This is a genomic window from Amycolatopsis sp. CA-126428 (assembly GCF_002904335.1).
GTDB lineage: Bacteria > Actinomycetota > Actinomycetes > Mycobacteriales > Pseudonocardiaceae > Amycolatopsis.
On record NZ_PPHF01000048.1, the window covers coordinates 166889 to 223322 of the forward strand.

53 protein-coding genes, 1 tRNA gene and 1 pseudogene (2 of these 55 cut by a window edge) are annotated in these 56434 nt (G+C 69.4%); 25 read left to right on the forward strand and 30 right to left on the reverse strand.

Annotated elements, in window-relative coordinates; genetic code table 11:
• From C2L58_RS14005 to C2L58_RS14020, 4 genes and pseudogenes are all read right to left on the reverse strand, one after another.
• Nucleotides 1-54, reverse strand: a pseudogene (locus tag C2L58_RS14005) (hypothetical protein); its annotated part reaches 618 nt to the left of the window's first position; the annotation flags it as partial.
• Between the two features lie 164 nt (nucleotides 55-218).
• The gene (gene clpB / locus C2L58_RS14010; RefSeq protein WP_103338006.1) at nucleotides 219-2816 is read right to left on the reverse strand and encodes an ATP-dependent chaperone ClpB; all 2598 of its coding nucleotides are present in this window, start codon (nucleotides 2814-2816) and stop codon (nucleotides 219-221) included.
• Nucleotides 2817-2914: 98 nt separating this feature from the next.
• Complete coding sequence (locus C2L58_RS14015; RefSeq protein WP_103338007.1) at nucleotides 2915-4102, reverse strand: MFS transporter; 1188 nt, start codon at nucleotides 4100-4102, stop codon at nucleotides 2915-2917.
• 100 nt (nucleotides 4103-4202) lie between these two features.
• Nucleotides 4203-4688 carry a MarR family winged helix-turn-helix transcriptional regulator gene (locus C2L58_RS14020; protein ID WP_103338008.1) on the reverse strand — a complete coding sequence of 162 codons (486 nt, stop codon included), beginning with the start codon at nucleotides 4686-4688 and terminating at the stop codon, nucleotides 4203-4205.
• A gap of 255 nt (nucleotides 4689-4943) precedes the next feature.
• Between C2L58_RS14020 and C2L58_RS14025 the strand changes: the two genes are divergently transcribed.
• From C2L58_RS14025 to C2L58_RS14045, 5 genes are all read left to right on the forward strand, one after another.
• Complete coding sequence (locus tag C2L58_RS14025) at nucleotides 4944-6119, forward strand: globin domain-containing protein (RefSeq protein ID WP_199191262.1); 1176 nt, start codon at nucleotides 4944-4946, stop codon at nucleotides 6117-6119.
• Nucleotides 6120-6476: 357 nt separating this feature from the next.
• Nucleotides 6477-7580, forward strand: a complete 1104-nt coding sequence (locus C2L58_RS14030; protein WP_103338010.1) for a globin domain-containing protein — start codon at nucleotides 6477-6479, stop codon at nucleotides 7578-7580.
• Between the two features lie 74 nt (nucleotides 7581-7654).
• Nucleotides 7655-8371, forward strand: a complete 717-nt coding sequence (locus tag C2L58_RS14035; RefSeq protein ID WP_103338011.1) for a dienelactone hydrolase family protein — start codon at nucleotides 7655-7657, stop codon at nucleotides 8369-8371.
• Nucleotides 8372-8517: 146 nt separating this feature from the next.
• Nucleotides 8518-9273 (forward strand): lytic polysaccharide monooxygenase, encoded by a 756-nt coding sequence (locus C2L58_RS14040; RefSeq protein WP_103338012.1) that lies wholly within the window; start codon nucleotides 8518-8520, stop codon nucleotides 9271-9273.
• A complete protein-coding gene (locus C2L58_RS14045; RefSeq protein WP_233225708.1) occupies nucleotides 9270-9803 on the forward strand; it encodes a DUF305 domain-containing protein in 534 nt (177 codons plus the stop codon). Before C2L58_RS14040 ends, C2L58_RS14045 begins: the two co-directional genes overlap by 4 nt.
• A gap of 112 nt (nucleotides 9804-9915) precedes the next feature.
• Here the strand turns inward: C2L58_RS14045 and C2L58_RS14050 are convergent, their stop codons facing one another.
• The 7 genes from C2L58_RS14050 to C2L58_RS14080 form a co-directional block, all read right to left on the reverse strand.
• A complete protein-coding gene (locus C2L58_RS14050) occupies nucleotides 9916-10341 on the reverse strand; it encodes a heat shock protein transcriptional repressor HspR (protein ID WP_199191267.1) in 426 nt (141 codons plus the stop codon).
• Between the two features lie 5 nt (nucleotides 10342-10346).
• Nucleotides 10347-11528 (reverse strand): molecular chaperone DnaJ, encoded by a 1182-nt coding sequence (gene dnaJ, locus C2L58_RS14055; protein ID WP_103338015.1) that lies wholly within the window; start codon nucleotides 11526-11528, stop codon nucleotides 10347-10349.
• Between the two features lie 36 nt (nucleotides 11529-11564).
• Nucleotides 11565-12272, reverse strand: a complete 708-nt coding sequence (gene grpE / locus C2L58_RS14060; RefSeq protein ID WP_103338016.1) for a nucleotide exchange factor GrpE — start codon at nucleotides 12270-12272, stop codon at nucleotides 11565-11567.
• Nucleotides 12269-14143: a molecular chaperone DnaK gene (gene dnaK, locus C2L58_RS14065; RefSeq protein WP_103338017.1), complete on the reverse strand. Its 1875-nt coding sequence runs from the start codon at nucleotides 14141-14143 to the stop codon at nucleotides 12269-12271. The genes grpE and dnaK overlap by 4 nt, the downstream gene beginning before the upstream one ends.
• A 231-nt stretch (nucleotides 14144-14374) precedes the next feature.
• Complete coding sequence (locus tag C2L58_RS14070; protein ID WP_103338018.1) at nucleotides 14375-15817, reverse strand: alpha/beta hydrolase; 1443 nt, start codon at nucleotides 15815-15817, stop codon at nucleotides 14375-14377.
• Nucleotides 15818-15884: 67 nt separating this feature from the next.
• Nucleotides 15885-16118 (reverse strand): hypothetical protein, encoded by a 234-nt coding sequence (locus C2L58_RS14075; RefSeq protein ID WP_146073583.1) that lies wholly within the window; start codon nucleotides 16116-16118, stop codon nucleotides 15885-15887.
• 28 nt (nucleotides 16119-16146) lie between these two features.
• Nucleotides 16147-16917 carry a DUF4097 family beta strand repeat-containing protein gene (locus C2L58_RS14080; protein WP_103338020.1) on the reverse strand — a complete coding sequence of 257 codons (771 nt, stop codon included), beginning with the start codon at nucleotides 16915-16917 and terminating at the stop codon, nucleotides 16147-16149.
• A 173-nt stretch (nucleotides 16918-17090) separates the two neighbouring features.
• On the opposite strand from C2L58_RS14080, the gene C2L58_RS14085 reads away from it, so the two are divergent.
• From C2L58_RS14085 to C2L58_RS14095, 3 genes are all read left to right on the forward strand, one after another.
• Complete coding sequence (locus C2L58_RS14085; protein WP_103338021.1) at nucleotides 17091-17624, forward strand: YbhB/YbcL family Raf kinase inhibitor-like protein; 534 nt, start codon at nucleotides 17091-17093, stop codon at nucleotides 17622-17624.
• A gap of 86 nt (nucleotides 17625-17710) precedes the next feature.
• Nucleotides 17711-18550 (forward strand): helix-turn-helix domain-containing protein, encoded by an 840-nt coding sequence (locus C2L58_RS14090; RefSeq protein ID WP_103338022.1) that lies wholly within the window; start codon nucleotides 17711-17713, stop codon nucleotides 18548-18550.
• Nucleotide 18551: 1 nt separating this feature from the next.
• Nucleotides 18552-18710: a DUF397 domain-containing protein gene (locus C2L58_RS14095; protein ID WP_103338023.1), complete on the forward strand. Its 159-nt coding sequence runs from the start codon at nucleotides 18552-18554 to the stop codon at nucleotides 18708-18710.
• Here C2L58_RS14095 and C2L58_RS14100 read toward each other — a convergent pair.
• Nucleotides 18707-19144 carry a GNAT family N-acetyltransferase gene (locus C2L58_RS14100; protein ID WP_103338024.1) on the reverse strand — a complete coding sequence of 146 codons (438 nt, stop codon included), beginning with the start codon at nucleotides 19142-19144 and terminating at the stop codon, nucleotides 18707-18709. The genes C2L58_RS14095 and C2L58_RS14100 overlap by 4 nt on opposite strands.
• Nucleotides 19145-19165: 21 nt before the next feature.
• A complete protein-coding gene (locus C2L58_RS14105; RefSeq protein ID WP_199191268.1) occupies nucleotides 19166-19726 on the reverse strand; it encodes a TetR/AcrR family transcriptional regulator in 561 nt (186 codons plus the stop codon).
• Nucleotides 19727-19883: 157 nt separating this feature from the next.
• On the opposite strand from C2L58_RS14105, the gene C2L58_RS14110 reads away from it, so the two are divergent.
• From C2L58_RS14110 to C2L58_RS14120, 3 genes are all read left to right on the forward strand, one after another.
• The gene (locus tag C2L58_RS14110; protein ID WP_103338026.1) at nucleotides 19884-22097 is read left to right on the forward strand and encodes a (Fe-S)-binding protein; all 2214 of its coding nucleotides are present in this window, start codon (nucleotides 19884-19886) and stop codon (nucleotides 22095-22097) included.
• Nucleotides 22098-22416: 319 nt separating this feature from the next.
• A complete protein-coding gene (locus tag C2L58_RS14115) occupies nucleotides 22417-22848 on the forward strand; it encodes a DUF742 domain-containing protein (protein WP_103338027.1) in 432 nt (143 codons plus the stop codon).
• Between the two features lie 17 nt (nucleotides 22849-22865).
• Nucleotides 22866-23864, forward strand: coding sequence for a cation diffusion facilitator family transporter (locus C2L58_RS14120; RefSeq protein ID WP_103338028.1), 999 nt, complete (start codon nucleotides 22866-22868; stop codon nucleotides 23862-23864).
• 13 nt (nucleotides 23865-23877) lie between these two features.
• Here C2L58_RS14120 and C2L58_RS14125 read toward each other — a convergent pair whose 3' ends face one another.
• The 3 genes from C2L58_RS14125 to C2L58_RS14135 all read right to left on the reverse strand — a co-directional run bounded on the left by C2L58_RS14125 (nucleotide 23878) and on the right by C2L58_RS14135 (nucleotide 29686).
• A complete protein-coding gene (locus tag C2L58_RS14125; RefSeq protein ID WP_103338029.1) occupies nucleotides 23878-24585 on the reverse strand; it encodes a CAP domain-containing protein in 708 nt (235 codons plus the stop codon).
• A 145-nt stretch (nucleotides 24586-24730) separates the two neighbouring features.
• A complete protein-coding gene (locus C2L58_RS14130; RefSeq protein WP_233225709.1) occupies nucleotides 24731-29128 on the reverse strand; it encodes a DUF7507 domain-containing protein in 4398 nt (1465 codons plus the stop codon).
• Between the two features lie 75 nt (nucleotides 29129-29203).
• Nucleotides 29204-29686, reverse strand: a complete 483-nt coding sequence (locus C2L58_RS14135) for a MarR family winged helix-turn-helix transcriptional regulator (protein WP_103338031.1) — start codon at nucleotides 29684-29686, stop codon at nucleotides 29204-29206.
• A 73-nt stretch (nucleotides 29687-29759) separates the two neighbouring features.
• On the opposite strand from C2L58_RS14135, the gene C2L58_RS14140 reads away from it, so the two are divergent.
• Nucleotides 29760-30953: an FAD-dependent oxidoreductase gene (locus C2L58_RS14140; RefSeq protein WP_103338032.1), complete on the forward strand. Its 1194-nt coding sequence runs from the start codon at nucleotides 29760-29762 to the stop codon at nucleotides 30951-30953.
• Here C2L58_RS14140 and dcd read toward each other — a convergent pair.
• Together dcd and C2L58_RS14150 are read right to left on the reverse strand one after the other, a co-directional pair.
• Nucleotides 30950-31531: a dCTP deaminase gene (dcd, locus tag C2L58_RS14145; RefSeq protein ID WP_003058109.1), complete on the reverse strand. Its 582-nt coding sequence runs from the start codon at nucleotides 31529-31531 to the stop codon at nucleotides 30950-30952. The genes C2L58_RS14140 and dcd overlap by 4 nt on opposite strands.
• Before the next feature lie 23 nt (nucleotides 31532-31554).
• Nucleotides 31555-32751, reverse strand: coding sequence for an oxygenase MpaB family protein (locus C2L58_RS14150; RefSeq protein WP_103338033.1), 1197 nt, complete (start codon nucleotides 32749-32751; stop codon nucleotides 31555-31557).
• Between the two features lie 107 nt (nucleotides 32752-32858).
• Between C2L58_RS14150 and C2L58_RS14155 the strand changes: the two genes are divergently transcribed.
• The 3 genes from C2L58_RS14155 (at nucleotide 32859) to C2L58_RS48590 (ending at nucleotide 35212) form a co-directional block, all read left to right on the forward strand.
• Nucleotides 32859-32929 (forward strand) — tRNA-Gly (locus C2L58_RS14155).
• Between the two features lie 450 nt (nucleotides 32930-33379).
• Complete coding sequence (locus C2L58_RS14165; protein WP_103338034.1) at nucleotides 33380-34591, forward strand: DUF262 domain-containing protein; 1212 nt, start codon at nucleotides 33380-33382, stop codon at nucleotides 34589-34591.
• A gap of 6 nt (nucleotides 34592-34597) precedes the next feature.
• The gene (locus C2L58_RS48590) at nucleotides 34598-35212 is read left to right on the forward strand and encodes a HEPN domain-containing protein (protein WP_146073584.1); all 615 of its coding nucleotides are present in this window, start codon (nucleotides 34598-34600) and stop codon (nucleotides 35210-35212) included.
• 465 nt (nucleotides 35213-35677) lie between these two features.
• Here C2L58_RS48590 and C2L58_RS14170 read toward each other — a convergent pair whose 3' ends face one another.
• The 3 genes from C2L58_RS14170 to C2L58_RS14180 form a co-directional block, all read right to left on the reverse strand.
• Nucleotides 35678-36070, reverse strand: a complete 393-nt coding sequence (locus C2L58_RS14170; protein ID WP_103338035.1) for a nuclear transport factor 2 family protein — start codon at nucleotides 36068-36070, stop codon at nucleotides 35678-35680.
• Nucleotides 36071-36180: 110 nt separating this feature from the next.
• Entirely contained in the window at nucleotides 36181-37368 is a 1188-nt protein-coding gene (locus tag C2L58_RS14175) for an RNA polymerase sigma factor (RefSeq protein WP_103338036.1), read from the reverse strand.
• Nucleotides 37365-37715, reverse strand: a complete 351-nt coding sequence (locus C2L58_RS14180; protein ID WP_103338037.1) for a YciI family protein — start codon at nucleotides 37713-37715, stop codon at nucleotides 37365-37367. Before C2L58_RS14180 ends, C2L58_RS14175 begins: the two co-directional genes overlap by 4 nt.
• Nucleotides 37716-37832: 117 nt before the next feature.
• On the opposite strand from C2L58_RS14180, the gene C2L58_RS14185 reads away from it, so the two are divergent.
• Nucleotides 37833-39032 carry a cytochrome P450 family protein gene (locus C2L58_RS14185; RefSeq protein WP_233225710.1) on the forward strand — a complete coding sequence of 400 codons (1200 nt, stop codon included), beginning with the start codon at nucleotides 37833-37835 and terminating at the stop codon, nucleotides 39030-39032.
• Here C2L58_RS14185 and C2L58_RS14190 read toward each other — a convergent pair.
• The gene (locus tag C2L58_RS14190; protein WP_103338038.1) at nucleotides 39029-39679 is read right to left on the reverse strand and encodes a hypothetical protein; all 651 of its coding nucleotides are present in this window, start codon (nucleotides 39677-39679) and stop codon (nucleotides 39029-39031) included. The genes C2L58_RS14185 and C2L58_RS14190 overlap by 4 nt on opposite strands.
• 88 nt (nucleotides 39680-39767) lie before the next feature.
• Here C2L58_RS14190 and C2L58_RS14195 point away from each other — a divergent pair, with 88 nt between their 5' ends.
• Together C2L58_RS14195 and C2L58_RS14200 are read left to right on the forward strand one after the other, a co-directional pair.
• Entirely contained in the window at nucleotides 39768-40145 is a 378-nt protein-coding gene (locus C2L58_RS14195; protein ID WP_199191263.1) for a nitroreductase family deazaflavin-dependent oxidoreductase, read from the forward strand.
• A gap of 2 nt (nucleotides 40146-40147) precedes the next feature.
• Nucleotides 40148-40675: a GNAT family N-acetyltransferase gene (locus C2L58_RS14200; RefSeq protein ID WP_103338039.1), complete on the forward strand. Its 528-nt coding sequence runs from the start codon at nucleotides 40148-40150 to the stop codon at nucleotides 40673-40675.
• Here C2L58_RS14200 and C2L58_RS14205 read toward each other — a convergent pair.
• From C2L58_RS14205 to C2L58_RS14220, 4 genes are all read right to left on the reverse strand, one after another.
• Nucleotides 40668-40994, reverse strand: a complete 327-nt coding sequence (locus tag C2L58_RS14205; protein WP_103338040.1) for an MmcQ/YjbR family DNA-binding protein — start codon at nucleotides 40992-40994, stop codon at nucleotides 40668-40670. The genes C2L58_RS14200 and C2L58_RS14205 overlap by 8 nt on opposite strands.
• A gap of 38 nt (nucleotides 40995-41032) precedes the next feature.
• Nucleotides 41033-42724, reverse strand: a complete 1692-nt coding sequence (locus tag C2L58_RS14210) for a bifunctional metallophosphatase/5'-nucleotidase (RefSeq protein WP_103338088.1) — start codon at nucleotides 42722-42724, stop codon at nucleotides 41033-41035.
• A gap of 176 nt (nucleotides 42725-42900) precedes the next feature.
• Nucleotides 42901-43680 carry an alpha/beta fold hydrolase gene (locus C2L58_RS14215; RefSeq protein WP_103338041.1) on the reverse strand — a complete coding sequence of 260 codons (780 nt, stop codon included), beginning with the start codon at nucleotides 43678-43680 and terminating at the stop codon, nucleotides 42901-42903.
• Between the two features lie 38 nt (nucleotides 43681-43718).
• Nucleotides 43719-44798: a Gfo/Idh/MocA family protein gene (locus C2L58_RS14220; protein ID WP_103338042.1), complete on the reverse strand. Its 1080-nt coding sequence runs from the start codon at nucleotides 44796-44798 to the stop codon at nucleotides 43719-43721.
• 220 nt (nucleotides 44799-45018) lie between these two features.
• Here C2L58_RS14220 and C2L58_RS14225 point away from each other — a divergent pair, with 220 nt between their 5' ends.
• From C2L58_RS14225 to C2L58_RS14245, 5 genes are all read left to right on the forward strand, one after another.
• Nucleotides 45019-45645 carry a VanZ family protein gene (locus C2L58_RS14225; protein WP_103338043.1) on the forward strand — a complete coding sequence of 209 codons (627 nt, stop codon included), beginning with the start codon at nucleotides 45019-45021 and terminating at the stop codon, nucleotides 45643-45645.
• Nucleotides 45646-45879: 234 nt separating this feature from the next.
• Nucleotides 45880-46440 (forward strand): G/U mismatch-specific DNA glycosylase, encoded by a 561-nt coding sequence (gene mug, locus C2L58_RS14230; protein WP_103338044.1) that lies wholly within the window; start codon nucleotides 45880-45882, stop codon nucleotides 46438-46440.
• A 266-nt stretch (nucleotides 46441-46706) separates the two neighbouring features.
• Entirely contained in the window at nucleotides 46707-47492 is a 786-nt protein-coding gene (locus C2L58_RS14235; RefSeq protein ID WP_103338045.1) for a response regulator transcription factor, read from the forward strand.
• Between the two features lie 159 nt (nucleotides 47493-47651).
• Nucleotides 47652-49487, forward strand: coding sequence for an acyl-CoA dehydrogenase (locus C2L58_RS14240; protein ID WP_103338046.1), 1836 nt, complete (start codon nucleotides 47652-47654; stop codon nucleotides 49485-49487).
• Nucleotides 49488-49625: 138 nt separating this feature from the next.
• The gene (locus C2L58_RS14245) at nucleotides 49626-49901 is read left to right on the forward strand and encodes a GlsB/YeaQ/YmgE family stress response membrane protein (protein WP_013230904.1); all 276 of its coding nucleotides are present in this window, start codon (nucleotides 49626-49628) and stop codon (nucleotides 49899-49901) included.
• A 61-nt stretch (nucleotides 49902-49962) separates the two neighbouring features.
• On the opposite strand, the gene C2L58_RS14250 is transcribed toward C2L58_RS14245, so the two are convergent.
• Entirely contained in the window at nucleotides 49963-51378 is a 1416-nt protein-coding gene (locus C2L58_RS14250; RefSeq protein ID WP_103338047.1) for an MFS transporter, read from the reverse strand.
• Between the two features lie 133 nt (nucleotides 51379-51511).
• Here C2L58_RS14250 and C2L58_RS14255 point away from each other — a divergent pair, with 133 nt between their 5' ends.
• Both C2L58_RS14255 and C2L58_RS14260 read left to right on the forward strand, forming a co-directional pair.
• Nucleotides 51512-52354 carry a helix-turn-helix transcriptional regulator gene (locus C2L58_RS14255; RefSeq protein WP_103338048.1) on the forward strand — a complete coding sequence of 281 codons (843 nt, stop codon included), beginning with the start codon at nucleotides 51512-51514 and terminating at the stop codon, nucleotides 52352-52354.
• Nucleotides 52351-53058: a leucine-rich repeat domain-containing protein gene (locus C2L58_RS14260; RefSeq protein ID WP_103338049.1), complete on the forward strand. Its 708-nt coding sequence runs from the start codon at nucleotides 52351-52353 to the stop codon at nucleotides 53056-53058. Before C2L58_RS14255 ends, C2L58_RS14260 begins: the two co-directional genes overlap by 4 nt.
• A gap of 4 nt (nucleotides 53059-53062) precedes the next feature.
• On the opposite strand, the gene C2L58_RS14265 is transcribed toward C2L58_RS14260, so the two are convergent.
• The 3 genes from C2L58_RS14265 to C2L58_RS14275 all read right to left on the reverse strand — a co-directional run.
• Nucleotides 53063-55102, reverse strand: a complete 2040-nt coding sequence (locus tag C2L58_RS14265) for a VanW family protein (RefSeq protein WP_103338089.1) — start codon at nucleotides 55100-55102, stop codon at nucleotides 53063-53065.
• Between the two features lie 193 nt (nucleotides 55103-55295).
• Nucleotides 55296-55628, reverse strand: a complete 333-nt coding sequence (locus C2L58_RS14270; protein WP_103338050.1) for a GroES family chaperonin — start codon at nucleotides 55626-55628, stop codon at nucleotides 55296-55298.
• 1 nt (nucleotide 55629) lies between these two features.
• Nucleotides 55630-56434, reverse strand: the 3' end of a protein-coding gene (locus C2L58_RS14275; protein ID WP_103338051.1) for an NHL domain-containing thioredoxin family protein. Its footprint extends 1025 nt past the window's final position; only the last 805 of its 1830 coding nucleotides appear in the window; its start codon lies off the right edge, out of view; the stop codon is at nucleotides 55630-55632.

The window sequence follows — 56434 nt, forward strand, 5'->3', positions numbered from 1 at the left end:
CGCCACCAGGGCGACGGCCGCGATGACGAACCAGATCCACGCCGGAATACCCACGACCGTCAGCGTATCGCCTGCTACGCCGGAGGGATGATCGCCGGTACCCGTGTCGCCGGGCCCATTCGGAGCAATTTGGGCGACACCGGGTCGACATGTCGCCACTGTGGACGGTCTCGTGAGTGGTAAGGCGGGTTAGAACCCGCCTTACCACTCACGACCGGTCAGACGCGGGTGACGGTCAGCGCCGCACCGGCCTCCAGCTCCGGGCCGTCGACGCGCACGGTGTCGCCGTCCCGGATCTCGCCGGACAGCAGCTCCTTCGCCAGCTTGTCGCCGATCGCCGACTGGACCAGCCGCCGCAGCGGGCGGGCGCCGTAGATCGGGTCGAAGCCGTTGAGCGCGAGCCACTCGCGGGCACCGTCGGTGACCTCCAGGTTCAGCCGCCGCTGGGCCAGCCGCTTGGCGAGCCGGGCGATCTGGATGTCCACAATGGACGTCAGCTGCTCGGTGCCGAGCGAGTGGAACACGACGATGTCGTCGAGCCGGTTCAGGAACTCCGGCTTGAACTGCCGCTGCACCACGTCGAGCACCGCGTCCCGCCGCTGCCGTTCGTCGAGCGACGGGTCGGCGATCGCCTGCGAACCGAGGTTCGAGGTCAGGATCAGGATGGTGTTGCGGAAGTCCACCGTCCGGCCCTGGCCGTCGGTCAGCCGCCCGTCGTCGAGGACCTGCAGCAGCACGTCGAAGACGTCCGGGTGGGCCTTCTCCACCTCGTCGAGCAGCACCACCGAGTACGGCCGGCGCCGGACGGCCTCGGTCAGCTGCCCGCCCTGGTCGTAGCCGACGTACCCGGGCGGGGCACCGACCAGGCGCGCCACCGAGTGCTTCTCGGCGTACTCGCTCATGTCGATGCGCTGCATCGCGCGCTCGTCGTCGAACAGGAACTCGGCCAGCGCCTTGGCCAGCTCGGTCTTGCCGACGCCGGTCGGGCCGAGGAACAGGAACGAACCGGTCGGCCGGTCGGGGTCGGCGACGCCGGCCCGGGCGCGGCGCACCGCGTCCGAGACGACCTGCACGGCCTCGGCCTGCCCGATGACGCGCCGGGTCAGCTCCTCCTCCATCCGGAGCAGCTTGCCGGTCTCGCCCTCCAGCAGCCGGCCCGCCGGGATGCCGGTCCACGCGCTGACCACGTCCGCGACGTCGTCCGCGCCGACCTCTTCCTTGAGCATGACGTTCTGCTGGCTGGCCTCGCTCGCCGCGGTGGCCGCTTCGAACTCCTTCTCCAGCGCGGGGATCCGGCCGTAGCGCAGCTCGGCGGCCTTGCCGAGGTCGCCGTCCCGCTCGGCGCGCTCCGACTCGCCGCGCAGCTGCTCCAGCTGCTCCTTGAGCTCGCGAACGCGCTCGATGGAGCCCTTCTCGTTCTGCCAGCGCGCGGTCAGCGCCGTCAGCGTCTCCCGCTTCTCGGCCAGTTCGGCACGCAGGTTGGCGAGCCGCTCCTTCGACGCGGCGTCGCTCTCCTTGGCGAGCGCCATCTCCTCGATCTCGAGCCGGCGCACGGCGCGCTCGACCTCGTCGATCTCCACCGGCCGCGAGTCGATCTCCATGCGGAGCTTCGACGCGGCCTCGTCGACCAGGTCGATCGCCTTGTCCGGCAGGAAGCGCGCGGTGATGTAGCGGTCGGACAGCGTCGCGGCGGCCACCAGCGCGGCGTCCGTGATCCGGACACCGTGGTGGACCTCGTAGCGTTCCTTCAGCCCGCGCAGGATCGCGATGGTGTCCTCCGGCGACGGCTCGCCGACGAGCACCTGCTGGAAGCGCCGCTCCAGGGCGGCGTCCTTCTCGATGTGCTGGCGGTACTCGTCGAGGGTGGTCGCGCCGACCATCCGCAGCTCACCGCGGGCGAGCATCGGCTTGATCATGTTGCCCGCGTCCATCGCGCCGCCCTCGCCGGTCGCCCCGGCGCCGACGATGGTGTGCAGCTCGTCGATGAAGGTGACGACCTCGCCCGCGGAGTCGGTGATCTCCTTGAGCACGGCCTTCAGCCGCTCCTCGAACTCGCCGCGGTACTTCGCGCCGGCCACCATCGACCCGAGGTCGAGGGCGACGACGCGCTTGCCGCGCAGCGACTCGGGCACGTCCCCGGCGACGATGCGCTGGGCCAGCCCTTCGACGATGGCCGTCTTGCCGACGCCCGGCTCGCCGATCAGGACCGGGTTGTTCTTCGTGCGCCGCGACAGCACCTGGACGACGCGGCGGATCTCGGTGTCACGGCCGATGACCGGGTCGAGCTCGCCGGCGCGGGCGCGCTCGGTGAGGTCGACGCCGTACTTTTCGAGCGCCTTGAACGTGCTCTCGGGGTCCGCGCTGGTGATCCGGGCCGAGCCGCGGACCTTGGCGAACGCCTCCTGCAGCGCGTCCGGCGTCGCACCGTGGCGCTTGAGCAGGTCGGCGACCTGGCCGCCCTCGGTCGCGAGCCCGACGAGCAGGTGCTCGGTCGAGACGTACTCGTCGCCCAGCTCGGTGGCGAGCTTCTGGGCGCGCGTCAGCGACTTGACCGCGTGGGTGTCGAACTGCGGGCTCGACACGGTCGCGCCGGTCGCGGACGGCAGCGCCGCGATGAGCGGCTCGAGCTCCTTGTGCACCACCTCCGGGTCGGCCCCGACCGCGGTCAGCAGCGGTGCGGTCAGCCCCTCACCCTGCGCCAGCAGGGCGCCCAGCAGATGGGGGGCCGACACGTGCGGGTTGCCGGCCATGGTGGCCGCCTGCGCCGCGGACGAGATCGCCTGCTGGGTCTTCGTGGTCGGGTTGAAAGCGTCCATCCCTCACCTCATGCTCGGTACTGCGAGAAAGTCCTGGTGACAGGCCTGACCGTGACCCGTCACTATCCCTAACGCACGAAAACTTGAGTCTGTTCCGCTCAACTCTGCCCGGGTGCGACCGCGCTCGCCGGCAACCGCGAGCCGAGCGTGCCGAGCCCGGCCACGGCGAGACCGGCGCACGCCCCCACCAGCACCCAGGGTAACCAGTCGGCGACCGAGAACAAGGTCACCACGGCGGGCGCGATCACCTGCGCCACGGTGAACGCGTACTGGTACGCGGCGAGATAACGTCCACGGGCGACCGGAGGTGCCGCGGCCTCGGCGAGCGCCCCCGATCTCGGCCCGAAGACCAGGTCGCCGGCGGCGAACACCAGCGTCGACACCAGCAGGTACACCACCCGCCAGCCGTCGGGCACGAGCAGCACACCCAGGCTGACCAGGCACCACGCGGAGAACAACGCCGAGCCGGCGCGCATCGCCGCGATCCGCGTCAGCCGGGCGGTGAGCCGCAGCGCGAGCGTGCCGCCGACGCTGGTCAGCACGGTCAGCAGGGCGAGGATCGCGCCCGGCAGCCAGACCGGGCCCTGCAGCCGGTCGAGCACGAACACCGGCATACCGATCAGGAAGAAGTCCAGCGAGAGCCCGAAGAGCCCGCTGAAGACGATGAGGGCCAGGTACGGCCGGTCACGCAGCACGCGGACCGACCGTTCGCAGACCGGCCGGTGCGGCCGCACGAGCCGGACGAAGGAGACCAGGATCAGGGCGGCCAGGAAGAACGTCAGCGCGTCCACGACGAGCGCGATGCGGTAACCGGAGTTCCCGAGCCACGTCAGCATCGCTCCCGCCGCCAGACCGCCCAGGCCGAAGGAAGCGGCCCGCACCATCCCGACCTGGGCGAACGGGCGGTCCTTCGGGCCGTCGCCCGCGACGTCGGCGATGAGCACGAACAGGGAGCTGTAGAAGAGCTGCTGCCCGGCGGACAGCAGGACGGCCGCGACCACCACCGGGCCCGCACCGTCGGCGATCAGGTACGCCCCGACCCCCGCCGCCTGCAGCAGCTGGGCGCAGATCACCACGGCACGCGGCCCGACGCGGTCGACGAGCCGGCCGGCGAGCGGCGGCACGACGAGCCCGCCGACGGCACCCAGGGTGACGGCGGTGCCGGCCACGGCCAGCGGCACGCCGACCACCTGCGTCACGTAGACCAGTGCCAACGGGAGGAACAGACCTGAGCCGAAGTTGTCGGTCCCCAGCGCGCACAGCAGTGCGACCCGGTCACGCGTCACCCCACCGACGTTAACCCCGACGAACGCCGCCAAGTCAGGACCGAACGGACAGTATCCGCAGGCGGAAGAGCCACTTCGGGTGTGCCTCTTCCCCGCGGTGTCACTTGTTCGTGTCAGCCAGCCAGGCGTCGCTGCCGAGGGCACGGCGGAGGTCGGTGTTCATCTCCGCCAGCCGGGCGGTGAGGTCGGTGACGCGCTCGTCGTCCCAGCCGCCGAGCGCCTTCTCCATGAACTCGACGTAGTTGGCGCGCCAGCGCGCGAGCTCGGCCCGGCCCTTCTCGGACACGCTCACCAGGGACGCCCGGCCGTCTTCGGGCGCGGGACGGCGGTCGACCAGCCCGGCCGCGGACAGCTGGGTGATCTGCCTGCTGACGACCGAGAGGTCGACGAACCGGCGTTTCGCCAGCTCGGACGGCCGCGTCTCGCCGTTCTTCGCCAGGTCGGACAGCAGCATCGCGGCCGCCGGGTGCAGCCCGGGCTCGCTCTGCCAGGCTTGCATGACCCAGGCGTGCTGGAGCTGGGAAGCCGTCTTCAGCTCGCGCATGAGCTCGACCCGGACGTCGTCGTCGGTGTTGTCGAAGCCCATTCGGCACCTCCCTTAGTTGTGCCATACAAGTATATTGGTGGACGCTTGCTCGGGACAACCATCTCTCCGGTGAGGTCGCCCACGCCTGACCGGGGCGAATACACCCGGTCGGAGCAACAATGCGGGCAAAAGGGCCCCCGGCGGCTACCCTGCGGACGGGCGGTGCGCGCAGCGCAGGCGAGTAACGTTGAGTAACGAGGTGGCAGCAGTGGCGAAGGACCCCGGAGGCGGTCCCCGACCCGTGAACAACCCCTGATGACAGCCGACTCCGTCAGCCCGCTCCCCAGGTCGTCGGCCCCGCGTGAAGCCCCCGCGGCCGTGACCGCGATGGTCCGGCTCATCCGGGACAGCTGGGCCAGGTCCGAGCCGTACATCGCCGACATCTCGCAGTTCTTCTACGGGATGCTGTTCACCCTCGCCCCGACCACGCGCGACTTCTTCCCGATCAACATGGAGATCCAGCGCGGCCGGCTGGTGCGCGCGCTGGTGCACATCGTGCAGATGGTCGACCGGCCCGACGACCTCGCGCCGTTCCTGCGCCAGCTGGGCCGCGACCACCGCAAGTTCGGCGTGGTGCCCCGGCACTACGAAGCGGTCGGCACCGCGCTGCTGGCGTCGCTCAAGAACCACCTCGGCCCGGCGTGGACGCCCGAGGTCGAGCGGGCGTGGGCCGAAGCGTTCACCATCGCCGCGCGGGCCATGCAGGACGCGGCCGCGTCCGACACGAACCCGCCGTCGTGGTCGGCCACCGTGGTCGAGCACCGGCGGCTGACCTGGGACCTCGCCCTGGTGCGGCTGGTGCCCGACCAGCCCGTGCCGTACCACCCCGGCCAGTACGTGAGCGTCGAAGTGCCGCAGCGGCCGCGGCTGTGGCGGTACCTCTCGCCGGCGAACGCGCCGCGCGAGGACGGCGGCATCGAGTTCCACGTCCGCGCGATCGACGGCGGCTGGGTCTCCCGCGCCATCGTCAGCCACACCCAGCCCGGCGACGTCTGGCGCCTCGGCCCGCCGCTGGGCCGGATGACGGTCGACCGCGAGTCCTCGCGGGCCGTGCTGATGATCGCCGGCGGCACCGGCGTCGCGCCGCTGCGGTCGATCCTCGACCACCTCGCGCTGTGGGGTGAGAACCCGAAGACCCACCTCTTCTACGGCGGCCCGGCGCGCGAGGACCTCTACGACCTCGAAGAACTGCGCGCGCTCGCCGCGACGAACCCGTGGCTGACCATCACGCCGGTGGTCGAGCGCGGCGGCGACGTCCCCGGCTTCGAGCAGGGGACGCTGGCCGAAGCCGTCACGCGGTACGGCTCCTGGCCCGGCCACCACATCCTGGTGTCCGGCTCACCGGCGATGATCCGCGCGACGGTGTCGCGCATGCTGGTCGCGGGCAGCGCGCTGGACCAGATCCAGTACGACCCGTTCACGATCGACTAGCCGCCACCGGCCGCCGCAATCCGCCGTCCGGTGAACGATTCGTTACGCATCGGAAATCGATGACCGGTAACGGATGAATCCGAAGTCGTGATCATTTTTACGCAGCGACAGCCGGGGTTTACCGGGCGTACCTGAATTGGTCCGTTCGAGCGGGAACGCGCGGAATCACGCGCATCTGCACGGGAATTCGCCTACAGTCGGGAACCCTCGGGGGCGGCACCGCACGGCGACGCCGCATGCACGGCGCGAAAAAAGCCTTTGCACGACTGGAGAAAACCGTTCCCGATGAGCGCTGAATCCGTGAAGATCTCCACCATGCCCGAGACGCTTCCCGTTTCGGCTGTGGAAGGTCGAGAGATGGCCCGGTTGATTCGCGAGAGTTTCGCGGAGATCGAGCCGAAAGCCGACGAACTCGCGCAGTACTTCTACGGCGCGTTGTTCGTGGTCGCCCCCGATTGCCGTGATCTTTTCCCGGTCACCATGACGACCCAGCGAAGCCGGTTGCTGCGCGCACTGGTGTACGTGGTGCAGATGGTCGACCGGCCCGATGAGCTGGTCACTTTCCTCGGCCAGCTGGGCCGCGACCACCGGAAGTTCGCCGTCGTCTCCCGCCACTACGACGCCGTGGGCGTCGCGCTGATCGCGGCGCTGAAACGGTTCCTCAAGGAGAAGTGGACCGCCGAGGTCGAATCCGCGTGGAGCTCGGCCTACGGGCTCATCGCCAAGACGATGCGCGAGGCCGCCCAGGCGGAAACCGGGCCGGCGGCGTGGTCGGCGACCGTGCTCGAGCACCGGAAGCTCAGCCGCGACGTCGCCCTGGTCAAGGTGCGCACCGAAGGCCTGCTGCCCTACCGCGCGGGCGGGTACGTCAGCGTGGAAGTGCCGCAACGGCCGCGGTTCTGGCGGTACCTCTCGCCGGCGAACGCGCCCCGCGGCGACGGTCAGCTCACCTTCCACGTGCGCGCGGTGCCCGGCGGCTGGGTCAGCGGGAGCATCGTCAACCACACCAGGCCGGGGGACGTGTGGCACCTCGGGCCGTCGATGGGCGCCCTGAACGTCCGGCCGACGTCCGCGAAACGGCGGCTGCTGATGATCGGCGGCGGCACCGGGATCACCCCGCTGCTGGCGATCCTCGACGACCTTTCGCGCTGGAAGCGGAACCCGCCCGTGCACCTGTTCTTCGGCGGCCGGCGACCGGAAGACCTGTACGCGCTGGAGGAGCTGCGCCGGCTGGCCACGACGTCGAAGTGGCTGACGGTCACCCCGGTCACCGAGGAGGGCGCGCTGTCCGGCGGCGACCGCGGCACGCTCGGCCACGCCGTCACCCAGCGCGGCACGTGGGGCGACCACGACGTTCTCGTTTCCGGTTCGCCGCCGATGATCCAGGCGACCGTCGCCAAGCTGCTGGCCAGGGGAATCGATCTGGAACGAATATCCTACGACCCCTTCACCCTGGACTGAGGTTTGTCCGGAATGCGCTGAGAAACTCTCAGCGCGCGGCGCGGAAGCGGCGGTGGCTCGCTATCTTCGCCGATATGGAGATGACTATTCCGGTTTCGGACGGGACCATCGGCGGCTACCTGGCGGAGCCCGCGGCCGCGGGACCGCACCCGGGCGTGGTGCTCATCCACGACGCGTTCGGGCTGAGCCAGGACACGAAGAACATCACCGACCGGTTCGCCCGCGAGGGCTATCTCGCGCTCAGCCCGGACCTGTATTCGCGCGGCGGCATGTTCCGCTGCGTGCGGCGGGTGTTCTCGGACATGTTCGCCAACCGCGGCCGGGCGTTCGACGACATCGAGGCGTCCCGCGCGCTCCTCGCCGCGCGGCCGGACTGCTCGGGCCGCATCGGCGTCGCCGGGTTCTGCATGGGTGGCGGCTTCGCGCTCGTCGCCGCGTCACGCGGGTTCGAAGCGTCGGCGCCGTACTACGGGCAGCTGCCGAAGAACCTGTCGGTGCTCGACGACGCCTGCCCGGTCGTCGCCAGCTTCGGCAAGAAGGACTTCGGGCTGCGCGGCGCCGCGGCGAAGCTCGAGACGGCACTCACCGAGCGCGACATCCCGCACGACGTCAAGGAGTACCCGGACGCCAGCCACGGGTTCGCCAACAAGATCGACACCGCGGCCCCGGTGAACCTGCTGCTCAAGGTCGTCGGCTTCACCTACCACCACGAAGCGGCCGAAGACGCGTGGAGCCGAGTGACGTCTTTCTTCGGCGAACACCTGCAGCAGCCGGCCCGACCTTCGCACTGATCCGACCGGAGCAGCGGTTTCGTCGAACGGCGGTAGTTCGTTGACCGTTGTGCCCGAATCGACTTATGGTCTAGACCACGTCTTCCCCGGACGTGCTCGTTCGTCCTCCCCTCCGGAACGACGCTGTTCCCCTTCGAGGAGCCGAAATGACCTGGAAAAGAAAGCTCTTCGCGGCCGCTGCCGGCGCCCTGCTCGCGCCGGTGCTGGTCGTCGTCCTCCCCGCCACCAGCGCGAGTGCCCACGGTTACGTGTCCGATCCGCCCAGCCGGCAGGCCAACTGCGCGGCCGGGAAGGTCTCCGGCTGCGGCGAGATCGTCTACGAACCGCAGAGCGTCGAAGGCCCGAAGGGGCTGCGCAGCTGCAACGGCGGGTTGTCGCAGTTCGCCGAGCTGACCGACGAGTCGAAGCCGTGGCCGGCCAAGTCGGTGGGCAGCACGGTGACGTTCAACTGGGTGTTCACCGCCCGGCACTCGACGTCGAACTACGAGTACTACGTCGGCGGCACCCGCGTCGCGGTGTTCAACGGCAACAACCAGCAGCCGCCGTCGACGTTGTCGCACACGGTGAACCTGGCCGGCTACTCGGGCCGGATCAAGGTGCTGGCCATCTGGAACATCGCGGACACGGCGAACGCGTTCTACAGCTGCGTCGACCTGCAGGTCGGTGGCGGCGGCACCCCGCCGCCGACGACCACCCCGCCCCCGACCACGACCCCGCCGCCGACCACGACCCCGCCCCCGACGACCAAGCCGCCGACGGGTGGCACGTGGGCGGCGGGCACGGCGTACAAGGCGGGCGACGTCGTGACGTACGGCGGCGGGAGCTACCGCTGCCTCCAGCCGCACACGGCGATCGCGGGCTGGGAGCCGCCGAACACCCCGGCGCTCTGGCAGCGCCAGTGAGAGTGGTCTTGGCCGTCGTCGCGCTTCTCCTGACCGGTTGCGCGACGACGGCCGCTCCACCACAGCACAACGCGGCCGACGTGATGTTCCTGCAGATGCTGATCCCGCAGAACGAGCAGGGGATCGAGATCGTCCGGCTGGCTTCGGCCCGCCCGCTGCCGGCGGGCTTGAAGGAGCTGGCGGCGGCGATCGAGGTGACGCAGAAGACCGAGGTCGAGGACATGCGACGCTGGCTCCGGGAGTGGAACCAGCCCGAGACGATGGCGATGGACCCGCAGGCCCACGCCGGCCACGGCGGCATGAAGATGACCTCGCCGGACCTGGTAGGAGCTTTGGAGACCGCCCCGGACGGCGAGTTCACCCGCCGGTTCCTGGACGTCCTGACCGGACAGCAGCAGGGAGCGGTCGAGCTGGCCCAGACGGAGAACGGGACCGCGGGCGGCGTCAACGCGCAGGCCCGGGACCTGGCTCGCCGGGTCATCGAGTCCCGGACGGCGGAGGTCAAGCAGTTGCTGAACACCAAGACGTAACCCGCGGCGCGGCCGCGAGCAGCCGGGAGGGGCTGCTCGCGGCCCCACTCTTCACGCACGAAGGCCTCCCCGGTCGCCCGGGGAGGCCTTCGTCGCTGCGTCGCTGCGGTGGTCAGCGGCGCTTGGGCCGCCAGACCACCAATGCCGTCTGCTGGTTGAGTGGCACCAGGTCCCGGCGGTAGGACGCGTGCGCCGCCGCCGTCGCCTGTTCCGCCGCCACGTACGCCGCCGTCAGTTCCTCGGTCAGCTCGGTGATCCGGGCGCGGAGCGCGTCGACCTGGTTCTCCAGCTCGATGATGCGCTTGATGCCGGCCAGGTTGACGCCGTCCTCCTGCGACAGGCGCTGGACCTCGCGCAGCAGCGCGATGTCCCGCATCGAGTAGCGCCGCCCGCCGCCGGCGGTGCGGCCCGGGGAGACCAGGCCCTGCCGGTCGTACGTGCGCAACGTCTGCGCGTGCATCCCGGCGAGCTGGGCCGCCACCGAGATGACGAACACCGGGGTCTCCTCGTCCCCTTCCTGGGGAATCCCGCCGAACACCACTCTCACCTACCTTGCAGCAGCTCGGTGATCTCGGGCCGGGGGTCGTGCCCGGCCATCGCCTCGGCGTACGCCTGCAGTGCCTCGCGCGCCTTGTCGTCCAGTTTGGCGGGAATCGCCGCCTGGAGGGTGACGAGCAGGTCACCTTGCGAACCGTCGCGCTTGGCGATGCCCTTGCCGCGCACGCGCAGCACCCGTCCGCTCGCGGTGCCCGGCGGCACCTTGAGCGAGACCTTGCCGTCCAGCGTCGGCACCGTGATCGTGGTGCCGAGCGTCAGCTCGGTGAAGTCCACCGGCACGGTGAGCGTCAGGTCGAGCGACTTCGGCTTGCGGCCGAACAGCGGGTGCGGCGCCACGTGCACCCGGACGTACAGGTCGCCCGCCTGCGCCCCGCCCCGGCCCGGCTCGCCTTGGCCGGCCAGCCGGATGCGCTGGTCGTCGTCGACGCCCGGCGGGATCCGGACGGTCAGCGTGCGGGTCCGCGTGCTGATGCCTTCGCCGCCGCACTCGGGGCACGGGTCGTCGATGATCGTCCCGCGGCCGCGGCAGTCGCGGCACGGCTCCGAGAACGCGAACGCACCCTGGCTGCGGCTGACCAGCCCCGACCCGGAACAGGTCGGGCAGGTCCGCGGCGACGTGCCCGGCCGGGCGCCGTTGCCGCTGCACGTCGCACAGGTCGCCGGGCTCGACAGCCGCAGCGGCAGGGTCGCGCCCTTGACCGCCTCGGTGAAGTCGATCCGGACGTCCGTCTCGACGTCGGCCCCGCGCTGCGGCCGGTTCGCCGTCGCGCCCGCCGAGGTCCGGCCACGGCCGAAGATCCCGCCGAGGATGTCCCCGAGCCCGCCGAAACCGCCCTGCTGACCCGCGCCGGCACCGGCCTGGCCGAAGATGTCGCCCATGTCGAAGCTGCCGCCACCGCCGCCACCGGGGAAGTTGAAGCCACCCCCGCCGCCGAACAGGCGCCGCGCCTCGTCGTACTCCTTGCGCTTGCTCGCGTCGGAGAGCACGCCGTAGGCCTCGGAGACCGCCTTGAACTTCTGCTCCGCCTGCGCGTTGCCGGAGTTCGCGTCCGGGTGGTTCTCCTTGGCCAGCTTCCGGTAGGCCTTCTTGATTTCGTCCGCGGTGGCGTCGGAGGAGACGCCCAGTTCACGGTAGAAGTCCTTACCGATCCATTCCCGTGCACTCATCGGGCGCCTCCTCCTTCCACTTGAACCGGATAGTGCTTACTGCTGTTGCTCATCGACTCCGCCGCCGAGTGGCAGCTCGCCACCCACGGACGGGTCCCCCGGGGCCGCACCGGGCTCGTGGTCGGTCACGCCGACCAGCGCCGCCCGCAGTACGCGATCCCCGAAGCGGTACCCGCGGCGCATGACCACGGTGACCGTCGGGCCCGCCACGTCCGGCGAGGTGTTGTGCTGGACGGCCTCGTGCACGCTCGGGTCGAAGGGCTCGCCCTCGGTCCCGAACGATTCGAGGCCCGCGCGCTGCAGGCCGCTGATCAGCTTGTCGCCGACGGCCTTGAACGCGCCGGTGAGGTCGCCGTGCTGCTCGGCCCGCTCGAGGTCGTCGAGCAGCGGCAGCAGGTCGTTCACCACGGTCGCCTTCGCGCCGATCACGACCGCCTCGCGGTCACGCTCGACCCGCTTGCGGTAGTTGGCGTACTCGGCCTGCAGGCGCTGCAGGTCGGCGGTGCGCTCGGACAGCTCCTTCTCCACGTCGGAGACGACCGACACCGCGTCGTCCATGATCGTGTCGCCGAGCGAGGGGCCCGCGTGCTCCACGGGCGCCTCCTCCGGCTCCGGCGCCGCGTGGGCCGGACCGGGCGGGCGAACCTGCCCGGTCTGGGGATCCACCCGGCGACGGTCCCGCACGACCACCGGCTCCTCGGGGCCTCGGCCCTGGTTCTCGGATTCGTCGTAGCTGTGGGTCACTTCTTCTCGTCCTCTTCGACGATCTCGGCGTCCACCACGTCATCGGCCTTGGCCTGGCCGCCGGCCGCACCGGCCTGGTCCGCACCGGCCGCGCCCGAGGCACCGGCCGCACCGGCCGCCGCGTCGGCGTTCGCGTTGGCGTACAGGGCGGTGCCCAGCTCCTGCGAAGCGGTGTTCAGCTTCTCGATCGACTCGCGGATCTTGGTCGAGTCGGTGCCCTTGAGCGCCTCGTTCGACTCGTCGATCGCGGACTTGACCTTGGCCTTGAGGTCCTCGGGCAGCTTGTCGTCGTTGTCCTTGAGGAACTTCTCGGTCTGGTAGACCAGCGTCTCCGCCTGGTTGCGGGTTTCCGCCTCTTCGCGCCGGGTCTTGTCTTCCTCGGCGTGGGCCTCGGCGTCCTTGACCATGCGCTCGATGTCGTCCTTCGGCAGCGCGGAGCCACCGGTGATCGTCATCGACTGTTCCTTGTTCGTGCCCAGGTCCTTCGCGGTCACGTGCACGATGCCGTTGGCGTCGATGTCGAAGGTGACCTCGATCTGCGGCACGCCACGCGGGGCCGGCGGGAGACCGGTCAGCTCGAACATGCCGAGCTTCTTGTTGTGCGCGGCGATCTCGCGCTCACCCTGGAACACCTGGATCTGCACCGACGGCTGGTTGTCGTCCGCGGTGGAGAAGATCTCCGAGCGCTTGGTCGGGATCGTGGTGTTGCGCTCGATGAGCTTGGTGAAGACGCCACCCTTGGTCTCGATGCCGAGCGAAAGCGGCGTGACGTCCAGCAGGAGGACGTCCTTGACCTCGCCCTTCAGCACACCGGCCTGCAGCGCCGCGCCGACCGCGACGACCTCGTCCGGGTTCACGCCCTTGTTCGGCTCGCGGCCGCCGGTCAGCTCCTTGACCAGGTCCGACACGGCCGGCATGCGGGTGGAACCACCGACGAGCACGACGTGGTCGATGTCGCCGACGGCGATGCCCGCGTCCCGGATGACGTTGTTGAACGGGTTCCGGGTGCGCTCGAGCAGGTCCGCGGTGATCTTCTGGAACTCGGCGCGCGAAAGCGTCTCGTCGAGGAACAGCGGGTTCTTGTCCGCGTCCACGGTGATGTACGGCAGGTTGATGCTGGCCGAGTTCGAGCTGGAGAGCTCGATCTTCGCCTTCTCCGCCGCCTCGCGGATGCGCTGCAGCGCCATCTTGTCCTTGGTCAGGTCGATGCCGTTCGTGGCCTTGAACTTGTCGACCAGCCACTTGACGATGCGCTCGTCCCAGTCGTCACCACCGAGGTGGTTGTCACCGGAGGTGGCGCGGACCTCGACGACGCCCTCGCCGATCTCCAGCAGCGAGACGTCGAAGGTGCCACCACCGAGGTCGAAGACCAGGATGGTCTGTTCCTTCTCGCCCTTGTCCAGGCCGTACGCCAGCGCGGCGGCGGTCGGCTCGTTGACGATGCGGAGCACGTTCAGGCCGGCGATCTGGCCGGCTTCCTTCGTGGCCTGCCGCTGGGCGTCCTCGAAGTACGCCGGGACGGTGATGACCGCGTCGGTGATCGTCTCGCCCAGGTACGCCTCGGCGTCGCGCTTCAGCTTCATCAGCACGCGCGCGCTGATTTCCTGGGAGGTGTAGTTCTTCCCGTCGATCTCGGTCTTCCAGTCGGTGCCGATGTGCCGCTTCACGGACCGGATGGTCCGGTCGACGTTCGTGACGGCCTGGTTCTTCGCCGGCTGGCCGGTCAGCACTTCGCCGTTCTTGGCGAAGGCGACGATCGAAGGGGTGGTCCGGGAGCCTTCCGAGTTGGCGATGACCGTCGGCTCGCCGCCCTCAAGGACGGCGACGACCGAGTTGGTCGTGCCGAGGTCGATGCCGACCGCTCGCGCCATGGTGCTTCCTCCTGTTTACGGCTGCTATGTTCGTGACCTGCACGTTCGTCCTCGCCTTGAGCGAGGCCCTGGCAAGTTTTATCGGGCCTTCGCGCACTCCGTCAAGCTGGACTTGAGTCGACTGCGCTCAACCTCTGTACCCAGCCTAACGAGGCGATCCGGGTTCTTGTTCCCGGGGCCGGTGGCCGAGTGCCTGAAGCGCCTGTGACGCCGCTCACCGGACGGGCCGGCTCACCGGCAGACTGCCTCGCGACCAGGAACGACGCCGCTGACCAGGTACGCCACCTCGGCCGCCCGGGCGCAAGCTGTGTTGAACAGGCCCGTGTGGCCGTCGTCGGTGCGGGTCAGCAGGGCCGCGCCGTCGATGCTCGCCGCCAGGCCGCGGGTCCAGGCCAGCGGGGTTGCCGGGTCGTGGGCGCCGCCCACCACCAGGATCGGCGGGGCGCCGTGGACCGGGTGTGGCTGGGGTGGGTTCTTCGGCGGGACCGGCCAGCCCGTGCACCCGCTGGCGAAGTCCCAGTACTCCGAGTACCGCCAGCTGTGCGGGGCCGCCGCACGCACGAGCCGGGCCATCCGGTCCAGGTCCGCCGGCCCGGTGAACGGCGAGGGGAAGTCATGGCAGCCGATCGCCCGGTAGGCCCCGTAGATCGGGGACAGGAACTGGTTCCGCTCGGTCAGCCCGCGAGCGTCCGGGAACTCGCCGCCGGCCGCGGCCAGGTCCCGGCCCAGCGCCGGCCAGTCGTCGCGGAGGTAGAGGTGGCCGTACACCCCCGCCGAGACCTCGTCGGCCGTCGCGGGCCGGCCCAGGTCGCTCGACCAGATCAAGCCGCGGGCCGCCCTGGCCACGACGTCGTCGTAGAAGCGCAGGACGTCCCGGCCGTGCAGGGCGCAGCCGGCCGCGGTGCGGCACCAGCCCGCGAACCGGACCAGCGCATCCTCGGTGGCCGCGGCCTCTTCGAGGATCGCCTGGTTCATCGGCCGCGCGTGGTCGATCGCGCCGTCGAGCACCATCGCCCGCACCCGGCCGGGGTGCTTCGACGCGTAGACCGCGCCCAGCTCGGTGCCGTACGAGAGGCCCAACCAGGAAATTCGAGGCTCGCCGAGCGCGGCCCGGATCGTCTCGATGTCCTCGGCCGCGCTCTGCGTGTCCGCGTTCGCCAGCAGCGGTCCGGTGCGGGCCAGGCAGTCCGCGCCCGCCTTCCGGTTGTGCGCGACCAGCTCGCCGAACCCGGTCCGCGTCGACGGGAACCGGTTCAGGGCCGGATCGAACAGCGTCGCCGGGTCGCACGTGATGCGCGGCGTGCTGTACCAGTCGCCGCGCGGGTCGAACCCCACGACGTCGAACCGCTGCCGCAGCTGCGCGAGATCCGGCGAAGCCAGCCCGCCGAACTGCACGAAGCCGACGCCGGAACCGCCCGGCCCGCCCGGGTTCACCAGCAGCGAGCCGATCCGCCCGCCCGGATCGAGCGCGGGCAGCCGGGCCAGCGCCAGCTGCGCCGACCCCAGCTCCGGCCGCGTGCGGTCGATCGGCACGTCGACCGTCGCGCACTCCGCCGACGGCTCCTGCTGTGTGGCGCACGGGCGCCAAGTCAAAACCGACGCGGAAGCGACGGCCGGTACCGCCGCCATGCAAACGACCGCCGCGATGACCGCGACGACCCGGCGCACGTCCATGATGTGGTTCCTCCCCCTGCACGCCGGCCTTCGGCGTGCCTCCTTCCTAACAGCGGCCACCGACAGTTCAGGAGTGGCGGGCCGTCCAGGAGGAGAAGAAGAAATCCGGGTTTCCTTGCTGCACAACGACTTCTGCCGGGGTCCCCACCCAAGAAGTCACCCGATAGTGGGAATCCACCGCGACCGGTACCCCCTGCGCCGGGGTTTCCGCCGGCTCGCCGCGCGAGAAGCCCACAGTCCCGAACATCGCGACCGCCCCCAGCAGCGCGGCCACCAGCACCCGCCGTTCGATCCTGCCCATCGAAAATGCCCCCGTAGTAAGAGAAAGGTCAGGCCGCGCGGACCGTGACGCTGCCGCTCGCGGTCGTCAGGTCCAGCACGTGCTGGGCGGACCCGTCGGTCGGGACGCCGAACTCGCGGTGCCCGCTGTCGCTGTTGCCCTCGACGCGGTACGGCCCGCCCGGCACGGCCAGCTCGATGCTGCCGCTGTCGGCGTGCACCTTCACGTCGTTCGCCTGGGCCAGCGTGAAATCGACGCTGCCGCTGGAGGACGTCACGTCCACCGGGCCGCGCACGTCGCGGCCGGTGATGCTGCCGGAGTCGCTCTGCAGCTGGACTTCGCCGACGTCCCGCAGGTCGATCGAGCCGCTGTCCAGCACCAGTTTCACCGCACCGGAGACGTCCTCGACGCGGGCTTGCCCGGAATCGGCGTGAACGTCCACACTCGACACCCCGGCGATGTCCAGCCCCCCGGAGTCGACGGTCCCCGTGACCGGCACCCCGCGCGGCACGACGACCTCGAAGTCGACCGAGCAGTTCACGCCGCAATCGCCGAGCACCAGCTGGTCGCCGTCGACGCGGTAGAAGGGACCGCTCGGCTTGCTCCGCCAGTGGTAGCTGACCTCTTCGCGCACCGTCGACGGCCCGGAGCCGGTGCGGATCTTGACCGATCCCGCGTCGCCCTCCAGCTTCACGCTGCGGATGGTCTGCGCAACGGTGCCGGTGTTGTCGAAGTCCGAACCCCAGCCCCACCCGAGCGCGGTCGCCAGGCCGACGCCGATCAGGACGATGCCACCCAGAGCCAGAAGCGGGCGCGCCATGGTCGTTGGTCCCCTCAGTGTTGTTTCCTCTGCGTGAGAAACGTTATGACGAGGTGAGCGGGCAGTACATGGGGGTAACCCCCCGAAAGACCCTGAGATGCCTCCCTGAGACGCGGGGACGGTGCCCTGGGCCTAACCTGGCGAAGTCTCCAGTTCCATGATCAGGAGGATCCATGCCGCAAGCACCCGGCCCGTACGAGTCCCTGCCCGACGTGCCGTCCTTCACCCTCCGCAGCAACGACGTCGCCGACGGCGAAACCCTGGCCACGCCCCACTTGTCCGGCATCTTCGGCGCCGGTGGCGAGGACCGTTCGCCGCACCTGGCGTGGGAAGGCTTCCCCGCGGAGACGAAGAGCTTCGCGATCACCTGCTACGACCCGGACGCCCCGACCGGCAGCGGATTCTGGCACTGGGCGGTGTTCAACGTCCCGGTTTCGGTGACGGAGCTGGCCTCCGGCGCGGGAGACGGCTCGGGCCTGCCGGAAGGCGCGGTGACGCTGAAGGGCGACGGCGGGGTCAAGCAGTTCCTCGGCGCGGCGCCCCCGCCCGGGCACGGCCCGCACCGCTACTACTTCGCGGTGCACGCCCTCGATCTGGACAAGCTGGACGTGCCGGAGGACGCGACGCCGGCGTTCCTCGGCTTCAACCTGTTCGGGCACACGCTGGCCCGCGCGGTGCTCACGCCGGTGTACGAGAACAAGGGCTGAGTTTTCGCACGACGGGCCCGGCGCTGTTGCGGATCGGCAACGGAGCCGGGCCCGGTTTTGTCGGACCCCGCTGACACACTGCGGTCATGCCACCACCGATAGCGACACCCCGGTCGAGAGCGCTGGGGTTCGGACTGCGGAAAGCGCGGAAGGCGCGCGGGTACGGGCTGCGCGAGCTGGCCCGCGCCACCGGCGTGCACGCGGCCGAGCTGTCCAATTGGGAGCTCGGCCTGCGGGTGCCCCGGATCGAGGAGGTCGCGCTCCTGCTCGGGCAGCTGCGGGTGCTCGGCGAGGAACGCGACAGGCTGTTCGAGCTGGCCCGCACCGCGCGCGAGCCGAACTGGGCCGAGAAGGAGATGCCGGACGCGCCCGCGATCCTCACGACGCTGGCCGAGTACGAGCGCACCGCGGCCGCCATCTTCAGCTGGCAGCCGATGCTGGTGCACGGCCTGCTGCAGACGCCCGACTACGCCCGGGCGATCCTCTCGTACGGCGGTTCTCCCGCACAGCTGGTCGAGCAGCGGTTGCGGGTGCGCATGGTCCGGCAGGCGGCCATGCGCGAGCACCGCGCGCCGGATTGCTCGTTCCTGCTCGGCGAGGTCGCGCTCCGGCAGCAGATCGGCGGCATCGAGACCCTGACCGACCAGCTGCGGCACCTCGTCGATCTCCCGCGGCGGCTGGCGATCCGGGTGGTGCCGTCCGGCGGCGATTTCCACCCCGGCCTCAACGGTTCCTTCGCCGTACTCGAGTACTCCGACCTGCCCTCCATCGTCTTCTTGGACCAGCATCGCGGGAGCGCCTACCTCTACGATGAGGATCAGGTGGCGGACTACAAGTCGGCCGCGAAGACCGTGGCATCCCTCGCCTTGGACGTGGACGAGTCCCGCGCGTTCGTCGAGGGGGTGATCGCCGAACTGGAGGCCTGACGTGACCTGGCGGAAGTCGACCTACAGCGGCCAAGAGGCCGACTGCGTGGAAGTGGCACTGGCCCCGGTGGTGCGGATCCGTGACACGAAGGACCGCCCGGGCGGAACCCTCGAAACATCCACCCGATCGTGGGACGCCCTCCTCGCCGACCTGCGTTAGCCGGCGAAGTTCGCCGCGTTGGGGCCCTCTCGCTCCAGGTAGTGGCCCTTGGTGTGCTCGGCGAAGCCGAACTGCCGGTACAGCCCGTGCGCGTCGGCGGTGTGCAGCATCCAGCGGAACTGCGCGCCGGGACCGTTGTCGATCATCTCGCGCACGATCTCCTTGCCGAGACCGCTGCCGCGTGCGGAGCCGACGACGAAGACGTCGGCGAGGTACGCGGACGAGACGCCGTCCGAGAAGGCGCGGGCGAACCCCACCATCGAGCCGTTCCGGTAGGCGCCGACGACCCGCCACGAGCCGTCGATGGCGGCTTCGACCTGCTCACGCGTGCGCCAGCGCCCCCAGTAGGCCTCGGTGGAGAGGAACTTCCACACCACGTCGAGGTCCAGCCGCGCGCGATCGTCGTCGAGCTCGTAGTCACCGAAGGTCCGCATGATCCGAAACTAGAACCGCCGTCAACGCGGTTTCAGCAGGTAGTCCACCACCGGACGCAGCTCGTCGGCCGACGGCGGCCCGTCGTCGATCAGGCCCTGGATGAGCAGCCCGTCGATGCCCGCGAGGAACACCCGGAACGCCACTTCGTCGTCGTGGCGGACCATCGACGTCAGGACGTCCAGCCAGCGGCGCGCGGCCGGCCGCAGCTCCGGCTTCCGCGCGGCCAGGAGGTACAGCTCGTACTCCGCCATCGTCCGCCCGCGCCGCGGCCCCAGCGCCTCGGCGAGCAGGGCCGCGACCTCCTCGGCGCCGCGCGACCCGCGGGACCGGGCCCGGTCGATCATCCAGTAGACCTCGGTCGCCATGTCCCTGGCGCACGAGATGAGCGTGGCGACCAGGAGGTCGTCCAGCGACGAGAAGTGGTAGGTCGTGGACGTCGTCGGCACCCCGGCCTCGGCCGCGACCGTCCGGTGGGTGACGCCCGCGACGCCGTCGCGCTCGATGATCCGCAGCGTGGCCGCGATGAGCTCGGTGCGCCGCTTCTCGCCGCGCGCCTTACGGCCGTCCACTTGCAGCTTCACCATAGGGTGAAAACTACCTGAACGATCGTCCCGAAACAAAGAGCGACGTACACCACATCGGTGGGACTTAGGGCGCCTCAACGGGTTACTCATCAGTAAGGACGGTTAGTCTCCCGGCACCACCACAGTTTTGAACCGGACGAAAGGCACCCGAACGATGGGCGCTCTGCAACTGACGCTCGGCGGGGTCTCCGTCGTGCTCGGCCTCGTCGCCTGGGGCATGTTCGCCGCGACGATCGCCCGTTTCGTGCGGGTGATCCGCCTCGGGCAGCCCGATTCGACGCGCAACGGGCCCTTCATGCCGCGCATGAAGACGCTGATCAAGGAGTTCGCCGCGCACACGCGGATGAACCGCAAGCGCAGCGTCGGCCCGGCCCACTGGCTGGTGATGTGGGGCTTCCTGCTCGGCTCGCTCGCCCTGTTCGAGGCCTACGGCGAGGTCTTCGTCCCGACGTGGGGCTGGCCGATCCTCGACGACTTCCCGCCGTTCCAGCTGCTCATGGAGCTGCTCGGGCTCGGCACGATCGTCGGCATCCTGGTCCTGATGGCGATCCGCCAGCGCAACCACCCGCGTCGCGCCGACCGCCAGTCGCGCTTCGCCGGCTCCAACTTCAAGTGGGCGTACTTCATCGAGGCCGTCGTCCTCATCGAAGGCATCGGCATCATCGGGGTCCGGGCCGCGAAGTCCGCGCTGAACACGCACGAAGGGCCGCTGTGGGCGTCCTTCGTCTCGAACCCGATCGGCCAGCTGCTGCCGGCCAGCCCGAACCTGGTCACGGTCTTCGCGTTCGTCAAGCTGATGAGCGCCACGGTCTGGCTGATCGTCGTCGCGCGCACCATGACCATGGGCATCGCGTGGCACCGTTTCAGCGCGTTCTTCAACATCTACTTCAAGCGTGAGGCCGACGGCGGCGTCGCCCTGGGCGCGCTCAAGCCGATGATGAGCGGCGGCAAGGTCCTCGACCTCGAGGAAGCCGACCCCGACGAGGACACCTTCGGCGTCGGCAAGATCGAAGACTTCAGCTGGAAGGGCTGGCTGGACTTCTCGACGTGCACCGAGTGCGGCCGCTGCCAGGAGCAGTGCCCCGCGTGGAACACCGGCAAGCCGCTGTCGCCGAAGCTGCTCATCACGCAGCTGCGTGACCACGCCTACGCGAAGGCGCCGTACCTGCTGGCCGGCGGCAAGCGCGACATGGCGGGCGACGAGGTCGGCCTGTCCGGGGACAACGTGTACGCCGGGATCGACGTCCTCGCGATCGCCGAGTCGCAGAAGGCGCTGATCGGCGATGACGGCGGCGTCATCGACCCCGACGTCCTGTGGTCCTGCACGAGCTGCGGCGCCTGCGTCGAGCAGTGCCCGGTCGACATCGAGCACGTCGACCACATCGTCGACATGCGCCGCTACCAGGTGATGATCGAGTCGTCGTTCCCCAGCGAGCTGAACGGCATGTTCAAGAACCTGGAGAACAAGGGCAACCCGTGGGGCCAGAACGCCAAGGACCGGCTGGCCTGGACCGAAGACCTCGACTTCGAGGTCCCGGTGTTCGACGGCGACATGGGCGACGCGGAATACCTGTTCTGGGTCGGCTGCGCGGGCGCGTTCGAGGACCGCGCGAAGAAGACCACGCGGGCGGTCGCGGAGCTGCTGCACATGGCCGACGTGAAGTACAAGGTGCTCGGCTCGGAGGAGTCGTGCACCGGTGACCCGGCGCGGCGCGCGGGCAACGAGTTCCTCTTCCAGATGCTCGCTCAGCAGAACGTCGAGGTGCTGAACTCGGTGTTCGAGGGCCGCGAGCGCAAGGCCCGCAAGGTCGTCGTGACCTGCGCGCACTGCTTCAACACCCTCGCCAACGAGTACCCGGAGCTGGGCGGCCAGTTCGACGTCGTGCACCACACGCAGCTGCTGAACCGCCTGGTGCGGGAGAAGCAGCTGGTGCCGGTGGCACCGGTCGCCGAGGACGTCACCTACCACGACCCGTGCTACCTCGGCCGCCACAACAAGGTCTACGAGGCGCCGCGCGAGCTGGTCGGCGCGACCGGTGCGCGGCTGCGGGAGATGCCGCGGCACGGCGACAAGTCGATGTGCTGCGGCGCGGGCGGCGCGCGGATGTGGATGGAAGAGAAGATCGGCAAGCGGATCAACATCGAGCGCGTCGACGAGGCGCTCGGCACCGCGCCGTCGAAGATCGCCACCGGCTGCCCGTTCTGCAAGGTGATGCTGAACGACGGCCTCACGGCCCGGCAGGCCGACGGCAGCGCGAGCGAGAAGGTCGAGATCGTCGACGTCGCGCAGATGCTGCTGGAGTCGGTCAAGCGGAAGCCGGAACCGAAGCCGATCGCGCTCGGAGCGCCGTCACTCGCGGAGGAGTGACACATTTCCCCGAGAACGCACGGCCCCGGTCAGGACTCCTGATCGGGGCCGTTTTCGTGATCGGCAAGATTGGCAATCAGGTAGCCATTCCACTACCCGTTGTCACACCTTTGTCCTGTCCGGCAGGCCCGCTAGCTGGGACTTCGTGAAAGTAATCGATTTCCTGAAAGATGTTCATGATAATCACCGAAATGGCCCATCAGGTTGGGGAGAAACGAAGGCCTGAACCCTGGACAAGCGGCGTATCCTGGCCTTTCCTCGCCGCCGCCGTTGCCAGCGAGGGCACCATTGTCGATCAAGGAATCAGGGGGCGGCACGGATGGCCGAGGACCGGCGGACCACTACGACCGGCCGACACGCACTCCACCCCATCCCGGACGACATCCGGCTTGCCCAGGACTACGTACCCACGCAGCGCACCCTTGTGCGCCCGTACGTCCTCACGCGCGGGCGGACGCAGTCCCGGCGGCACCTCGCGATCGAAGCGATGGTCTCGACGCGGGCCGAGGCGCACTGGGACGGCGCCCGGGTGACCGGCGAGATCCGGTCGGTGCGCTCGCTGTGCCTGCACCCGCGATCGGTCGCCGAGGTCGCGGCCACGCTGAGCGTGCCGCTCGGCGTCGTGCGCGTCCTGCTCGACGACATGGCCGAACAGGGCCTGGTGACCATCCACGACAGCCGGACCAGTGCCGACGGCCGGCCGGCGATGGCGCTCATGGAACGCGTTCTGCACGGCCTGCGCCGCCTCTGAGCACTACGCTCACCAAGGTGAGCGAGGAATCCGGCAACTCCGGCGGCGAAAGCACCCTGACCGTCCTGCTCGCCGGCGGGGTGAACCTGGCGATCGCCATCATGAAGCTGGTCGCGGGCATCATCACCGGCTCGGGCGCGATGCTGTCCGAAGCGGCGCACTCGGTGGCCGACACGATCACCGAGGTCCTGCTGCTGACCGCGCTGAAGCGCTCGGATCGGCCGGCCGACCGCGTGCACCCCTTCGGCTACGGCAAGGAGCGGTACTTCTGGTCGCTGCTCGCGGCCGTCTCGATCTTCGCCTCGGGCGCGATGTTCGCGCTCTACGAGGGCGTTTCGACGCTGTTCGGGCACGGCGAGGCGCAGAGCACGTCCTTGCTCAGCTACATCGTCCTCGCCGTGGCGTTCCTGCTGGAAGGCACGTCATGGCTGCAGGCGGTGCGCCAGGTCGTCCGGGAGTCGAAGGCCGAGAACCGCTCGTTGTTGACCTACCTGCGGCTCATCGACGACCCGACGCCGAAGACCGTGCTGTTCGAGGACTCGGCCGCGCTGATCGGCCTGCTGCTCGCGTTCGGCGGCATCGGCCTGCACCAGCTCACCGGTTCCGAGGTCTGGGACGGCATCGCGTCGATCGCCATCGGCCTGCTGCTCGCCTGCGTCGCCTACCTGCTCGGCCGCACGAACCGCGGCCTGCTGATCGGGCGGCAGGCCGATCCGACGATCGTTCGCGGGGTCCGCGAACACCTGTCCGCCGCGCCGGAGATCGAAGCCGTCGTCGACCTGCAGACCATGCTGATGGGCACCGACCAGGTGCTCGTCTGCAGCCGCGTGGACTTCGACGACTCGCTCGGCGCCGCGGACCTCGAACGCGCCTGCGTCCGGCTCGCGTCCGAGCTGACGGAGGCGTTCCACGACGTCACCGAGGTGTTCATCGAGCCGGTGCCGCGGTCCGATCCGGATCTGCGGGCGACGGTGCTGGCGCGCTACGGCGACATCGCCGAGCGGTGGAACAAGTAGCTCTCGGTATTGCTCAGTACCCGAAGTCCTGGACCCAGTACCAGCCCGCGGTGGTGACGCCGACGCCGATCTTCTTGAGCGAGCAGTTCAGGATGTTGGCGCGGTGGCCTTCGGAGTTCATCCAGGAGTCCATCACCTGCGCGGCGGACGTCTGCCCCCGCGCGATGTTCTCCGCGCCCGGCTTCGGGTAACCGGCCTGCTTGATGCGCTGGTCGAACGTCGTGCCGTCGGGACTGGTGTGGGAGAAGAACTTCTCGGCCGACATCTGGTCGCTGTAGTCCTGCGCGGCCTTCGTGACGTGCGATTCCTCGGTCAGCGGCTCACAGCCGGCCTTGGCGCGCTCGTCGTTGACCAGCGCGATGACCTGAGCGGCCGTCGAAGGCGCGACCCGGGCGGCGGGCTTGGTGGTCGACGGCGGCGGCGGCGCTTCGGACGTCGAGGGCTGCGGCGCGGCGGACGTCTCGGTCGGCGTGGGTTCCGCGCTGGAGGACGTCGGAGCGGGGGCCGAGCTCGAGGGCGCGGCGGGCTGACCGGGGGTGGTGGTCTGGACCTGGCGGCCGGAGACGTCGGTCCCGCTGCCACTGCCGGCGCCGGCGGGCGCGTTGGGCAGGACCAGCGCCGCGGCGCCGAGCTCCGCGGTGTTTCCTTCCGCGGTGGCCATCCAGGTGCCTGCCGCGGCGGAAAAAACGCCGAGCAGCACACTGAGTGACACGATCACCACGTGCGCACGTTCACCAATGGGGGACACGGCGCAGGAACGTATCACGGGACAATTACGACGAGAACCCTACGAACGCACTGGTCACATTTCCCGTCGGTGACAGGCACCGATTTCGGGGCAATCGGCCGCTTCCGCGTTACTCCATTCAGCTCATTCGAACGACGAACGTCGCTTCGCCGGAAGCTGTCACCGGACGCCGGACCGGGTCTTGACCGGTGGCCGTTGCTTTGCCCGTGAAGCCAACTTTGCCGGCGATCGTTGTGCAGATGTACGAGACTTCGGCGTCCGCGGCCAGTTCCGGCACGGTGTGGGCACAGGACGGGGTGTGGTCGTCGACCACCCTCACGTCGGCGAGCGGGACGTCACCGGTGTTCTTGACCAGGATCGAAAACGTGACGGTGTCGCCTTCCCGGACTTCGTAGGGAGCCGCGTCTTTCATCACGGCGATCTCCGGGTGGACGACATCGACTTTTGCGTCACCGGCCGATTGCACCGCGCGACCACTCGGGTCGATTCCGCTGATCTCGACGGTTTGGCCGAAGTCGTCAGCGGGCGCTTTCCGGACGCAGGTGTAGGTCTTCACCGTCCCGGCGGCCACGGTGTCGAACTTGTGCGCGCAGGTGCCCTGTTCGTCCACAACGGACACCGCGGTGAGCGGGACGTCGCCGACGTTGGTGACGGTGATCGTGAAGGTGACATCGTCGCCGGCGCGGACCGTCTTGGGTGTCGCGGCGGCCGTGATCTTGACGGCGGGGTGGATGACGTCGGCTTTGTCCGTGTCTTTTGCCGTGAGCGGCGGGCCGATGGGGGCCTCCGCCGTCGCCTCCGCGGCGATGTCCACGTCGTCGGCCGGGGCGGTCGTGGTGCAGTCGAAGTTCTGTCTGTCACGGGGTTTCAGCTCGTCGAAGGTCTTCGTGCAGGACCCGCTTCGGACGTCGACGGCGGTCAGCGGAACGTCACCGGTGTTGGTGACGGTGAGGGTGGCGGTGACGGCGTCGCCGGGGCGGAAGGGGCCGCCGTGGAGGTCCTGAGTGAGTTCGAGGGCCGGATGCAGCACGGTGTAGGCCGCGTCGTCGGTCGCGCTGACCTGGCGTTTCACCGGATCGGTGCCACTTGCGGTGGCGGAGCTCACGAAATTGTCGGTGCCGGCGTCTACCTTGCAGGAGTGGCGCTGCCGGGCGCCGGGGAGGAGGGTGCCGATGGACCGAGCGCACGCCGGAGTCCGACTGTCCACAAGGGACACATCGGTCAGCGGGACATCACCGGTGTTCGCGACGACGAGGGTGAACGTGACGGTGTCGCCTTGCCGGACGCGCGCGGGTGCGGCGTCGTCGGTGACGCTGATGGCGGGGTGGATGACATCGACGCCGGCGCTGGCGGACGCGGTCACCGGCCGATTCGTGGCATCGGTCCCGGTGGCATTCGCGACGGCGGCGAAGTCGGCTTCCCCGGCGGCTTGGGTGCAGGTGTAGGTGCGCTTGGCCTGAGGTTCGAGCCGCCCCAGGGACTTGGAGCAGTCCGAAGCCCGCTCATCGGCGACGGCGACGTCTTGGAGCGCGCTGTCACCGGTGTTGGTGACGGTGACGGTCGAGGTCACGGTGTCTGCGGCGTGCACGACAGCGGGGTCGACGGTCCGGGCGACCGCGACGGCCGGGTGGATGACGTCGACGGCAGCGCTGCCGGACGCGGTGACGTCCGAGCCGACGGGTGGGGTGGCGGTGACCCGGACGCTGCGGGTGACGTCGTCGGCCGGGGCCGTGGTGGTGCAGGTGAAGTCGCGGGTGGCGGCGGGGGCGAGGGTGCCCTCGAGGGATTGGGTGCAGCCGGTGGCTGGGGCCTGCGCGTCCCTGGCCTGCGCGTCGGTGACTCGGAGGCTCGCCAGCGGCACGTCACCGGTGTTGCGGACCGTGATCCGGAACGGCACCTTGTCGCCCTCGCGGAACGGGCCGCCCGGCACCTCGGTCGTGATCGCGACCGCCGGGTGCTGGACCGCGAACGCTCCCTCCGCGGCCGCCGTCACCGGGCGAGTGGTCGGGTCCGTGCCCGTCAGCGCCGGCTTGTTCGCGAAGCCGGCCGCGCCCGCGAGCGTCGTGCACGTGTACTCCTGCTGCGTCTGCGGCTGGAGCGTGCCGAACCGCTTCGCGCACGCCGGGGCCTGGTCGTCCGCGACCGTGACCTCGTTGAGCGGCACGTCGCCCGTGTTGGCCGCGGTGATCGTCCAGGTCACCGTGTCGCCCTCGCGGACCTGGGCCGGTGTCGCGCGCACGGCCAGCCGGAGCGCCGGGTGGATCACGTCCACCGCCGCGTCGTCGGTGACCTTCACCGCGCGGCCGAGCTGGTCCTTGCCGGTGGCCGTGGCCGTCGTGGCGAAGTCGTCCGGTGGGGCCGGCACGGTGCACCGGTAGGCGACCGTCGCGCCCGGGGCCAGGGCGCCGATCGCCTTGGCGCACGCCGGGACGTCGTCCGTCACGGCGACCTCGGTCAGCGGTGCGTCGCCGGCGTTGGCGACCGTCATCGTGAACGTGATCGGGTCGCCGGCGCGCGCGGTGGCGGGCGTGGCGTCCTTCGTGAGCGTCAGCTCCGGGGTGATGACCGTGACCGTCGCCGACGCGGTGGCCGTCACGGGCCGGCCGGCCAGGTCGGTTCCGGTCGCCGTCACCTGGGACGTCGTGGTCCGGGACGGGTTCGCCGTGCACGTGTACGTCTGCGTCGCGCCCGCGGCCAGGCCGGCGAAGGTGCGCGCGCACGCCGATGTCGTGTCGTCGGTGAGCTTCACCGGGGCGAGCGGGCTGTCGCCGGTGTTGTGCACCGCGACCGTCCAGGTGACGGCGTCACCCGCGTGGATCACCGGCGGGTCCGCGGTCTTGGTGACCTCGACCGCGGGCGCGATCGTCGGCGCGGGCGCGTCGGCCGTCGCCGTGACCTGCTTGCCGAGCTCGTCGGTGCCCACCGCGCTCGCCGTGTTGACGCCGTCGGCGATCGGCGCCTTCGCGGCGCACGTCGTCGTGCGGCTTTCGCCCGGCGCGAGCGCTCCGGTGAGAGCGCACGACGGCGTCTTCGGGTCAGCGACCTGGAGGTCGGCCAGCCCCGTGTCGCCGGTGTTCGTGACCTTGATCGTGAAGGTCACGACCTCGCCGGCGCGGTACGCGGGCCGGTCGGCCGTCTTCGTCATGCCCAGCGCCGGGTGCAGGACGTCGACGCGCGCGCTGGCGACGCCTTCGAGCGCGTCGCCGAGCGCGCTCGTGCCCGTGGCCTTCGCGGTGTTCGTGAAGTCGTCGGGCGGTGCGGTTCCGGTGCAGGTGTAGCTGATCGTCTGGTGCGGGGCGAGCGTGCCGAGCGGTTTGGCGCAGCCCGGGACGGCCGGGTCGGCAACCTCGACACCGGACGCCGGGACCTCGCCCGGGTTGGTCACGACGACGGCGAACGGCACCGGCTCACCGGCGTGCGCCTTCGGCCGGGTAGCGCGCACAGCGAGCTGAAGTTCGGGCACCGGCACGGAAAACGCGAGATTCTGCGCCAGGATGGCGTCGCCGCTGGTGACGAAGCCGAGCTTCGTGTTCGTCGCGCCGGCAGGGACGCTGTCGACGTTGAACGCCTTCGCGTCGACGCTGAAGTTGTTCTTCGCGCCCGGCGCCGCGGCGTTGTCGGCGCTGGAGACGAAGAAATTGGCCGTACCACCGGTTGCGGGCTCGGCGGCCGGGGTGCCGTCGACCAGGAACTGGTCGCCGGACGCGCCCCAGTCGCCGTCGTACGCCGTGACGCCGAGGTGCGCGTCGGCGGCCGCGGCGCGGAAGCCGGTGATCGTCGCCTCCGCCGCCGGGGCGCCGGCCGTCTGCCGGACGTGGCCGTCGTAGACGACCACCTTGCGCTTGTTCGGCGCGTAGTCCGCGTTGCGCTCCGGGTAGGCGTAAACGAGCGCGATCGACCAACCCCCCGCGCAGTCGAAACCCCGCATAGCCCAGACGTTCCCGACCGTCACGTCGAAAGCGGCGGAAACGTTCGCGAAAAGGCTGGTCACGTCGGCGTGCGCCGAGTAGTAACCGCCGTCTTCGGCGTACCCCGAAGGCGCGATGTCCACGGAGTCCGCGCTGCCGACGGAAAGCCGGACGTTCTGCTTCGCGGGCGTTCCTGGCGGCGCGACGGCCGAGGGGCCGCAGGTGGTGCTGCCGGCCCAGTTCAGCCGGGCGAAGACGACGTGGGCCCCCGGCGGGACGCCCACCGACGCGCTCGCCGAGTCGAACGTGCCCGGGTCGGCGTCGACGTCGGCCCACTGCATGAAGAAGTCGTCGTTGGCCAGCGTGTCCTTGCGGTCGGCGGAGTTCGCGCACGCCGCGGGGGTCGCCGTCCCCTTGGCCGGCGCGTCATCGGCGGCGACCGGGCAGCGCAGGACGCCGTTGCCCGCGTAGACGAAGTCGCCGTAGACCACGTCGTCGTAGCCCACCTCGAACGGCGGCGCGGCGGCCGCACCCGCCGACGGCACGAAGGCGGAGGCCAGGAAGACCAGTGCCAGCACGAGAATCGGGCGAAGCGGTCTTTCGGGCAACGGCACTCCTCGCCACCTGCGGGGCCGAGACGACCCTGGGAGCGTGGCACGAGAGCCGGTTTTACGCCTTCAAACTCACTCGTTCGTGGCCCCTGAGCCGGAGGCGGTCAGCTTCGCCGTCGACTCGTGGGTGAGGGCGGTGGCGGCCTGGGCGAACCCGATGATCGTGCGGAGCTCGTCGTCGGTGTAGCGCTCACAGAGCTCGTACATGCCCTTGACCAGGTGGTCCCACAGGTGCAGGCCGCTCGCGATGGCGGCCTGGTCCAGCGCGATGAGGACCTTGCGCCGGTCGTCCGGGTGCCGCTCGCGGTTGACGATGCCCTTGCGCTCGAGCCGGTCGATCATCGCCGTCACCGACGCGGGCGCGAGGCCCGACAGGTGCGCGAGGTCCTTCGGCGTCTGCGGCCCGAAGCGCGCGAGGTAGTCCAGGACCTTGCTCTCCACCGCCGAAAGCCCCCGGGTCTCGGCGATCGCGCTGTGGAACATGACCGTCGCCGTCGACATCTCCCGCGACTTGAGCAGGACTTCCTCGACGAGTTGTGCTCGCTCGCTTGACACGGCGACCAGCCTAGCCCACTCTTTAGTTCGACAGAACGAATTAGTTTCTAAGACATTCGAGGGGCCGAACGACATGACACGGGCACTGATCATCGGGGGTGGCGTCGCGGGCACGATCACGGCCATCGCCCTGCACGAAGCCGGGCACGAGCCGCTGCTGTTCGAGGCGTACGACCGCGACTCCGAGGGCGTCGGGGCGTTCCTGACGCTGGCCGTCAACGGCCTGGACGCGCTGCTCCCGCTCGGCCTCAAGGACGTCGTCCGGAGCGCGGGCTTCGACTCGCCGCGGATGTCGATCGGGCTCGGCAACGGCACCCGGCTCGCCGAATTCCCCCTGGGCGGCACCCTGCCGGACGGCACGGTGAGCCAGACCGTCCTGCGCTCCGACCTCTACGTGGCGTTGCGCGACGAGGCCGCGCGGCGCGGCATCCGCGTCGGATACGGCAAGCGCCTGGTCGGCGCGAGCCAGACGAACACGCAGGTCAGCGCGGACTTCTCCGACGGCTCGCACGCGCGAGGCGACCTCCTGATCGGCGCCGACGGCCTCCGCTCCCGCGTCCGCACGATCATCGACCCGGACGCGCCGTCACCGCGGTACGTCCCGCTGCTGAACACCGGTGGGTTCGCCGAAGGCCTGGACCTGCCCGACGAGCCGGGCGTGCTGAACATGGTCTTCGGCAAGCGCGTGTTCTTCTGCCACGTCGTCAGCACGGACGGCCGTGTCTGGTGGTTCGCGAACCCGGCCCGCAAGACCGAACCGGCCCCGGCCGAGCTGATCACGCTCTCGGGCGAGAAGTTGCGCGCCGAGCTCCTCCACCTGGTGGCCGGCGACCGGACACCGGCCACCGAGATCATCCGCGCCACGCGGGAGATCTACCCGGCCTGGCCGACGTACGACTTCCCGACGGTCCCGGTCTGGCACCGCGGCCGCATGGTCATCATCGGCGACGCGGCGCACGCGACGTCACCGGCGGCGGGCCAGGGCGCGTCGATGGCCATCGAAGACGCCGTCACGCTGGGCAAATGCCTCCGCGACGTGCCGGACGTCGAGCGCGCGCTGGCCACCTATGAGGGTCTGCGCCGCGAGCGCGTGGAAGCCGTGGTCGCGGCCGGCAAGCGCAACGGCGAGCAGAAGGTGATCGGCCCGGTCGGGCGGGTCGTCCGCGACTTCTTCATCAAGCGGGCGTTCGCGAAGCCGTTCGACGAGGACCCGAACGCCTTCATGTGGGACCACCGCATCGACTGGGACGAGAAGGTCGGCGTTTAGCGCCAGGTGTCGACGCGGTGGAAGTTCTTGTACGCCCGGCTCGGGGTCGGGCCGCGCTGCCCCTGGTAGCGGGACCCGGCTTCGCTGGAGCCGTACGGGTGCTCGGCCGAGCTGGAGAGCCGGAAGATACACAGCTGGCCGATCTTCATGCCGGGCCAGAGCGTGATCGGCAGGTTGGCGACGTTCGACAGCTCCAGGGTGATGTGCCCGGAGAAGCCGGGGTCGATGAACCCGGCGGTCGAGTGCGTGAGCAGCCCGAGGCGCCCGAGCGACGACTTGCCCTCGAGGCGGCCGGCGAGGTCGTCGGCCAGGGTGACGAGCTCGAACGTCGAGCCGAGCACGAATTCGCCGGGGTGCAGCACGAAGGGCTCGTCACCCTCCTTCTCGACCAGCGAGGTCAGCTCGTCCTGCTGCAGCTGCGGGTCGATGTGGGTGTACTTGCTGTTGTCGAAGACGCGGAAGAAGCGGTCGAGCCGGACGTCGATGCTGGACGGCTGGACCATGCCGGCATCGAAGGGGTCGATGCCGAGCCGGCCGGCGTCGAGCTCTTTGCGGAGGTCACGGTCACTGAGCAGCACGGCCCGAAGCCTATCCGGTGGGTTCAGGCCGCCCGCATGTGCTGCGCGTAGGTGGTGTCGGGCGCGAAGATCTTCTCGAGCCGCTTCACGTACCCGCGGCGCCCGGCCTGCCCGATCCGTTCCTGCAGCGCGGTGGCCCCGGGGATGAACCGCCGCACGGTCTCGGCGGCGAAGTTGACCCCCGCGACGGCGACGATCGCGGCCTGCGCGACGGGATCGTTCGGCAGCCCGAGGAAGTCGGCGTTGGTCTTCCCGAGCACGAGCCGGCTGATCGACGAGTGCACGGCGACGGAGACGTGCGAGAGCACCTTCCCGACAGCCCCGCGCCCCTCGCCGACGGCGGCGTTGGCCTCGATGAGCGCCTTGGCGAGCCGCTTCGAGTCGTCGTCCGGGATGAACTCGGTGGCGGCGAGCAGCCACAACAGCCGCCAGGCGTCCTCTTCGGAGGCGGGCAGCAGCTCGTCGTCGACCCCCATGAGCCAGCCGATGTAGCGCCAGAGGTGCAGGATGTCACCGCGTTCGCGGGCGGAGTAGCGGAGGCCGAGCAGCTGCGTGCCGAAGACGTAGACGAGCGAGAAGAGCAGGAGTGTCCCGGCGGTCTGCACCTGGTTGACGGGCCGGTCCCAGGCCGCGTAGTCCCAGTCGTCCCGCCGGTTCATGGCGGCGCGGACGTGGGCGTGCACGAGCCGGATCCGCAGCGCGGACGCGTACCCCTTCCGGCCGTGCTCGAGGGCACCGGGCGTGGTGACATCGATCCACCACGCGGCGGTCTCGACGAGCCGCCGGATGGCCTGGTATTCGATCTCCCCGGTCCCGACCAGCGATTTCGTGGCGCGCGACGCGAGGTAGCCGCCCATTAGCGACATGTCCCCGAGCGGGAAGAGCCCCAGCAACCCGGCCCGCGTGATGGCTTTCGCGCCCCGCTCGAGCCGGTCGTCATCGACCCAGTAGGGCTTGGCGTCGACCTGGTCGAAGAAGTCCTTGAGCGGCCCGGTCGCTTCGGCCCGGTTCGTCAGCGCTTCCTCGAAGAGGGCGCGCCCCTGCCCTTTGGGCTGCGGCGCCATCCAGGCGACGACGTCGTCCGCGAGCCGGTCCTGCACCTGGGCGAACTCCCGCAGACGCGCGACCTGCCGCTCGTCACCCCGGATGTCGCCCTCGATGAACAGCCGCTGGGCCAGCCGGAACCCGCCTTGCCGGAACAGCTCGGGCTCGTCCACCACACTCACCTCCGCCAGTCGACAACAAGTGTTGTCACTTGACGGGCGCGAGTCAAGGAGGAGGGGCCTGGACAGGGGGATCACGTTGCCGTGTATGCTGGCGACGCACTGCGGATGTAGTTCAATGGTAGAACATCAGCTTCCCAAGCTGAATACGCGGGTTCGATTCCCGTCATCCGCTCTCATAGCGAAGCCCCAGGTCACACGGTGTCTACTACGTGTCGGCGTCACTGGTCGCCCTCTGGCAGATCAGGGCTGCCCGCATGGTCGTCGTGCCCCCATCCGCGCCATCAGGTCCTTGGTCGAGGTACCGGCCCTCGACGCCCAGATGTTCCCCCGCTTGCCGGAGGTCATGGAAGTGCAGTCTCTTGAGCCCCATCCTTTTCGACGACCTCCACACACCGGGTGCACTGGCCGAAGTTCGGCCGGCGGACCGCGTGCCAGGTCTCCAAGTGCCGCAGCAGGTCGCGGCGAACCGCCGTCGAAATGATCAGCGTCCGGACACCGGTCCGCGACTTCGGGCTCGTTCCGCTTTGCGCGACTCGGCACAACGATGGTTCACATCGGCACCGGCATCTGACATGATCCGACTCAACCCAATAGCGAACGAGGCAAGCGGAGTTGAGGTTGAATGTCCATAGACGAGGCACCAGACTGGGACGATTCTGATGGTGAAGAAGCAGACGCAGGTAGCGGAGTAAGTTCCGAAGATGTCACACGCGCCGTGGTAACAGACACCGACTGGACAACTGAGACCATCCTGAGCCAGCTAAGGCGCGGCAATATTCAGCTTGATCCCAGGTTTCAGAGGCGAGACGCGTGGACCAAGTCGAGAAAAAGCAAGTTTATCGAATCCCTAATCCTTGGGCTACCAATTCCTCAAATTGTACTTGCGGAAGACAAGGGGCGTAGAGGCAAGTTCATCGTACTAGACGGAAAGCAACGACTTCTGGCATTACGTCAATTTGCGGCAGGCTCTAGCCTTGCAGTTCCCGATGCGGAAGAGAATTTTACCGGATATTCCCTGTCCGCACTGGAGGTTCGAGACGATCTTCGGCTCGCAACTTTGAAGAAGATGGAGAACGATGGTCGCTACGTGGACGACCTCAACGCTCTGCTGAATGAGACCATCAGAACCGTCGTAGTTCGCCAGTGGCCCAACGAGGATTTCCTTAATCTCGTTTTCCTAAGGTTGAACACCGGCAGCGTTAAACTGTCGCCTCAAGAACTCCGACAAGCTCTTCACCCCGGAGAATTCACAAACTTCCTAGATGATTTTGCAACTGAAAGCAGCTCCCTACAACGCGCGCTGCGAATCAAGAAGCCCGATTTCAGGATGCGCGACGTCGAGATTCTACTTCGCTATTTCGCATTCGAATATCGAATCGAGAAGTACACAGGAAACCTAAAGAAATTCCTCGACGAGACCGTACAGGAATTTAATGGTCATTGGGATTCACTGCAGGCGGAGATAGAGCTCACGGCAGACCGCTTCGCGGACGCAATCGAAGCAACCTTTAGCATCTTCGATGACAATGCCTTCTTTCGGTGGTCAAAAGGTGGCTATGAGGGTCGCTTCAATCGTGCAGTTTTTGACGTTATGGTCCATTATTTCGGCCAGCCTGCTATTCGTGATTTGGCAGTAGAAAAGGCAACTTTCGTCGAGAATGCATTTAAGGACCTCTGTGAAACTGACATCGAGTTCGTAGAGTCTATACAGACGACGACAAAGACACCGCTTGCAACGCATCGTCGACTATCGCGTTGGGGCCAGAAGTTGTCGACAGCGCTAGACGTTGACATTCGGATACCTACATTCGAAGACAACCGGATAAACTTGTAGGAAACCATGCCATCGGCGCGATTTAGTGATTTGACGAAACGAATCTCGGAGCTCAAGAGACATCTTCTCCCTCGCAAATTCGATCCTACTGGATCTTATTCCGATGCCGTTTATGAACGCGCAAGAGCTTTTAGGGTATTAGCCCATGCGGAGTTTGAGGCGTATATCGAAGATCGCGCGGCAGAAGTAGTGAACCGAGCCTTCGATGTTTGGAAGGACGCCGGCAAGCTTGCACCATGCCTACTATCTTTAGTGGCTTACAAAGACTCATTGCACCCAGTCCCAGGCTCGTTATCCGACTCTTCCAACAAGCATAAATTTCACAACCTTACTGGCGTTGTGGACGCGGCAAGAAACGAGTTCAATAAATACCTGCGACGACAAAACCATGGGATCAAGGAAAAGAACATACTAAGAATTCTAATACCAATCGGCATTAAGATAGAGGAGATAAATAGCTCCTGGCTTGTTACAACAGATACTTGGGCAGCCTCAAGGGGAGATGCTGCCCATAAAAGTGCGAAACTTCAAGTCAAACTTGATCCACAACATGAGCTAAAGACCGTTATGGAGATATTGGAAGGATTCGAAGAAATGGATCAGAAGATTGCGAATTTGTAGGTTTTGGGCGGCGACATGCTCATCGACGGGAACTTTGTATCGTCATGAGCGGCAATACGGTCGACTGGGGTACCGTAGCGGTTTTAGTAAAGGAGTCTAGTGCGACACCCAGGCCAGCGATTCAAACTGGATAATTCCGGCCTTCGAGCCAGAGACAGAAGGATCTGTGGCCGACGAATCTGGCTAGCCGGGCGGTCCATGATGGTTGCCGCCCGGCCGCGTGCTGACTTCTTATCAAGTGACAGGGGAGATCTGAGTGGGGCGCTCAGGTCATGCCATTAGCGTGCCATTCAGACCGGTCAAACAAGGTCAACAGCAGGCACCGGGAGACAGCCCCGCCCGCAGGTCAGGGCCACTTTCAAGCATGATCACCCTGGTCCCCAAGCCGAATACGCGGGTTCGATTCCCGTCATCCGCTCTCGCCGAAACCCCGGACCTTCCGCCCGGGGTTTTCGCTTTCCCCGATCAGGACCAGAAATTGTCGTCGGTGGCTTCGTCGCTCGAAACGTCCGTCAGTTCCGTGGCCTTGCCGTCGCGCATGCGGAAGACCAGGGCGTGCCGGGTGTCCAGTTGTTTTCCGTTACGCGTGCCGGTCGAGCGGTAGACGGTGACGACTTCCTCGTCGTTCGCGTAAACCTCCTCCAGGTCGACCCTGAGCGTTCCGCCGCTGCGCTCGGCCAGCTGCCCGTACATGGCGAGAATCGCGTCGCGGCCTTTGTGGTCGCCGGATAACACGTTGTGACCAGGCATGTGCTGCACGGCGTCCGGTGCGAGGAGTTCCGACAGCGCGGCGACGTCGCCCGCGGAAAATGCCTCGTACCCCCGGCGGATGAGAGTGGCATTCTGGTGTTCGGCCATGGGTGGCCTCCTCGAATAGGGCGTCCATCCATCGAACGCGCCTGCCCGGACCACGGTCAAGGCCCCGATTTTCACCGTGTGGTAAGGCAAACACCGACAGTCGGCGACAACTACCGTGATCCCAACCGGCGTTGCAAATGTGCCACATGAGGGGCGGGCAAGCCGGTTTCCACGGCGCGGTCCAACGCCTCGATGGCCGACGCGGAACCCAAGCGGTGCAACAACTCCGCCCGCGACGCGTGCCACCACGGGTAGTCGTCCAACTCCGTCAAGGCGTCCACCAGCTCCAATGCCGAGGCAGGGCCGTCGCGTTCCGCGACCGCGGCCGCCCGGTTCAAGCGGACCACCGGGGTGTCCTGGACCGACAACAACACGTCGTACCAGGAAATCACCGCGTCCCAGTTCGTCTCTTCGTAAGATGGCGCCAGGTCGTGGCACGCGGCGACAGCCGCCTGGACCACGTACGCGTTCGGTACCGATGGTGTGCGGCGCAAGCCCCGGGCGACCAGCTCGACGCCTTCCTTGATCAACGAGGTGTCCCACGACGAACGGTCCTGCTCGGAAAGCAACACCGGCACGCCCGACGAGAACCGCGCGGGACGGCGGGCGTCCTGCAGCAGCAGCAAAGCCAGCAGCCCCAACGCCGTCGGCTCGTCCGGCATCAGGGAAACCAGCAGGCGCGCCAGCCGCACGCCCTCCGCGAGCAGTGAAACGCGGCCCGTGTAGCCCTCGTTGAAGATCAGGTACACCGTCGACGCCACGCCGGCCAACCGCGCCGGCAGCTCCTCCGCCGACGGGACCCGGTACGGGATCCGCGCCTGAGCGATCTTCTGCTTCGCGCGCGTCAGCCGCTTCGCCATCGTCGCTTCGGGGACCAGCAGGCCCCGGGCGACCTCCGCCGTCGACAAACCGCCCAAGGTCCGAAGCGCCAAAGCCACCTGGGCGTCCAGGGACAACGCGGGGTGGCAGCACGTGAAGACGAGCCGCAGCAGGTCGTCGCGGACCACCAGCGGGTCGGGGAACGGGTCGATGTCGGGCATCGCGACGGCCTCCTTCCCCTGGCGCTTCGCCTCGCGGCGGACCACGTCCACCGCCCGGCGGCGGGCCGCGACCAGTAGCCAGCCGCGCGGATTTTCCGGGACGCCGTCGCGCGGCCACGTCTCCAGCGCGCGCACGACGGCGTCCTGGACCGCGTCTTCGGCCAGGTCGACGCTGCCGGTGACGCGGACCAGCGTGGCCAGTACCCGGGTGCCCTCCTCCCGGACCAGCCGCGCGACCGCGTCCCCGGCGCCGGTCACTTGCCGAAGTCGACGACCGGCCGGACCTCGATCGCGCCGTCCCAAGCGCCCGGGATCCGGGCGGCGACCTTGACCGCTTCGTCGAGGTCGGCGCATTCGAGCAGGTAGAAGCCGGTGAGGGCTTCCTTGGTCTCCGCGTACGGGCCGTCGCTGGTGACGAGGTCGCCGCCCTTGCCGCCGGTGACGCGGACCGTGGTCGCGGTCGCCGTCGGGTACAGGGCCGCGCCGCCGCGGATCACCGCGGCCGCGCCCTCGCCGAACTCGTTGTAGTCCTTCATCAGGTCCGTGGCCTCGGGCGTGGTCGGGTCGATGTCGGTGGCGTAGATGATCGCGGCGTACTGGGGCATGGCTGCTCCTCACAAGTCCTGACCGGCGCCGATCGCCGGTTCTCACTGTAAGGACGAACGGGCGAAGCCGCGCCGGGACACTTGTCGCGAAGAAAGTTCGGCGGGCAGGGTGAACCCATGGGAGAGCCCGCGCTGTTCGGTCCGGACTTCGATCGCGACCCCGCACCCGCCTACGCCTGGCTGCGCGAACGACCGCCGCACCGGCTCGGCTTTCCCACCGGCACCTGGGCCTGGCTGATCACGCGGTACGACGACGCCGTCAAGGCGCTCAACCACCCCGCGCTGGTCAAGAGCCCCGCCGCCGGCAACGAGGAGTGGCAGCGCTCGGGCATGGGCCTGCCGCTCGACCACCGGCCGTCGCTCGCGTCGAACATGATCAACACCGATCCGCCCGAGCACACCCGGTTGCGACGCGCCTGTGCCGGCGCGTTCGGCCCGCGCCGGATGCAGCACCTGCGCGAACGCGCCCAGCAGGTGACCGACGAGCTGATCGACGCCGTCGAAGCACGCGGGCACGGTGACCTGGTCACCGACCTCGCCTACCCACTGCCGATCGCGATCATCTGCGACCTGCTCGGGGTGCCCGAGCGGTACCGCGAAGACGTGCACGAGTGGTCCCTGGTCATCGACTCCGCCGACGACACCGACGGTTCGAAGGTCCGCGAAGCCACCGACGTGCTGGAACAGCTGGTCACCGAGGTCGTCGAGGCCAAGCGGGCGAGGCGCGGTACCGACCTGATCAGCGACCTCGTCGCCCAGGAGGCCACCGGCACGCTCTCCGCGGACGAGGTGACGTCGACGGCGTTCCTGATCCTGATCGGCGGCCACGAAACGACCGTCGGGCTGATCGCCACCGGCGCGCTCGCGCTGCTGACCCACCCCGGCGAAGCAGCGAAGGCGCGTCAGGATCCTCAACACCGCGCCGCCGTCATCGAGGAGACGCTCCGGCTGCACGCGCCGCTCCAGAACGCGACCTGGCGGTTCCCGACCGAGGACGTCGAGATCGGCGGCCGGCTCATGCGGCCGGGCGACCCGATCCTCGTGTCGGTGCTGGCCGCCGGCCGCGATCCCGCGGCCTTCGATGAACCGGACGCCTTCCGGCCGGGACAGCGAGCCGCGGAACGCCGGCACATCGCCTTCGGTGCGGGACCGCACCTGTGCATCGGCGCGGCCCTCGCCCGGCTGCAGGCCGACGTCGCCTTCGAGACCCTGCTCCGCCGCCTTCCGACGGCCCGGCTCGCCGTCGCCGAAGAGGAGCTGACCTGGTGGCCGAGCCCGATCACGCGCGGGCTCTTCCAGCTGCCAGTCCAGCTCTAACCTTCGACGAGCTCCCAGTCGGCGTCCGGCGTGGCGCGGTCGTACACCTGGCCCGGCGCGGCCTTGAGCACGCTGCGCACGTCCGGGTACAGGTTCGCCACGTGCTCCAGCTCCAGGCCCTCGACCTCGAAGTCCTCCGCCTCCGGGACCTCGAAGCCGACGAACAGCCACGTGCCGTCCTGCTCGCGGACGACCTGGCGGACCGCGCGCACCGGCTGCTGCGGGCCGGTCGGGATCTCCGTGAGGCCGCTGCTGATCTGGGCTTCGTCGTCCGGCGAGCCCTCGTACTTCCAGGCCGCGCGACGCTGGGCGAGCAGCCGGACGTCCTCGTCTTCGTCGTCGGAACCGGTCACCGACGAGAGCAGCCACGTGCGGCGCTCCGGGTCCCAGTCGGCGGCCATCCCGGTCGGCAGATCCGCCAGCGCCGCCAGCTGCGGCAGCAGTTCGACGGCTTCGCGCAGCGACATCTTGCCGAAGTTCTCGCGGTTGACCAGCACGTCGTCGGACAGCTCGGTGCCGTCGCTGATGAACCAGTCGTCCTCGTCGTCCAACACGACGAAGCCCAGCTCGTCGGGGTCGTTCACCAGGGCCAGCGCGATGATGACCGGCCCTTCCGGATCCTGGCGCAGCGGCCATGCGGTCGACATGCGCCATATCCCACCATCGGGCGACCTCGCGCCGGGAAGCGGGGTCGCCCGGTCGATTAATTCATCGAATGTTGATATTATCCGAGTCATGGTGCTGCCCAAGGGACTCGCCCGCTTCAACCGCGTGGCGACCAACCGGATCAACAAGTACGTGGTCGGCTGGGCCCCGGGGTTCGGCATGATCGTCCACAAGGGACGAAAGTCCGGCAAGGAGTACCGCACCCCGCTGAACGTCTTCCGCACGGACGACGGATTCGTCGTCGCACTCACCTACGGCCCGGACACCGACTGGGTGAAGAACGTGCTGGCCGCGGAGAGTTGCACGGTGATCACGCGCCGCCGTAAATACCGCGTGCACTCACCCCAGCTCGTGCATGATGAGTCGCGGCAAACCATGCCGACACCCGTGCGGCAGTTCCTCGGCCTGCTGGATGTCAACGACTTTCTGCTGGTGAAACGGGAGTAGAGATGCTCGAGGGGGAACTCGTCCGGCTGCGTGCGCTGGAGCCGGAGGATGCCGGACGGCTGCATCCGTGGACCTACGACCCCGAGGTCGGCCGGTGGATGGTCAACGAGCACCCGCTGTCGCTGGCCCAGGTGCGCAAGCGCTGCGAGGAGCGCGCGCTCAACACCTACGGAAAAGTCGTCCTCGGCATCGAAGCCAAGGCCGAGCGCAAGCTCATCGGCGTCATCGACCTGCGGGACGCCGAGCCCGAGCTCGGTGAGGCCACGCTGGACGTCTACATCGGCGACGCCGGGTACCGGGGCGGCGGCTACGGCACCGAAGCCCTGCGCATGATGTGCCGCTACGGCTTCACCGCCATGCGCCTGCACCAGATCACGCTGTGGGTGGTCGCCGAAAACGAGGCCGCCCGGCACGTCTACCGCAAGATCGGGTTCGTCGAAGAGGGCCGGCACCGCGAGAGCTTCATCGACGCCGACGGCGAGCGCCACGACATGATCCTGATGAGCATGCTGCGCGGGGAGCTCAAGTGAGCAACCGGCGCGGCGCCTTCAGCCGCCACGCCTCTTCGAGCAGCTCGCGCAGCTGATCGACGTCCACGCGGTCCAGGTCGACGATGATCGAGCCGTACCCGTCGTAGTGCGGGGTCGTGAAGAAGGCCGCGTCGCCGGAATCCAGCAACGCGGCCTTTTCGTCGTGGCCGCACAGCACCACCAAGCCGCCTTCGGCCTCGGTGCGCAGCCGCGCGAACCCCTTGCCCGCCACCTTCAGCGCGGGCGTGCGGTACCACGTCGACGCCTCCACCTCCGGCAGTCCGGAGGCGAGGCGCACGACGTCTTCCCAGGTCGTCATGGGTCCATTGTCGACCCGGTGTCTTGGAGAAACGGGAACTACGGCAGCTGGGTGATCCGGTCCGCCGCGGGCGGGGCCAGGTTGGGGTGCGCACCCAGGTAGGCGATCAGCGCGTCGAGGTCCACCGGGCCACCCGCGAGGTTCGTGCCCTTGGTGAACTCGGCGAAGCCGTCCCCGCCGGCGGCGAGGAAGTTGTTCACCGACACGCGGTACGACGCCGCCGGGTCGACCGGCGTGCCGTTCACCGTGATGTTCGAAACGCGCGAACCGACCGGCGCGCCCGCCGAGTAGCTGTAGTGCAGCGAGCTCGAGATCTGCAGGATCCGCGTGGTGGTCGCGGTCCACTGCTGCTCCAGCACGTTCTTCAGGTTCGCGCCGGTCAGCGTGATCGTCTGCATGATGTTCGAGAACGGCTGGACGGTGAACGCCTCGCCGTAGGTCACCACGCCGTCACCCTCGCCGTTCGGCGACGACTTGTACGTCAGGTCGGCGCGGATACCGCCCGGGTTGGTCATCGCGATGACCGCGTTGTTCGACTGCGTGCCCGCGAGCTGGGCGTCGGCGATGACGTCGCCGAGCGACGACTCACCGGCCGCGTTGCCCGCCGCCGGCAGGTCGGCGGTGATGGTGCCGACCTGCTTGTTCGCGATCGGCGCGGACTTGGTCTTGGCGTCGGCGACCAGCGCGGCCACGGCCGGGTCCGGCGTGACCGTGCGGGTGACGATCTCGTTGAATGCCTTGGTCTGCGAGCGCACGACGTCGCGCGTCTTGCGGCTGATCTTCAGGTCCACCACCGACAGCAGCCGGCCGAACGACGAGCCCTGGATGACCGGCCGCGGCTGGCCGGCCGGGTCGTTGATCACGCAGTTGTACTGCTGGTGGCTGTGCCCGGTGAAGAAGGCGTCGACCTTCGGCGTCACCGCGGCCGCGATCACCGCGGCCGGGCCGGGGCGCAGCTTGCAGTCGTTCGGGCCTTCGACCTCGGTGCCGTCACCCTGGTGCATCAGCACGACCTGGGCCTTGACGCCGAGGAAGTCGAGCAGGTTCGCGGTCCGGTTGATCGCCTCGACCTCGTCACCGAACTTCAGGCCCTTGATGGCCTCCGGCGTGACGACGGACGGCAGGTCCTTCAGCGTGGCGCCGATGACACCGACCGGCACGCCGCCTTCGAACTTCACGGTGAACGGCAGCAGCGCGGGCAGGCCGTTGGTGAAGTACACATTGGACGCGATGAAGGGGAAGTTCGCACCCTTGAAGGTCTTCTCGAACTGGCAACCATCGGTCGGGTGGCAGCCGCCGAACTGCATGCGCTGCAGTTCCTGGTAGCCCTCGTCGAACTCGTGGTTGCCGACGACGGACGCGCCGACGCCCAGCATGTTCAGGAAGTCGATGGTCGGCTCGTCGTGGAACAGCGCCGACGTCAGCGGCGACGCGCCGATGTTGTCCCCGGCGGACACGACGAACGAGTTGGCCACCTGCGCCCGCAGCTGCTTCACGTGCGTGGCCAGGTAGGCGGCCCCGCCGGCGTCCACAGTGGTCCCGTCCGACTGCACCACGCGGCCGCTGGAGCCCGACGGCGGCTCCAGGTTGCCGTGCAGGTCGTTGAACCCGATGATCCGGACGTCGGTGGTGGAATCCGGGCGCTGGCCCGCGGACGCGGGTGCGGTGGTCACCGCCGTGGTCGCCAGCGCGGCTGCGGCCAATACCGCAAGCCGGGTCGAAAGCTGCAACAACCGGGGCTCCGCCCCGGGCCGGGGGCTACGCCACCCGGAACCCCCGAAAAAATGCCTCATGAGTGTTCCTCCGATTCGCGCCCCAGGTCCCCGAACGGGCGCACGGCGGAGGATTCTGCCTCGCGGAGGAGTCACCTACCAGGGTCAAAAGACGGACGTAAAGCGAATGTCACCTAACGGCTTCCCTCGAGCAGCACCCGCGCCACGAGGTCCGGGTCGTCGTTCATCGGCACGTGCCCGCAGCCGGGCAGCAGCCGGAACGTCCCGTGTGGCGCGACTTTCCGCAGGTCGGCGACGCGCGGCCGGGCGAGGATCCGGTCACGTTCGGCCCAGGCGATGGTCACCGGGACGCCGGTGACCGGGCCGGTGAAGCGGAAGTCGCCCCGGGACTGCGCGGCGGTGGGCTCGAAGCCCGGGGCGGTGGCGAGCGCGTGCGCGTCCTCGACCACGGTGTCGGGGGTCTGCAGCTCGGGCCGTCCGACGATCATCCCGGTCAGCGCGCGCCGCCCGGACGCGCTCGCGGCGATGCGGCGCACGACGTGCGGCGGCGTGCGCTGCGCCAGGGCGCGGTGGGCCTTGAGCGTGGCGATCGCGTACACCTTCTGGGTCCGGTTCCACAGCCCGGCCGGCGACAGGGCCGTGACGCTGCGGACCAGCCCGGCCTGCCCGAGGGCCAGCGACAGCAGGCCGCCGAGCGAGTTGCCGGCGACGTGCGGCCGGGCGAGCCCGAGGTCGGTGAAGAGCTGCTTGAACATCACCAGCGCGGGCTCGACGCCGTACCCGCCGGACGGCTCGGGCGACTCGCCGAAGCCGGGCAGGTCGACGGCGATGACGTCCCGATGGGCCGTGAGCAGCGGGAACACCGGCGCCCACGCCTGGCGGCGGTGGCCGATGCCGTGGATCAGCACCAGCGGCTCGCCCCGGCCCGCACGGTCGTAGACAACGTCGTCCATGACCCGAGGGTAGCGGAATCTGCAACCGCCGGTAACAGTTACTTTGCGTCCGGCTCGACCCGCGTCCCGCTGTCCGCCGACCGCTGGACGGCGTCGAGCACGCGGTGCACCCGCAGGGCGTGCGCGAAGTCCGGCAGGTCGCCCTTGAGGTGCCGGGCGTAGGCGTGGGCCACGTTGTACGAGGGTTCGGCGCTGCGGCCGGCCAGCTGCAGCAGCTCGTACCGCGCGGGCACGGTGAGCTTCTCCAGCGTGCCCGTCCGGCTGCCGCGCAGCGTCAGCTTCGCGATCCAGAACAGCGGGTCCGCGGCCCCGACGACCAGCGTGCCCTCGGTGCCGTTGATCTCCCAGTGGAAGTCCGTCGCCGGCGACGTGCCGCCACGCAGGTGCACCGACGCGACGGCGCCGCCGGTCAGCACGCCGGTGACGGCGATCTGGTCCGGCGCCGTCATCTCGACGGACTCGCCGGTGACCTCGTCGCGCACCCGCGGCCGGACGGTCGCCATCGTCGCCGAGAGCTCGGCGAAGCCGCCGAGGACCATGGCCAGCGCGTCGACGGTGTGCGCGAACGGGATGGTCAGCATCGTCGCCCCGCCCGCGGGGTGGAGCTGGTAGTCGCGGCCGGCCCGCACGGATGGGCCCCAATTCGCGCCCGAAGCGATCAGCGACGTCGAAAGCACGCGGCCGACGTAACCGTCCTTGATGAGGTCGCGCAGGTAGCGCAACGCCGGCGCGGACCGGCCCTGGAGGCCGACCGCGGTCGTCTTGTCCCGGGCCGCCTCGGCCAGCGCCTCGGTTTCGGCGAGGCTCACGCCCAGCGGCCACTCGCTCAGCACCTGCTTGCCCGCGGCGAGCGCGGGTTCGATGAGCGCCCGGTGCTGCGGCACCTTCACGGCGACCACGACGAGGTCGACCTCCGGGTGCTGGGCCAGCTCCCCGGCGTCGCCGAAGGTCAGCGGCACGCCGTACTTCTCGCCGGCCACCCGCGCCGAGTCGGCGCTGCTGCCGGCGAGCGCGCGGAGTTCGTAGCCGTCCACCGCGGCCAGCGCGGGCACGTGCGCGGTCGCGGCCCAGCCGCCGTTCGCGCTGAGCCCGACGATGCCGACCCGGAGCGGTGCCATGAGCGTTCCTTTCGGTTGCCTGCATAGAGCCCGACGTGCCGAGCGTCGTGCGCATTCCCGTATCGGCGCAAGCCGCATCCGGTTACGCCGGCATGACTTCGCTCACCCACGGTCCACCGATCGGCCGCGGACGGGTCGGCCGACTGGCCGATGGCGCCCGCGGACCGTCGGGCTCTTCGACCGAAGCGGCACCGGGGGCAGGATCCATAGCGTCGATGGCATGACGAACGCACAGCTCACCGCCCTGCAGTACGGCTTCATCGCCTTCCTGGCGCTGTGGGCCGTGGTGCTGGTGCCGCAGCTGATCACCCAGCTCGCCCGGCACGGCGGCCCGCGGCTGCGCGGCCTCGCGACCACCGCGGCGGTGCTGCTCTACGGCTGCATGACGCTCGCGGTCGTCTTCCTGCCGCTGCCGGGCCCCGGCACCCGCCGGCTCGCCCAAACCGTGCAGCTGCACCCGTTCCAGTGGATCGCCGACATCCACACGGAGCTGCTCAAGCACGGTGGGCAGTGGTTCACGACGCAGACGTTCCAGCAGGCGTGCCTGAACGTCCTGCTGTTCGTGCCGCTCGGGGTGTTCGCCCGGATCCTCTGGCGCCGCGGCCTGACCGGCACCGCGCTGATCGGCTTCGCGGCGTCACTGTTCATCGAGTTCACGCAGCTCACGGCCAACTTCGGCACGGCGCCGTTCGCCTACCGCATCTTCGACGTCGACGACCTCATGAACAACACGTTCGGCGCCGTCGCCGGCTGGGTGTTCGGGACACTGCTGCTGACGCTCCGGCGTTCAACGGTCGACGTGCAGCCGGCCCGGAGCGAGCGGGTCCACCTCGCCAAGACGCGCTAGCCGCGCTTTCCGCTGCAGCGCGGCCCGTTTGGCGGCCCGCCGGTCTTCCAGGACGACAACGAGCGCGGCTACGGCCAAGACCAGCGCGACCAGCCCGAGGACGATCGGAAGCTGCACGAAATCCTCCTCGGTACGGCGCTGTGCGGGAGATCACACAGGTTACGCAGGTTCGTGGCGAATTGGCTACCCCCCGCGACGAGAGCGGCGAACCAGGGCGTGCCGGAAACTGGACGGGTGAGCACCCGACCCACGAAGGACCAGCTGGCCGCGGCGCACAACGCCACCATCCCCGACGTCATCGCCCCCGGCCTCGACGTCCTCTTCTGCGGCATCAACCCCGGCCTCTACTCCGGCGCGCTCGGCCGGCACTTCGCCCGCCCCGGCAACCGCTTCTGGCCCGCGCTCCACAAGGGCGGCTTCACCCCGCGGCTGTACGACCCCAGCGAGCAGGACCTGCTGCTCGACCTCCGCCTCGGCATCACGAACGTCGTCGCGCGGACCACCGCCCGCGCCGACGAACTGACCGGCGACGAGCTGCGCGAGGGCGGAAAACTGCTGGTCGCGAAGGTGCTCGAGTACCGGCCGCGGTGGCTGGCCGTCGTCGGGATCACCGCCTACCGGACCGCCTTCGGCTTCCCGAAGGCGCGCGTCGGACGGCAGGACCACCGGATCGGCGACACCCACGTGTGGGTGCTCCCGAACCCGAGCGGACTCAACGCCCACTGGACGCCGGCCGGCCTGGCGGCCGAGTTCGCCGAGCTGCGAGCCGCATCCGGAGACTGTCGAAATCGTTGAACGCGCTGCGGGCCACCCTCAGTAGCGCCAACTGCCCCATCAGGCCCTTTCCCGCCCAGCCGCGCCCACTCTCCATGATCGACTTCTACGGAAAGTTTGCTGTGACCGGCGGATTGGGCCATGAGGGGGATTTGGCGTCATGAGCTGCGCAATCGCGACTCGTACCAAGCAGGAGGAGTCACTTCCGGCCGGGTCCAAGCAGGGAACCGGACGGTGCCGGAGACGTCCGGCACCCGGGAGCGACCGCGCAGAGACGGAGGCCCGCGATGCACGGCATCGAGCCCACCCGCAGGCCCGCGGGGCCGGCCGGACCAGGCGGGCGCAGCCTCGGCGTGGCGGTCGTCGATCCCGTGCCGATCTTCCGCGACGGCCTCGCCGCGCTCGTGCACCGCAACCAGGGGCTGCACTGGGCCGGGCAGGCCGCCAGCCACCACGCGGCCCTGCAGCTGTGCGAGCAGGTCAAGCCGGACGTCGTCCTCCTGGACTCGGCGATCGACCCCAACTGCCACCTGACCAAACTGCTCAACACCGGCGACCCTGCGCTGATCCTGGTCATCCTGATCCGTGACGCGAATCGCACGCAGCAGTACCTCGCGGCCGCGATCGCCGCCGGGGCGCACGCGATCGTGCCGCGGTCGATCGATTCGCGGCGGCTCGCCGAAGCGATCCGGCGGGCCCACAGCGAACGCCGTTACATCGACCCGGCGCTGGCCGCCTTGACCGCCCGGCCGAAGCGCACGGCCGCCCCGAAGGGCGACCTCGCCCACGACAGCCCGCCGGCGCCACGCGGCGGGATGCCGCTGTCCAGGCGCGAGTACCAGGTGCTCCAGCTGGTCGCCGAAGGGCTGGAGAACTCGGCGATCGCGAAGCTGCTGTTCCTGTCCGTCGAGACCGTCCGGACCCACGTGAAGAGCATCCTGCGCAAGCTGTCCGCCCGGGACCGGACACACGCGGTGACGATCGCCTTCCGCAGCGGGATCCTGATCGCCCGCGCCGAAGACGGGCACGTCCCGGTGACGGCGGACACAACGGCGATCCCCGGCCACCCCTGACCGCTCTTTCCCAGGCCGAAGGCAACATTTCGGTGGATTTCGATTACTCGGAAGTGCGGATCTGCTTGCCCTGGTTACCCGCAGGTAATATCCTGAAGTTACCGGCGAGTAAGGCGACTGTGTGCCCGGCCGGGGAGCCGAACACATTGGAGTGACGACATGGGCCACTACAAGAGCAACGTCCGAGACCTGGAGTTCAACCTCTTCGAGGTACTCGGCGTGCAGGAGCGCCTGGGCAAGGGCGTGCTCGCCGAATCCGACGAAGAGACCGCCCGCGGGGTGCTGTCCGAGCTGAACAAGCTCGCGACCGGCCCGCTCGCCGAGTCCTTCGCCGACGCCGACCGCAACCCGCCCGTGTACGACCCGAAGACGTTCAGCGTCAAGATCCCCGAGTCCTTCAAGAAGAGCTACAAGCAGCTCCTGGACGGCGAGTGGTGGCGCCTCGGCCTCACCAACGACCTCGGCGGCTTCGGCCTGCCCCCGACCGTGCAGTGGGCGGCGTCCGAGCTCATCCTGGGCGCGAACGCCCCGCTGTTCATGTACATGGCGGGCCCGAACTTCGCGATGATCGTGAACAAGAACGGCACCGAAGAGCAGAAGCACTGGGCCCAGCTCATGATCGACCGGGCCTGGGGCGCCACGATGGTGCTGACCGAGCCGGACGCCGGCTCCGACGTCGGCGCGGGCCGCACCAAGGCCACCAAGCAGGAGGACGGCTCCTGGCACATCGACGGCGTGAAGCGGTTCATCACCTCGGCCGAGCACGACATGAGCGAAAACATCATGCACCTGGTGCTCGCCCGCCCCGAGGGTCCCGGCATCGAGACCAAGCCGGGCACCAAGGGCCTGTCGCTGTTCCTCGTGCCGAAGTTCCACTTCGACTCGCAAACCGGTGAGCTGGGCGAGCGCAACGGCGCCTACGTCACGAACGTCGAGCACAAGATGGGCATCAAGGCCTCGACGACCTGCGAACTGACCTTCGGCCAGCACGGCACCCCGGCCAAGGGCTGGCTGCTCGGCGAGGTGCACGACGGCATCGCGCAGATGTTCCAGGTCATCGAGTACGCCCGGATGATGGTCGGCACGAAGGCCATCGCGACGCTGTCGACGGGTTACCTCAACGCGCTCGAGTACGCCAAGGAGCGCGTCCAGGGCGCCGACCTGCCGAACATGCTGAACAAGGCCGCCCCGCGCGTCACCATCACCCACCACCCGGACGTCCGCCGCTCGCTGATGCTCCAGAAGGCGTACGCCGAGGGCCTCCGCGCGGTGTACCTCTACACGGCGTCGTTCCAGGACCAGCTGTGGATCGGCGAGGGCGACCAGAAGCTCGCGCACGGCGTCAACGACCTGCTGCTGCCGATCGTCAAGGGCGTTGGCTCCGAGCGCGCCACCGAGCAGCTCGTGCAGTCGCTGCAGACGCTGGGCGGGTCCGGCTTCCTGCAGGACTACCCGATCGAGCAGTACATCCGCGACGCCAAGATCGACTCGCTGTACGAGGGCACCACGGCGATCCAGTCGCTGGACTTCTTCTTCCGGAAGATCGTCCGCGACAAGGGCCGGTCGCTGGCCTTCGTCGCCGGGGAGATCACCAAGTTCATCGAGTCCGAGGCGGGCAACGGCCGGCTCAAGAACGAGCGTGCGCTGCTCAAGCAGGCCCTCGAGGACACCCAGGGCATGCTCGGCTCGCTGATCGGCTACCTGACGGCGTCCCAGGAGGACGCGCAGAGCATCAACAAGGTCGGCCAGCACACGGTCCGCCTGCTGATGTCCGTCGGCGACCTGCTCATCGGCTGGCAGCTGCTCAAGCACGCCGAGGTCGCGATCGGCAAGCTCGACGCCGGTGCGTCCGCCAAGGACGTCCCGTTCTACGAGGGCAAGATCGCCTCGGCCTCGTTCTTCGCGAAGCAGGTGCTGCCGGAGCTGACCGCCCGCCGCGCCATCGTGGAGGCCGCCGACAACGCGCTCATGGAGCTGGACGAAGCCGCGTTCTGATCAACGTGTTCCGCCGAAGGGCCCCTTCCCACCCGGAAGGGGCCCTTCCGGCGTTTCGAGGTCATACCGCCGGGGAATTCCGTCTGCGAGTTCGCGGGACCGAGTGGCCGGACCCGCGACCACCGAGAGGAGATAGTGATGACTGTCGCCGGCATCATCAGCGCCATCGTCGTCGGGCTGATCATCGGCGTTCTGGGCCGGCTGCTCGCTCCCGGCAAGCAGAACATCCCGATCTGGCTGACCATCGTGATCGGTATCATCGCCGCCTTCATCGGTACGGCAATCGCTCGTGGTCTCGGCTACGCCGACACGAACGGAATCGACTGGCTGGAGATCCTCACCCAGGTCGTGCTGGCCGCGATCGGTGTCAGCATCGCCGCGGGTGCCTATGGCCGTCGCGGTGTAACCCGGTAACTTCCCGGAACTCGAGCCCGGCCGGTCCACCTTCGGGTGAACCGGCCGGGCTTTTCCGTGCCTACCGCCGGGCCGACGCGCGGGCGAGCGCGACGCCGAATCCGGCACCCACCAGCAGCAGTGCCGCGGCCAAGGTCATCGTCGTGGTGATGGCGTGGGCGGACGAACCACCGGCGAGGGTCAGGAAGAGACTCCCGAACGTCGCCACCCCGACGACCTGGCCCAGCTGCAACGTCGTCGTGAGCAGGCCGCTGGCGTCCGCCGCGCTTTCGAGCGGGACGTGGGTCAGCGCGTGCGCCATCAGGGACCCGAACGCCAGGCCCATGGAAAGGCCGAACAGCAGGAGCGCGGCGAGGAACAGCGCGCCGCCGTTTCCGCCGTCCTTCAGGCTTAACCCGAGCAATGCGTACGCGACCGCCGACCCCACGTAGCCGCAGGGCGTCAGTGCCGCGTGGACGCGCTCGGGCAGCTTGTGCCAGAAGAACCCGCACACGCCGAAGAGCACGCCACCGGGGGCCATGGTGAGCCCGGCGGCCAGAGCCGTCTCGCCGAGGCCCGCCTGCAGGTGCAAGGCCACGCAGAAGAGGAAACCGCCGTAGGACGCCACGCCGGTGGCCAGCGCGGCCAGTCCCGGTGCGACCCCGCGGACCCGCAGCACGCCGAGGTTGACCAGCGGGTCGCGCACCCGGCGTTCCACGACCACGAACAGCACCGCCAGCAGCACGCCCGCCACGAGCGAGACGAACGTCCACACCGGCCAGCCGGTTTCGTGCCCGAGGACGAGCGGCAGCACGATGAGCACCACGGCGGGCACCGCGAGCGCGAGGCCGGCGAGGTCGAGCCGGCGGCCCGCTTTCGCCGCGCCACCGGGCACGAGCCGCAGGGCGAGCGCGGCCACGAGCACCCCGATCGGCACGTTCACCAGGAAGATCGGCCGCCAGCCCGTGCCGAAGAGGTCCGCGCCGACGAGCACGCCGCCGAGCACCTGGCCCGCCACGAACGCGACCGAGATGACCGCGGTGTACGCGCTGAGCGCCTTGGCGCGCGCGGGCCCGCTGAACTGCGCCTGGATGACGCTGATGACCTGCGGCATCATCAGCGCGGCGCCGGCGCCCTGGGCGATCCGCGCGACGACCAGCGTCACCGGGTCCGGCGCGAAGCCGCAGGCCAGCGAGCAGACGGTGAAGGCGACGACGCCGGTGACGAACAGCCGTCGCCGTCCGAACAGCTCGCCGAGCCGGGCGCCGGTGATCAGCAGCATCGCGTAGCCCACGGTGTAGCCGGAAACGACGAGCTGCAGCGCGGCGCCGGACGCGTGCAGATCGGTGCGGATGTCGGTCATGGCGACGTTCACGACGGTGACGTCGAGCAGCGCCATGAACTGGCCGAGCAGCAGGACGGCCAGCATGAACCACGGCCGCCGGTCCGGCCGGGCGGCCCGGTCCGGGGTGGCCGGGGCAGGGGTGGTCAGTGTCATGCCCCTGACCTTGGGGTTCTTGGGTTGTGCGCGGAGAGAGCCTGGTGATGCTGGTACTGGGAGCACCTGGTTCGGCAGCTGCCTGGGAGTCGCGCCGCCGAAAATTGTCGTACCCCTCCGGCACCATGTCGGCATGACGTCAACGCAGGTCCACACGAGCCACCGAGAGGAACTCGGCCAGTTCCTCAAGGCGTGCCGGGCGCGGATCGGCCCGGAGGAGGTCGGGCTGCCGCCCGGCGTGCGCCGTCGCACGAGCGGGTTGCGGCGGGAGGAGGTCGCGCTGCTCGCCGGCGTGGGCGTCACCTGGTACACGTGGCTGGAGCAGGGGCGGCCGATCAACGCGAGCGCCCAGGTGCTCGACGCGGTGGCGCGCACGCTGCGGATGGACCACCCCGAGCGGGAACACCTGTACAGGCTGGCGGAGCTGACACCGTCCCGGCTGCCGTCGCCGGCCGAGGTGGTGCCGGACGCGGTGTGCGAGGTGCTGCGCGCGCTCGATCCGCTGCCGGCCACCCTGATCAACGGCCGGTTCGACATCCTCGCGTCGAACGCGGCGCAGGAGGAGCTGTTCTGGGAGTGGCACAGCCTGCCCTGCCTGCACAAGAACCTGCTGTGGTGCTGCGTGACCGAGCCGAAGGCGCGGCAGATGCTGCTGAACTACGACGAGGAGGTCCCGCACATGGTCGCGCGGATGCGCGCCGAGTACGGCAGGCACATCGGTGACCCGTCGTGGGACGAGGACATCCGGCGGCTGTCCGCGCTGAGCCCCGAGTTCGCCGCGTTGTGGGCGCGGCACGAGGTGGCGGACCCGCGGCCGCGGTTGCGGGAGTTCCAGCACCCGCGGGTGGGCCGGATGCACCTCCGGCTGACCGAGCTGGCGGTCTCGGAAGCGCCGGGCCTGCGCATCCAGGTGTCCACTCCGGAGGACGCCTCGACGTGGGCGTTGCTGCCCTTGACCCGGCGGGAGGCGTGGTGACCCTGGTGGACCTGAGCGATCAGGGGCTGACGTCGGCGCCTTCGCTGCCGGAGGGCGTCACCCGGCTCGATCTGTACAAGAACTCGATCTCGGAGGTGCCCGGGTCGCTGTGGTCGCTGACCGGGCTGCGCGTGCTGAACCTCGCGGCGAACCGGATTTCTTCGCTGCCGCCGGGCATCTCGGCGCTGACGTCGTTGCACACGCTCGACCTGGCGCACAACCGGTTCGACTCCTTGCCCGGCGAGCTGGGCGAGCTGGCCGGGCTCACCGAATACCTGTACATCAGCGACAACCGGCTGACGAAGTTCCCGGCTGCCTGGTGCCGGCTGGGAAAGCTGCGGTACCTGGGGTGCACGGACAACCGGCTCACCGCGCTGCCCGCGGACCTCTCGGGATTCGCGGCGCTGCGCGAACTCCGGCTGTACCGCAACGAGCTGGCCGCGCTGCCCGAGTCGATCGGGGCGCTGAGTGCGTTGCGGGAGCTGCACCTGCGCGGCAACCGGCTCACCGCGCTGCCGGACTCGATCGGCTTGCTGAGTGAGCTGCGTCAGCTCGACCTGCGGGAGAACTCGCTGACGACGTTGCCGGCGTCGCTCGCCCGGCTGTCCAAATTGGACAAGCTGGATCTGCGGTGGAACAAGCAGCTCCGGGAGCCGGCCTGGCTGCGCGACGTCGAGGAGGCGGGGTGCATGGTCCTTCGCTGACAACTCAACAGAGAACGGTCGGACGCGGGCCGTAGGTCGCCGTGTGCGACGTCCGCCGGAGCTCGGTGCCGCTCGCGAGGTCGTAGAGCACGCGCGTGTCGGTGACGCTGAAGCCGGACGAACCGATCGAGGGCCGGCACGAGCCGGCCTCGCCGGCGCCGAACTGGATCGGCGGCGGGTCGCCGGGCGTCTGCGCTCCGGTCTGGCCCTCGACGCGGAAGTGGCGGGTGCCCCAGATCCGGACGGTCACCGAGTCGCCGGAAACGGTGGCCTGGATGGCGATGCCGGTCGCCGCGTCGTTGGTCAGCTTGAGCTCGACGGGGCTGCCGTCGGCGTTGACGGCCTTGGCGTCGCGGCCGACGGGGTAGCGGTCGAGGTAGTGGTCGTGCTCCAGGTGGCCGGCGTCGGCCAGGCCGGCGAGGTAGGCGGCGTTGTACAAAGTGGACGCCAGCTGGGAGACACCGCCGCCGGCCACGGAGGGGCCGGTGCCGTCCTCGTCGACCGGGGCGGGCACGTAGCCGGCGTCCGCGGTGCGCGGGCCGGAGCGGCCACCGAGGCTGAACGTCTCGCCGGGCTTGACGATCGCGCCGGACACGCGGGCGGCGAGCGTCCGGTTGTTCGTCTGGGCCGGGCCGGTGAGGCCGCCGGTGGTGAACTCGCCGATGACCTCTTTGATGCCGAGCGCGCTGGCGGCGTCGGTGGTCACGCCGGGTGCCGCCGTGCTGTAGACGACCGGGAGATCTCGTCCGTCGGTCTTCTTGAGCACGTCGATCAGGGGGAGGAAGGTCTTCTCCCAGTTGATCTTGCGGGCGTCCTCGGAGGGCTCCACCGCCGGCTGGTCGCCGGTGAAGACGATCTGCGCGTCCTTGCCGTCGGTCTCGGTGCTCGCGAGCTGGTCCTTGAGGGCGGCCTGCAGCTTGCCCTGGTCGATCCGGACCTCGACGGCCCCGCCCTCGACCACGGCGAACTGGAACGACGACGCGATCGTCACGGGCTTCAGCGGAACGTCCTTGCCCTCGCCGTGCACGACGACCGGCTTCGCGACGGCGGGCACGACGATCTGCTGACAAGCGGCCTGCACGCCGGCGGCGGTCGCCCGCACGGGCGTGATCGCCATGGCCAGCTTGACCCCGCCGGGGTCGAGCCAGTGGTCGGTGACGGTCTGCACGGCGCCGGCCAGGTCGGTCAGCTGCTGGCCCTGCCGCGGCAGGACGGGGTGGGCGGTGACACCGCCATCGCTGCCCGGGATCGGCGTGAACCCGACCGTGCCTTCGGTGGCGGGGTGGTTCAGCCTGCCCTCGGCCAGTTCCTGCACGGCCTGCCCGATCCGGTTCTGGTCGGTGCGCGTGGCCACCCCGACCTCGCGGCTGCTGAAGAAGGACATGATCCGCGTGATCGGACTGAGCGGCTGGTGCCCGGCGAGCCCCAGGGTGTTCGGCCAGTCGAGCCCGAGCCCGGACTGCGAGGGCACGAGTTCGGCCTGCACATCCCCGCCGTGCACGGCGACGGGCCGGATCAGCCGCGGTTCGAGTTCTTTCCGCAGCTTCGCTTCGGCCTCGGCATGGCTGAGCCCCCCGACCTCGATGCCGGCGACGGTCACCCCGCGCGGCACATCCCCGGCGCTGACGGCGAGATCGATGGCGTAGAGGATGACGAAGAGGCCCATGGCGAGCCCGACGGACATCATGGTCCGGGCAACGCCCTTGCGCAGCTTCCGGGCCGGGGTCTCCGGCGCCGGCGGTGGCGCGGGGTTCTCGAGGAGCTCGCCGAGCAGATCATCGGAGAAGAGATCGGTCGTGCCGGCGGCATTCTCGGGGGCACTGTCGGGAACACTGCCGGGTGCACTGCCGGGAACGGGCGCGGCGACCACGGGCGGCCAAGCGGGCACGACCTCGATCGCGGGCTCGGTCGCGGGCTCGGCGGGTGGCGGCACAGCCACGGTCGGCGGGTCGGCGACAGCCGGCAAGTCGGTCGCGGTCGGCAGGTCAGCCGCGGTAGGCGGGTCGCTTACCGAGGGCGTCGCCGCGGTCGGCGGGTCGGTCACCGGCTCCGGCGTGGCCGCCGCGGTGGTCGGCTCGGGTGCCCGTAGCTCCGGCTCGGCGTCGGGCCACACCTCGGCGGCCGTTGCTTCGAGCGTTCCGGGCTCGGCCGACGCACGAGCGTGGTCGGCTTCGAGCCTCTCCCCGCCCTCGCGTACCTCTTCGTCTGCCACGCGCCTGCCTTCCGCGGGACCCGACCTACAGGTAGAGCCCCGTCCCGTGCTCGGTGCGCTCGGTCGCCACCGCGTGGATGTCGCGTTCGCGCATCACCAGGTGCCCCTCGCCCTGGATCTCGACCTCGAGCTGGTCCTCCGGGTTGAAGAGCACGCGGTCGCCGGTCTTGACGTTCCGCACACTGTTGCCCACGCCCAGTACATCACCCCAGGAGAGCCGGCGCGCGACCTGCGCCGTCGCGGGGATCACGATGCCGCCGCTGCTGCGGCGCTCCCCTTCTTCCGGCGACAGCCGCACGAGTACCCGGTCGTGCAGCATCTGGATTTCGAGTTTCGGCCCGTCAGACACGGCCTGCATGTTACCCGTCGGTCCTGGGCTCCCCGGCCATGACCAGGCTCAGTTCGCGCACCCCGCCGTCCTCGATCCGGATCGGGACGCCCCAGTCCTGGCGGGTGATCCGGCACGCCGGGTGCTCGCTGCCGCCGTCCGCGCTGTCGCAGCTCGCGGCCTGCGCGACGACCTGCAGCACCCCCTCCGCAACCCCCGGGGCCAGGCGGATCTTGCGGTTCAGGTCCGTGCCGGTCCCGCCGCCGTCGGCCAGCAGCGAGGGCGGCGACGCGCTGATCTCGAGCCGCGTCGACGGGCCGAAGCGGTCGTCCAGCTTCTCGCCCGGCGGGGCCGTGAACACCACCGAAAAGTCGATCTCGCCCGGGGCGAGCACCGTCGGCGGGCGGCGCACCGCGTGCGCGTCGCCGGTGACGACCGTCGGCCCGGCCGACGAGTCGAGCGGGCTGAGCCGGTTGCCCGCGGACTCGACGACGAGCAGCTCGCCGTCGTGCAGCAGCAGGCCCTGCGGCTCGGCGAGGCCGGTCGCGATCGTGGTCACCTGGCGGGTGAAGACGTCGAAGCGGCGAACCGCGCCGTTGTAGGTGTCGGCGATCGCGATCTTGTCGCCGGGCAGCACGGCCAGGCCCAGCGGGTGCTGGAGCAGCGCCTGATCGGCCGGGCCGTCGGTGTGGCCGAAGGAAAACAGGTCGACGCCGATCGCGGTCTGCACGGTGAAGGACTCGCCGTCGGGCTCGATCCAGCGCAGCGCCGACGTCTCCGCGTCGACGAGCCACAGCTTGTCGCCGTCCACGGCTAGGCCGGACGTCTGCGCGAAG

Bases quoted from the DNA above. Each gene is read 5' to 3' on its own strand.
- clpB (WP_103338006.1), bottom strand. From the start codon at position 2,816: ATGGACGCTTTCAACCCGACCACGAAGACCCAGCAGGCGATCTCGTCC.
- C2L58_RS14020 (WP_103338008.1), bottom strand. From the start codon at position 4,688: ATGGGCTTCGACAACACCGACGACGACGTCCGGGTCGAGCTCATGCGC.
- C2L58_RS14025 (WP_199191262.1), top strand. From the start codon at position 4,944: ATGACAGCCGACTCCGTCAGCCCGCTCCCCAGGTCGTCGGCCCCGCGT.
- C2L58_RS14030 (WP_103338010.1), top strand. From the start codon at position 6,477: ATGGCCCGGTTGATTCGCGAGAGTTTCGCGGAGATCGAGCCGAAAGCC.
- C2L58_RS14035 (WP_103338011.1), top strand. From the start codon at position 7,655: ATGGAGATGACTATTCCGGTTTCGGACGGGACCATCGGCGGCTACCTG.
- C2L58_RS14040 (WP_103338012.1), top strand. From the start codon at position 8,518: ATGACCTGGAAAAGAAAGCTCTTCGCGGCCGCTGCCGGCGCCCTGCTC.
- dnaJ (WP_103338015.1), bottom strand. From the start codon at position 11,528: ATGAGTGCACGGGAATGGATCGGTAAGGACTTCTACCGTGAACTGGGC.
- dnaK (WP_103338017.1), bottom strand. From the start codon at position 14,143: ATGGCGCGAGCGGTCGGCATCGACCTCGGCACGACCAACTCGGTCGTC.
- C2L58_RS14070 (WP_103338018.1), bottom strand. From the start codon at position 15,817: ATGGACGTGCGCCGGGTCGTCGCGGTCATCGCGGCGGTCGTTTGCATG.
- C2L58_RS14075 (WP_146073583.1), bottom strand. From the start codon at position 16,118: ATGGGCAGGATCGAACGGCGGGTGCTGGTGGCCGCGCTGCTGGGGGCG.
- C2L58_RS14080 (WP_103338020.1), bottom strand. From the start codon at position 16,917: ATGGCGCGCCCGCTTCTGGCTCTGGGTGGCATCGTCCTGATCGGCGTC.
- C2L58_RS14085 (WP_103338021.1), top strand. From the start codon at position 17,091: ATGCCGCAAGCACCCGGCCCGTACGAGTCCCTGCCCGACGTGCCGTCC.
- C2L58_RS14090 (WP_103338022.1), top strand. From the start codon at position 17,711: ATGCCACCACCGATAGCGACACCCCGGTCGAGAGCGCTGGGGTTCGGA.
- C2L58_RS14100 (WP_103338024.1), bottom strand. From the start codon at position 19,144: ATGCGGACCTTCGGTGACTACGAGCTCGACGACGATCGCGCGCGGCTG.
- C2L58_RS14110 (WP_103338026.1), top strand. From the start codon at position 19,884: ATGGGCGCTCTGCAACTGACGCTCGGCGGGGTCTCCGTCGTGCTCGGC.
- C2L58_RS14115 (WP_103338027.1), top strand. From the start codon at position 22,417: ATGGCCGAGGACCGGCGGACCACTACGACCGGCCGACACGCACTCCAC.
- C2L58_RS14140 (WP_103338032.1), top strand. From the start codon at position 29,760: ATGACACGGGCACTGATCATCGGGGGTGGCGTCGCGGGCACGATCACG.
- C2L58_RS14165 (WP_103338034.1), top strand. From the start codon at position 33,380: ATGTCCATAGACGAGGCACCAGACTGGGACGATTCTGATGGTGAAGAA.
- C2L58_RS48590 (WP_146073584.1), top strand. From the start codon at position 34,598: ATGCCATCGGCGCGATTTAGTGATTTGACGAAACGAATCTCGGAGCTC.
- C2L58_RS14170 (WP_103338035.1), bottom strand. From the start codon at position 36,070: ATGGCCGAACACCAGAATGCCACTCTCATCCGCCGGGGGTACGAGGCA.
- C2L58_RS14180 (WP_103338037.1), bottom strand. From the start codon at position 37,715: ATGCCCCAGTACGCCGCGATCATCTACGCCACCGACATCGACCCGACC.
- C2L58_RS14185 (WP_233225710.1), top strand. From the start codon at position 37,833: ATGGGAGAGCCCGCGCTGTTCGGTCCGGACTTCGATCGCGACCCCGCA.
- C2L58_RS14190 (WP_103338038.1), bottom strand. From the start codon at position 39,679: ATGTCGACCGCATGGCCGCTGCGCCAGGATCCGGAAGGGCCGGTCATC.
- C2L58_RS14195 (WP_199191263.1), top strand. From the start codon at position 39,768: ATGGTGCTGCCCAAGGGACTCGCCCGCTTCAACCGCGTGGCGACCAAC.
- C2L58_RS14200 (WP_103338039.1), top strand. From the start codon at position 40,148: ATGCTCGAGGGGGAACTCGTCCGGCTGCGTGCGCTGGAGCCGGAGGAT.
- C2L58_RS14205 (WP_103338040.1), bottom strand. From the start codon at position 40,994: ATGACGACCTGGGAAGACGTCGTGCGCCTCGCCTCCGGACTGCCGGAG.
- C2L58_RS14215 (WP_103338041.1), bottom strand. From the start codon at position 43,680: ATGGACGACGTTGTCTACGACCGTGCGGGCCGGGGCGAGCCGCTGGTG.
- C2L58_RS14220 (WP_103338042.1), bottom strand. From the start codon at position 44,798: ATGGCACCGCTCCGGGTCGGCATCGTCGGGCTCAGCGCGAACGGCGGC.
- C2L58_RS14225 (WP_103338043.1), top strand. From the start codon at position 45,019: ATGACGAACGCACAGCTCACCGCCCTGCAGTACGGCTTCATCGCCTTC.
- C2L58_RS14235 (WP_103338045.1), top strand. From the start codon at position 46,707: ATGCACGGCATCGAGCCCACCCGCAGGCCCGCGGGGCCGGCCGGACCA.
- C2L58_RS14240 (WP_103338046.1), top strand. From the start codon at position 47,652: ATGGGCCACTACAAGAGCAACGTCCGAGACCTGGAGTTCAACCTCTTC.
- C2L58_RS14245 (WP_013230904.1), top strand. From the start codon at position 49,626: ATGACTGTCGCCGGCATCATCAGCGCCATCGTCGTCGGGCTGATCATC.
- C2L58_RS14250 (WP_103338047.1), bottom strand. From the start codon at position 51,378: ATGACACTGACCACCCCTGCCCCGGCCACCCCGGACCGGGCCGCCCGG.
- C2L58_RS14255 (WP_103338048.1), top strand. From the start codon at position 51,512: ATGACGTCAACGCAGGTCCACACGAGCCACCGAGAGGAACTCGGCCAG.
- C2L58_RS14270 (WP_103338050.1), bottom strand. From the start codon at position 55,628: ATGCAGGCCGTGTCTGACGGGCCGAAACTCGAAATCCAGATGCTGCAC.